At 71.8% G+C, this 45,391-nt stretch carries 34 protein-coding genes and 7 tRNA genes; 19 read left to right on the top strand and 22 right to left on the bottom strand.

Annotated elements, in window-relative coordinates; all coding sequences use genetic code 11:
• The first annotated feature begins 35 nt into the window (after positions 1-35).
• The 7 genes from pflA (at position 36) to CCE02nite_RS18730 (ending at position 5,421) form a co-directional block, all read left to right on the top strand.
• The gene (gene pflA, locus CCE02nite_RS18760) at positions 36-1,028 is read left to right on the top strand and encodes a pyruvate formate-lyase-activating protein (protein ID WP_141391116.1); all 993 of its coding nucleotides are present in this window, start codon (positions 36-38) and stop codon (positions 1,026-1,028) included.
• A 62-nt stretch (positions 1,029-1,090) separates the two neighbouring features.
• Positions 1,091-1,471: a GrpB family protein gene (locus CCE02nite_RS21120; RefSeq protein WP_141391115.1), complete on the top strand. Its 381-nt coding sequence runs from the start codon at positions 1,091-1,093 to the stop codon at positions 1,469-1,471.
• Entirely contained in the window at positions 1,468-1,707 is a 240-nt protein-coding gene (locus CCE02nite_RS20690; RefSeq protein ID WP_371861941.1) for a GrpB family protein, read from the top strand. Before CCE02nite_RS21120 ends, CCE02nite_RS20690 begins: the two co-directional genes overlap by 4 nt.
• Before the next feature lie 64 nt (positions 1,708-1,771).
• Complete coding sequence (locus CCE02nite_RS18745) at positions 1,772-1,975, top strand: ribbon-helix-helix protein, CopG family (RefSeq protein WP_141391113.1); 204 nt, start codon at positions 1,772-1,774, stop codon at positions 1,973-1,975.
• A 1-nt stretch (position 1,976) separates the two neighbouring features.
• On the top strand, positions 1,977-2,366 hold the full coding sequence (locus tag CCE02nite_RS18740; RefSeq protein WP_141391112.1) for a type II toxin-antitoxin system death-on-curing family toxin: 390 nt from the start codon (positions 1,977-1,979) through the stop codon (positions 2,364-2,366).
• Complete coding sequence (locus CCE02nite_RS18735; protein ID WP_141391111.1) at positions 2,363-4,606, top strand: DEAD/DEAH box helicase; 2,244 nt, start codon at positions 2,363-2,365, stop codon at positions 4,604-4,606. Before CCE02nite_RS18740 ends, CCE02nite_RS18735 begins: the two co-directional genes overlap by 4 nt.
• A 59-nt stretch (positions 4,607-4,665) precedes the next feature.
• On the top strand, positions 4,666-5,421 hold the full coding sequence (locus tag CCE02nite_RS18730) for a PIG-L deacetylase family protein (protein ID WP_141391110.1): 756 nt from the start codon (positions 4,666-4,668) through the stop codon (positions 5,419-5,421).
• A 301-nt stretch (positions 5,422-5,722) separates the two neighbouring features.
• Here CCE02nite_RS18730 and CCE02nite_RS18725 read toward each other — a convergent pair whose 3' ends face one another.
• The 5 genes from CCE02nite_RS18725 to CCE02nite_RS18705 form a co-directional block, all read right to left on the bottom strand.
• Complete coding sequence (locus CCE02nite_RS18725; protein WP_141391109.1) at positions 5,723-7,885, bottom strand: 3-hydroxyacyl-CoA dehydrogenase NAD-binding domain-containing protein; 2,163 nt, start codon at positions 7,883-7,885, stop codon at positions 5,723-5,725.
• Between the two features lie 2 nt (positions 7,886-7,887).
• On the bottom strand, positions 7,888-9,171 hold the full coding sequence (locus CCE02nite_RS18720) for a thiolase family protein (protein WP_141391108.1): 1,284 nt from the start codon (positions 9,169-9,171) through the stop codon (positions 7,888-7,890).
• A gap of 193 nt (positions 9,172-9,364) precedes the next feature.
• Entirely contained in the window at positions 9,365-10,408 is a 1,044-nt protein-coding gene (locus tag CCE02nite_RS18715) for a lipid II:glycine glycyltransferase FemX (RefSeq protein ID WP_255318975.1), read from the bottom strand.
• 21 nt (positions 10,409-10,429) lie between these two features.
• Positions 10,430-11,716 carry a ribonuclease D gene (locus tag CCE02nite_RS18710; RefSeq protein ID WP_141391107.1) on the bottom strand — a complete coding sequence of 429 codons (1,287 nt, stop codon included), beginning with the start codon at positions 11,714-11,716 and terminating at the stop codon, positions 10,430-10,432.
• A complete protein-coding gene (locus CCE02nite_RS18705; RefSeq protein WP_255318974.1) occupies positions 11,713-12,336 on the bottom strand; it encodes a DUF3000 domain-containing protein in 624 nt (207 codons plus the stop codon). The genes CCE02nite_RS18710 and CCE02nite_RS18705 overlap by 4 nt, the downstream gene beginning before the upstream one ends.
• A gap of 261 nt (positions 12,337-12,597) precedes the next feature.
• On the opposite strand from CCE02nite_RS18705, the gene gnd reads away from it, so the two are divergent.
• Together gnd and CCE02nite_RS18695 are read left to right on the top strand one after the other, a co-directional pair.
• Positions 12,598-14,034, top strand: coding sequence for an NADP-dependent phosphogluconate dehydrogenase (gene gnd, locus CCE02nite_RS18700; RefSeq protein ID WP_141391106.1), 1,437 nt, complete (start codon positions 12,598-12,600; stop codon positions 14,032-14,034).
• Between the two features lie 183 nt (positions 14,035-14,217).
• Positions 14,218-15,387, top strand: a complete 1,170-nt coding sequence (locus tag CCE02nite_RS18695) for a DegT/DnrJ/EryC1/StrS family aminotransferase (protein WP_141391105.1) — start codon at positions 14,218-14,220, stop codon at positions 15,385-15,387.
• A 25-nt stretch (positions 15,388-15,412) separates the two neighbouring features.
• Here the strand turns inward: CCE02nite_RS18695 and CCE02nite_RS18690 are convergent, their stop codons facing one another.
• Together CCE02nite_RS18690 and CCE02nite_RS18685 are read right to left on the bottom strand one after the other, a co-directional pair.
• Entirely contained in the window at positions 15,413-16,645 is a 1,233-nt protein-coding gene (locus CCE02nite_RS18690) for a carboxylate--amine ligase (protein WP_141391104.1), read from the bottom strand.
• A gap of 48 nt (positions 16,646-16,693) precedes the next feature.
• Complete coding sequence (locus CCE02nite_RS18685) at positions 16,694-17,374, bottom strand: HAD family hydrolase (protein ID WP_371861940.1); 681 nt, start codon at positions 17,372-17,374, stop codon at positions 16,694-16,696.
• Positions 17,375-17,458: 84 nt separating this feature from the next.
• Here CCE02nite_RS18685 and cuyB point away from each other — a divergent pair, with 84 nt between their 5' ends.
• Entirely contained in the window at positions 17,459-18,199 is a 741-nt protein-coding gene (gene cuyB / locus CCE02nite_RS20585; RefSeq protein ID WP_371861939.1) for a cysteate racemase, read from the top strand.
• A gap of 45 nt (positions 18,200-18,244) precedes the next feature.
• Here the strand turns inward: cuyB and CCE02nite_RS18680 are convergent, their stop codons facing one another.
• Both CCE02nite_RS18680 and CCE02nite_RS18675 read right to left on the bottom strand, forming a co-directional pair.
• On the bottom strand, positions 18,245-18,730 hold the full coding sequence (locus tag CCE02nite_RS18680; protein ID WP_141391102.1) for a putative universal stress family protein: 486 nt from the start codon (positions 18,728-18,730) through the stop codon (positions 18,245-18,247).
• Between the two features lie 5 nt (positions 18,731-18,735).
• Complete coding sequence (locus CCE02nite_RS18675; protein ID WP_141391101.1) at positions 18,736-19,626, bottom strand: dihydrofolate reductase family protein; 891 nt, start codon at positions 19,624-19,626, stop codon at positions 18,736-18,738.
• Positions 19,627-19,750: 124 nt separating this feature from the next.
• On the opposite strand from CCE02nite_RS18675, the gene zapE reads away from it, so the two are divergent.
• On the top strand, positions 19,751-20,791 hold the full coding sequence (gene zapE, locus CCE02nite_RS18670) for a cell division protein ZapE (RefSeq protein ID WP_218027160.1): 1,041 nt from the start codon (positions 19,751-19,753) through the stop codon (positions 20,789-20,791).
• A 31-nt stretch (positions 20,792-20,822) separates the two neighbouring features.
• Here the strand turns inward: zapE and CCE02nite_RS18665 are convergent, their stop codons facing one another.
• The 4 genes from CCE02nite_RS18665 to glgX all read right to left on the bottom strand — a co-directional run bounded on the left by CCE02nite_RS18665 (position 20,823) and on the right by glgX (position 28,526).
• Positions 20,823-21,761 carry a PPK2 family polyphosphate kinase gene (locus CCE02nite_RS18665; RefSeq protein ID WP_141391100.1) on the bottom strand — a complete coding sequence of 313 codons (939 nt, stop codon included), beginning with the start codon at positions 21,759-21,761 and terminating at the stop codon, positions 20,823-20,825.
• A gap of 14 nt (positions 21,762-21,775) precedes the next feature.
• Positions 21,776-23,614: a malto-oligosyltrehalose trehalohydrolase gene (gene treZ, locus CCE02nite_RS18660; RefSeq protein WP_255318972.1), complete on the bottom strand. Its 1,839-nt coding sequence runs from the start codon at positions 23,612-23,614 to the stop codon at positions 21,776-21,778.
• Between the two features lie 68 nt (positions 23,615-23,682).
• A complete protein-coding gene (gene treY, locus CCE02nite_RS18655) occupies positions 23,683-26,334 on the bottom strand; it encodes a malto-oligosyltrehalose synthase (protein WP_141391099.1) in 2,652 nt (883 codons plus the stop codon).
• Positions 26,331-28,526 carry a glycogen debranching protein GlgX gene (gene glgX / locus CCE02nite_RS18650; protein ID WP_141391098.1) on the bottom strand — a complete coding sequence of 732 codons (2,196 nt, stop codon included), beginning with the start codon at positions 28,524-28,526 and terminating at the stop codon, positions 26,331-26,333. Before glgX ends, treY begins: the two co-directional genes overlap by 4 nt.
• A gap of 206 nt (positions 28,527-28,732) precedes the next feature.
• Between glgX and CCE02nite_RS18645 the strand changes: the two genes are divergently transcribed.
• On the top strand, positions 28,733-28,948 hold the full coding sequence (locus CCE02nite_RS18645; RefSeq protein WP_047233847.1) for a hypothetical protein: 216 nt from the start codon (positions 28,733-28,735) through the stop codon (positions 28,946-28,948).
• A gap of 3 nt (positions 28,949-28,951) precedes the next feature.
• On the opposite strand, the gene CCE02nite_RS18640 is transcribed toward CCE02nite_RS18645, so the two are convergent.
• The 9 genes from CCE02nite_RS18640 to CCE02nite_RS18600 form a co-directional block, all read right to left on the bottom strand.
• On the bottom strand, positions 28,952-29,167 hold the full coding sequence (locus CCE02nite_RS18640; RefSeq protein ID WP_255318971.1) for a hypothetical protein: 216 nt from the start codon (positions 29,165-29,167) through the stop codon (positions 28,952-28,954).
• Positions 29,168-29,354: 187 nt separating this feature from the next.
• On the bottom strand, positions 29,355-29,678 hold the full coding sequence (locus tag CCE02nite_RS18635) for a DUF2277 domain-containing protein (protein ID WP_141391097.1): 324 nt from the start codon (positions 29,676-29,678) through the stop codon (positions 29,355-29,357).
• Positions 29,679-29,729: 51 nt separating this feature from the next.
• The gene (locus tag CCE02nite_RS18630; protein ID WP_141391096.1) at positions 29,730-30,608 is read right to left on the bottom strand and encodes a serine/threonine-protein kinase; all 879 of its coding nucleotides are present in this window, start codon (positions 30,606-30,608) and stop codon (positions 29,730-29,732) included.
• 58 nt (positions 30,609-30,666) lie between these two features.
• Positions 30,667-30,741, bottom strand: a tRNA-Val gene (locus CCE02nite_RS18625).
• Between the two features lie 22 nt (positions 30,742-30,763).
• Positions 30,764-30,834 (bottom strand) — tRNA-Cys (locus tag CCE02nite_RS18620).
• A 56-nt stretch (positions 30,835-30,890) separates the two neighbouring features.
• Positions 30,891-30,963: transfer RNA gene (locus tag CCE02nite_RS18615), tRNA-Gly, on the bottom strand.
• A 156-nt stretch (positions 30,964-31,119) separates the two neighbouring features.
• Positions 31,120-31,191, bottom strand: a tRNA-Val gene (locus CCE02nite_RS18610).
• A gap of 19 nt (positions 31,192-31,210) precedes the next feature.
• Positions 31,211-31,281: transfer RNA gene (locus tag CCE02nite_RS18605), tRNA-Cys, on the bottom strand.
• 48 nt (positions 31,282-31,329) lie between these two features.
• Positions 31,330-31,402: transfer RNA gene (locus CCE02nite_RS18600), tRNA-Gly, on the bottom strand.
• Between the two features lie 176 nt (positions 31,403-31,578).
• Here CCE02nite_RS18600 and CCE02nite_RS18595 point away from each other — a divergent pair.
• The 7 genes from CCE02nite_RS18595 (at position 31,579) to CCE02nite_RS18565 (ending at position 45,053) form a co-directional block, all read left to right on the top strand.
• Complete coding sequence (locus tag CCE02nite_RS18595; protein ID WP_141391095.1) at positions 31,579-32,682, top strand: chorismate-binding protein; 1,104 nt, start codon at positions 31,579-31,581, stop codon at positions 32,680-32,682.
• Positions 32,679-33,599: an aminotransferase class IV gene (locus tag CCE02nite_RS18590; RefSeq protein WP_141391094.1), complete on the top strand. Its 921-nt coding sequence runs from the start codon at positions 32,679-32,681 to the stop codon at positions 33,597-33,599. Before CCE02nite_RS18595 ends, CCE02nite_RS18590 begins: the two co-directional genes overlap by 4 nt.
• Before the next feature lie 54 nt (positions 33,600-33,653).
• Positions 33,654-33,725, top strand: a tRNA-Val gene (locus tag CCE02nite_RS18585).
• An 810-nt stretch (positions 33,726-34,535) separates the two neighbouring features.
• A complete protein-coding gene (locus tag CCE02nite_RS18580; RefSeq protein WP_141391093.1) occupies positions 34,536-38,009 on the top strand; it encodes a helicase-related protein in 3,474 nt (1,157 codons plus the stop codon).
• Positions 38,006-40,705, top strand: coding sequence for a DUF1156 domain-containing protein (locus CCE02nite_RS18575; RefSeq protein WP_170227377.1), 2,700 nt, complete (start codon positions 38,006-38,008; stop codon positions 40,703-40,705). The genes CCE02nite_RS18580 and CCE02nite_RS18575 overlap by 4 nt, the downstream gene beginning before the upstream one ends.
• Positions 40,705-44,094: a DUF499 family protein gene (locus CCE02nite_RS18570; protein ID WP_141391091.1), complete on the top strand. Its 3,390-nt coding sequence runs from the start codon at positions 40,705-40,707 to the stop codon at positions 44,092-44,094. The genes CCE02nite_RS18575 and CCE02nite_RS18570 overlap by 1 nt, the downstream gene beginning before the upstream one ends.
• A gap of 5 nt (positions 44,095-44,099) precedes the next feature.
• Entirely contained in the window at positions 44,100-45,053 is a 954-nt protein-coding gene (locus tag CCE02nite_RS18565; protein ID WP_141391090.1) for a hypothetical protein, read from the top strand.
• The last annotated feature ends 338 nt before the right edge of the window (positions 45,054-45,391 follow it).

Here is a 45,391-nt window from a genome sequence, read left to right as displayed (position 1 = left end):
CACGGCGCGCTCTGACGAGCGCTGAGGAGCCACCCATGACCGTCACCCTTCCCGGCCCCGCCGTCCGCCCGCAGCGCGGGTGCGGCGTCGCCGGGGGCACCCTGCCCGACGACGCCACGCGCCTCGACGTCCCGGGCGCCCCGACCGCCGGGTCCGAGCCCACGGCGTCGGGCACGCCCGTGGGCCACGCCCGCCGGGCGGGCGCGGGCCTGGACGGGCTGACGGTCGCGGACGTGGACCGGGCCGACAAGCTCGCGGCGATGCGCGCGGGCGAGCTCGGCTCGGTCCACTCCTGGGAGCTCGTCACCGCCGTGGACGGGCCGGGGACCCGGCTCACGGTGTTCCTCAACGGGTGCCCGCTGCGGTGCCTGTACTGCCACAACCCCGACACGTTCGCCATGAAGGACGGCCGGCCCGTCACGGCGGACGAGCTCCTGGGGCGGGTCAAGCGCTACCTGCCCGTGTTCCGGGCCACGCACGGGGGGCTCACGCTCTCCGGCGGCGAGGTGCTCATGCAGCCCGCGTTCGCCGCCCGCGTGCTGCGCGGCGCCAAGGCGATGGACGTGCACACCGCGCTCGACACGTCGGGCTTCCTCGGGGCGAACGCGACCGACGCGATGCTCGACGACACGGACCTCGTGCTGCTCGACGTGAAGTCCGGCGACCCGGAGACCTACAAGAGGGTCACGAGCCGCGACCTCGAGCCGACGCTGCGGTTCGGGCGCCGGATCGCCGAGCGCGGCCTCACCGGCCACGCGCCCGAGGTGTGGGTGCGCTTCGTCCTCGTCCCGGGCCTCACCGACGACGTGGACAACGTCGAGAAGGTCGCGGAGTACGCGGCCTCGCTCAACGCGATCCGCCCCGGCACGGTGACGCGCGTCGAGGTGCTGCCCTTCCACCAGATGGGCCGCGACAAGTGGGACGCGCTCGGGCGCACGTACGAGCTCGACGACACGCCCGCGCCGTCGGCCGAGCTCACCGAGCGCGTGCGCGACCAGTTCCGCGCCCACGGCCTGACGACGTACTGACCCGACCTCCCGTCTCGGCGGGCCTGCGGTCCCGAGGCGGGGCCGGGTCGTAGGGTGCGCGGGTGCCTGCAGCGACCGTCGACACCCACGACCCCCGTTGGACCGACACCGGGAGGCGGTGGACCGAGCGCGTCGCCGACGCGCTCGCCGACCTCGCGAGCCGTGACGGCACGGCCTCGGTCGTCGAGCACATCGGGTCGACGGCCGTGCCCGGGCTGGCCGCGAAGCCGATCGTCGACCTCCAGGTGCGCGTCGCGGCGCTGCCCTCCGAGGCGGTGCTGGAGGCGGTACTCGGGCCGCTCGGATTCTCGATCGAGCGCGGGGCGCGCCCCGACTCGCCCGGCGTGTACCGGGACGTCCCGCGCCCGGGCGCCGACCGGCGCCGGAGCTCTACGCCAAGCGCCTGCTCACCCGCCCCGGTGGCGAGGGCGAGCCGCCCGTGATCCTGCACGTCCGGCGCCTCGACCCGCCGTTCGCCGCGTACGTCGTCGCGTTCCGCGACTGGCTGCGCGCCGTCCCCGCCGAGGCCGCGGCGTACGAGGCGACGAAGCGCAGCCTCGCCGCGCGCCACGCGGACGCCGACGACTACGACGACTACACGCGCGACAAGACGGCGTTCCTGGACGCGGCACAGGCCCGGATGGAGCGCTGGACGGCGGAGGTCGGTACGTCGTCGTGAGGGTGCCGGAGCGTACCCGCGGCCGGGAGCGATACTGTGGTGATACCACGTCGGGAGGTGCGGGATGAGCGGCAGCCAGATGGTCGTGCGGTTCACCGAGGACGAGAAGCGGGTCCTCGAGGCGGCCGCAGAGCGCGAGGGGCGCTCGCAGAACGAGATCGTCCGTGAGGCCGTACGGCGGTACGGCGCGGAGCGCGACGCACTCCGTGATCGACTCATCGCCGACGCGATCCGCGAGTACGGTCCCGTGCTCGACAAGCTCGCCTGAGGTGGTCGCGTCGCGAGACGTCGAGTATCTCGAGGTCGGGGACCTGCTCGCAGCGGCGCGCGCGCTGCTCCGGGCGGAGCCGGTCGTCCGGGACTGGGGTGCGCTCGACTCGGCCGTGCATCGTCCTCGCGCCTCGATGTTCGGTGAGGAGGCATATCCGTCGCTCGACCTGAAGGCGGCCGCGCTGATGCTCTCCGTCGTCCAGAACCACGCGCTCGTCGACGGCAACAAGCGGCTCGGTCTCGTCGCCGTCGTCGTGTTCTACGGCATGAACGGTGTCGAGCTGCATGCTCCGCACGACGACGTGTACGAGCTGACGATGTCGATCGCCGACGGCTCGACGCACGACGTGACGTACGTCGCGGAGAGCCTCGCCCGCTGGCACCCGTGACCGCGCCGAGCACGGTGCCGCCCGACGCCGCCACCGCTCGGGCGGTCGTCGCGGACGCGGACGCCCTCGCCGCGCAGCTCGCGGCGCTCTCCGCCGCGCCGGCGACGGCCCGCGAGCAGGTGCGCGCCGCGTTCGGCGACAGCCGCGAGGAGAAGGTCCTGGCGCGACTCGACACCGTCGACGTCGCGTCGCTGCGCGACGTCACGCGCGAGCGGCTGCGGCTCGGGGCGCTCGCGGACGCGGACGTGCGGACGGTCGGCGAGGTCGCGCGGCTCGGGCGCGGGGGCCTGGAGAAGCTGCCCGAGATCGGCCCGCAGACGGCGACGCACCTGCTCGCTGCTGCCGAGCAGGTGGCGCGGGCCGTGCGCGAGAGCCTGCGCTTCCGGATCGACCTCACGCCGACGGACCCGGTCGCGACCGCGCTCGTCCAGGCGCTGCACACGCTCGACCAGGCCGACGCCGCCGTCGCGCGGTACGGCGACCAGGTGCGGGCCGCGCTCGCCGATCACGAGCGCGTGCGCGCCGACGCGCTGGTCGCCGGGAGCGGGCCGCGCCGCCTCCTCGCGTGGGGCGAGCGGCGGCGTCGGGCGTTCGCGGCGGTCGCGACGCTCGTGGGCCTCGCGGAGCGGGCCCGGGCGACGGGGCTCGTCGAGGAGGCGCGGCGCGTCGTCGGGCTGCTCACTGCGCCCGCGCGCCCGTACGACGTCTGGGAGGACTTCCGCCGCCGGTCCGCGGCCTACTACGCGCTGCTCGACGGCGTCGCCCCCACGGGCCGCGACGTCGCCGCCGCGGCCGGCCACCTGCCCGCCGAGCTGGTCGACCGCGTGCAGACGCAGGCGCTCGACGAGTCGCTGCTGACGGTCTCGTTGCGCGGGTACCAGGCGTTCGGAGCCCGCTTCGCGCTCGCCCAGCGGCGCGTCGTCCTGGGCGACGAGATGGGCCTGGGCAAGACGGTGCAGGCCGTCGCGGTCGTCGCGCACCTGGTCGCCCGCGGCGCGACCCACGCGCTCGTCGTGTGCCCGGCGAGCGTGCTGGAGAACTGGGTGCGCGAGCTGCGCGCGCACGCGGACCTCCCGGTGCACGCCGTCCACGGCGAGGACCGGGAAGAGGCGGCCGCGGCGTGGCGCGCGGCGGGCGGCGTCGCCGTCGTGACCTTCGCCGGCCTGCGGCGCGCGGGGACGGAGACGTTCACGGCCGCCCGGCCGGTGGCGCTCGTCGTGGACGAGGCGCACTACGTGAAGAACCCGCTCGCGAAGCGGTCGGTCGCCGTCGCGGCCCTCGCCCAGGCGACCGAGCACGTGCTGCTGCTCACCGGCACGCCCATGGAGAACCGGGTCGAGGAGTTCCGCACCCTGCTCGGCTACCTCCAGCCCGAGCTCGCGGCGCGCCTCGACGCCGCGCACGGCGCCGCCGGTCCCGACGCGTTCCGGCACGCCGTCGCGCCCGCCTACCTGCGGCGCAACGCCGAGGACGTGCTCGAGGAGCTGCCCGAGCTCGTGCAGGTCGACGAGTGGGAGCGGCTGGGTGCGGTGGACGGCGCCGCGTACCGCGAGGCGGTCGCGGCGGGGTCGTTCATGGCGATGCGGCGGGCGGCGTTCGCCGTCGAGCACCCCGAGGACTCGGCGAAGCTGCGCCGGCTCGGGGAGATCGCGCGCGAGGCGGCCGAGAACGGGCGCAAGGTCGTGGTGTTCTCGTACTTCCGGGACGTCGTGGACGTGGCCGTGCGCGCGCTCGGCGACCTCGCGCTCCCGCCACTCACCGGCTCCGTGCCCGCCCGCACGCGCCAGACGATCGTCGACGACTTCACCGCGGCCGCGTCACCCCGCGTGCTCGTGAGCCAGATCGACGTCGGGGGAGTGGGTCTCAACCTCCAGGCCGCCTCCGTGGTGATCCTGTGCGAACCCCAGACCAAGCCCACGACCGAGGCGCAGGCCGTCGCGCGCGCCCACCGCATGGGTCAGGTCGAGACCGTCCAGGTGCACCGCCTGCTCACCGTCGACAGCGTCGACGAGCACCTCGTACGCCTCCTCGGGACGAAGGCCCGGCTGTTCGACGCGTACGCACGCCGCAGCGCGCTCGCCGAGGAGGTCGCGGGCGCGGTCGACGTCTCCGAGGCGTCGCTCGCGCGCGCGGTGGTCGACGCCGAGCGCGCCCGGCTGTTCGTCGACCCCGCCGTGACGTCGGTCGAGGACGCGGACGTCGTCGGCGCCGTCGTGGAGGACGAGCCGGTCGAGCGCTGACGCGGTGCCGTGCACCCGGTCGGCGCGCCCGCCGGTGCGCCACGGCATAGCGTGGCGTCATGACCGCGACCGACGCCCTTCCTCCGCTCACCCCGCTGCCCGAGGACTGGTCCACGGCGCTCGCCGTCGTCGCCCATCCTGACGACATGGAGTTCGGCGCCGCCGCGGCGGTCGCGCGGTGGACGGGCCAGGGCAAGCGGGTCGTGTACTGCATGGTGACGAGCGGCGAGGCCGGTATCGACGGCATGGACCCGGACGAGGCGCGGCGCGTGCGCGAGGCGGAGCAGATCGAGTCCGGGCGGGTCGTCGGCGTCGAGGAGGTCGAGTTCCTCGGGCTGCCTGACGGCGTGCTCGAGTACGGACTGCCGCTGCGGCGCGCGATCGCGGGCGCGATCCGGCGCCACCGGCCCGACGTCGTGATCACCGGGAACTACCGCGAGACGTTCCCGGGCGGGATGCTCAACCAGGCGGACCACATCGCGACGGGACGAGCCGTCGTCGACGCCGTGCGCGACGCGGGGAACCGGTGGGTCTTCCGCGAGCAGGTCGAGACGGACGGTGTCGAGCCCTGGGGTGGCGTACGCCAGGTCTGGGTCGCGGGCTCGCCCGACGCCGCGCACGGCGTGGACGTGAGCGCGACCTTCGACGCGGGCGTGGCGTCCCTGCGCGCGCACGCCGCCTACCTCGACGGCCTCGGCTGGGCGGACTTCGACCCCGCCGCGTTCCTCGCGTCCATGAGCGCGCCCACGGGCGAGCGCATGGGTGTCACGCACGCGGTCGCGTTCGAGGTCCTGCGCATGGGCTGGGAGGACTGACTCCGGCGGGTCCGGCTGGTCCTCGATCTGGATGGCCCTGAGCTGGGGCGTGAACCCGAACAGCGCGCCGTCGCGCGAGCCGACCCCCCCCCGTCCCGCACATCGCGGTCGCGGACTGCTCCGTGCCCTCGGCCGTCATCGTGAGGATCCGCTCGTCATCCGTCGTGCGGACCACCTCACGCACGTCGGTCGCGGAGTCGGGAACCCCGTGGCGACGGATCGGGCCGCGAGCGGAACCTCCGCGCGGTCGTCGTACGACCACGGGAGGGCGCTCGCGGCCCGGTGTCCGTCCGCGGTGGGGTCAGGCGCGCGACGCCGCCGGGACGTTCGCGACGCCGTCGGGCAGGAACCGGCGGCCCAGGACCTTCTCGCTGTACCCCGTGCGGTCGAGGTACGGCGTGATGCCGCCGAGGTGGAAGCCCCACCCGGCGCCGAGGATCATGCACAGGTCGATCTGCGACGGGCTCGCGACCACGCCCTCGTCGAGCATGAGCCCGATCTCCTGCGTGAGCGCGGTGAGCACGGAGTCGAGGACGCCGGCCTCGTCGAGCGCTCCCGGGCCGCCCGCCTCACCCGAGCCGAACACGGCCTGGATCGCGGGGTCGACCGGCTTGGGCAGGCCCTTCGGCGCGTCGAGCACGACGGGGATCTGCTCGTCGACGATGCGCTGGAGCCCGGGGGACTCGGGGAACCGCTCGCCCAGGTCCTCGCGCAGCGACGTGAGGACGTGCAGGCCGACGGCGGGACCCACGAGGTCGAACAGCGCGAACGGCGGCATCGGCAGGCCGAGCGGTGCGACCGCGCGGTCCGCGACCTCGACCGACGTGCCGTTCTCGACCGCCTCGACGATCTTGCCCATGAGCAGGATGAGCAGGCGGTTGACGACGAACCCGGGGCGGTCGGCGACGAGCACGGCCGTCTTGCGGAGCTTCTTCGTCATGGCGAACGCCGTCGCGAGCGCGGCGTCGTCGGTCTTCGCCGCCTGGATGATCTCGACGAGCGGCATCTGGGCGACCGGGTTGAAGAAGTGCATCCCGACGACGCGCTCGGGGTGCTGCAGGTCGGCCGCCATCTCGGTGATCGAGAGCGCGGACGTGTTGGTCAGCAGCACGGCCTCGGGCGAGAGCACGCCCTCGAGCTCGGCGAAGACCTTCTTCTTGAGCCCGAGGATCTCCGTGACCGCCTCGATGACGACGTCGCAGCCCGCGAAGTCGCCGAGCTCGGTCGTGCCGTGGACCGAGCCGACGATGCGCGCACCCGTGTCGGCGGACATGCGGCCCGAGCCGACGAGCTTCTCGACCGTCGCGCGCACGTAGCCGAGGCCCTTGTCGACGCGCTCCTGGTCGAGGTCGCGCATGACGACCGGTACCTGGAGGCGCTGCGCGAACAGCAGCGCGATCTGCGCGGCCATGAGCCCGGCGCCGACGATCCCCACGCGGGTGACCGGGCGCGCGAGCTTCGCGTCGGGCGCGCCCTGGGGCCGCTTGCCCTTCGAGACGAGCTGGAACGCATAGACGCTCGCGCGCATCTCGTCGCTCATGATGAGGTCCGCGAGGGCTTCGTCCTCGGCCGCGAACGCCTCCTCGCGCGACGCGGTGCGCGCGGCCGCGACGAGGTCGAGCGCGCGGTACGGCGCGGGACGCGAGCTCGCCACCACGGCGTCGAGGCGCTGACGCGTCCCGGCGACGACGGCGTCCCACACGGGCTGCGGGTCGAGCTCGCGCCGCTCGACGACGATCTCGCCGCGCAGCACGGCCTCGGCCCAGCGCAGCGAGGACTCGAGGAAGTCGGGCGCCTCGAAGAGCGCGTCGACGAGCCCGATCTCGTACGCCTCCTTCGCCTTGAACGGCTTGTTCGCTGCCGGCCGGGCAAGGATGACGTCCATCGCCTTCTCGACGCCGAGCAGGCGCGGCACGAGGTAGGCGCCGCCCCAGCCGGGGACCAGGCCCAGGCCCACCTCGGGCAGCGCGAGCGCGCCGGCGTCGGACGCGACGGTGCGGTACGTGCAGTTCAGCGCGACCTCGAGGCCGCCGCCCAGCGCGACGCCGTTGACGAACGCGAACGTCGGCACGCCCATGTCCTGGAGCAGCGTGTACGCGGCGTGCCCGGCCCGCCCGAGGGCGAGCGCGTCGTCGCGCACCTGCACGGCCGCGGCCTGCGTGAGGTCCGCGCCCGCGGCGAGGAAGTACGGCTTGCCCGTGATCGCGACGGCGACGATCTCGCCGTCCGCCGCCCGGCGCCGCAGCGTCTCGAGGGTCGTGTGCAGCTCGGCGAGGCCCTCGGGGCCGAGCGTCGTCGGCTTGGTGTGGTCGAGCCCGTTGTCGAGCGTGACAAGGGCGAGCGTGCCCGTCCCGCCGGGGAGCGCGACGTCGCGCACGAGCGAGTGCGTGACGCGCTCACCGCGCGCGGCGTCCTTCGTCGCGTCCGGGGAGGTGGTGGGCGTGGTGTCGGTCGGTGCGCTCATCGTCAGTTCTCCGCGGTCTCGAAGATGTGGCCGGAGTAGTCGGCGTGGTGCGGGTTCTCCCAGATCACGGTGCCGCCCATGCCGAGGCCGACGCACATGGTCGTCAGGCCGTAGCGCACCTCGGGGTGCTGCTCGAACTGGCGCGCGAGCTGCGTCATGAGGCGCACGCCCGACGACGCGAGCGGGTGGCCCATGGCGATGGCGCCCCCGTACTGGTTGACGCGCTCGTCGTCGTCCGCGATGCCGAAGTGGTCGAGGAACGCGAGCACCTGGACCGCGAACGCCTCGTTGATCTCGAACAGGCCGATGTCGTCGATCGTCAGGCCCGCGGACGCGAGCGCGCGCTCGGTCGCGGGGACCGGTCCGATGCCCATGACCTCGGGGTCGACGCCCGCGTACGCGTACGCGACGAGGCGCATGCGCGCCGGGAGCCCGAGCTCGTCGGCGACGTCGCCCGCGGCGAGCAGGCACGCCGTCGCGCCGTCGGTCAGCGGCGAGGCGTTGCCCGCGGTGACCTTCCCGCCGGGGCGGAACGGGGTCTTGAGGTCGCGGATCGAGTCGACCGTGGTGCCGGGGCGCGGCAGCTCGTCGGCCGTGGCCAGGCCCCACCCGAGCTCGGTCGACCGGGTCGCGACCGGCACGAGGTCGGGGGAGATGTCGCCGTTCGCGAGGGCCTTGGCGTACTTGGCCTGGCTCGCGACGGCGTACGCGTCGGCGCGCTCCTTGGTGAGGTGCGGGTACCGGTCGTGCAGGTTCTCCGCCGTCGCGCCCATGACGAGCGCGGACGAGTCGACGAGGCGCTCGGCGACGAACCGCGGGTTCGGGTCCGACCCCTCGCCCATCGGGTGATGGCCCATGTGCTCGACGCCGCCCGCGACCACGACGTCCTGCGCGCCCACGGCGACGTTCGCCGCGGTCGTCGTGACCGCGGTCATCGCGCCCGCGCACATGCGGTCGATCGCGAAGCCGGGGACCGACTTGGGGAGCCCGGCGAGGACGGCCACGCTGCGGCCGAGGGTGAGGCCCTGGTCGCCGGTCTGCGTGGTCGCGGCGAGCGCGAGCTCGTCGATCCTCTCGGCGGGCAGCTCGGGGCGGCGGCGCAGCAGCTCGCGGACCGTCTTCACGGCGAGGTCGTCCGCGCGGGTCTCGGCGTAGATCCCGTCGGGGCGCGCCTTGCCGAACGGGCTGCGCACGCCCTCGACGAAGACGACGTCGCGCACGGGGCGACGGCGCGCGGCCTGGGTGGGTGCCGAGGTGGGAGAGGGGGCCTCGTTGGCCACGGTCATGGCATCTCCATCCGATGCAGATGGTCGGGACGGCGGTGTCCGGGAGCGGCACCGCTCGGGGGTCGTACGTGCGATACACGCTACCGCGAGTATCGGTAAAGCACGAGACCGATGCTACGACATGAAGAGACCCGGTATCGCATCGGGCGATACCGGGTCTCTCGGGAGTGGTGGTGGACGGCGGCGAGCCCGGTCAGCGGCTCCCGCGGAGCTTGCGCACGACCTTCTTCGCGGTGGGCAGGCCCTTGTTCCACGCGGAGTACCACATCGAGAACGGCACGTCGACGCTGTGCACCAGCTCGTCGTCGTGCTGGGCGAAGCTGCGCTTGAACTCGCTGATCCCGTCGTTGAGCAGCCCGTTCATGTCGTACCGGACCAGCCCGGCCTGCTGCGCGAGCGTGATCGCGTGCCACTTGACCGGCGCGTTGGCGCGCAGCTTGCGACCCGCGTCGTTGATCCCGCCGTACAGCTCGAACGACGTCGTCGCCGACGAGACGCACCACACGAACGACACCGGCGCACCCTCGGAGAACGCGGCGACGAGCACGGAGTGCTCACCGAGCTCGCGGTGGATCGCGAGGTAGTACTCGTCGTCGTGCAGCGCGAAGCCCGCGCGCTCGGCGGTCTCGTGGTAGACGGCGAGCACCTGACGCACCTCGGCCTCGTCCGTCACGCGGCGCACCTCGAGCCCGGTGCGCGCCGCCTTGCGGATGTCGTACCGCGTCGACTTGCCCATGGCCTTCGTCAGCTCGTCCTCGGACTTCGTCAGGTCGAGGATCAGCGTGACCGGGTAGAGGATCGGGTTCGCCGCGGGGCGGGCGTCGGGCAGCGCGAGGTGCGTCCCGACCGGCCAGTCGGGCTCGATCGTGACGCCCACGCCGCCGACCGTCGACTTGCACCACGCGACGACCGCCCGGGTCACGGCGTCGCGCGTCGCGTCGTCGCCCACGCCCGGCCCGGCGCCCCAGCCGTCTCCCGCCGGCGCGATCACGGGCCCGCGCGGCACGTGGCACAGCGCCTTGAACTGGGCCGGGAGCGACCGCACGAGCACCTGCGCCAGGCCGCGGACGCGGCCGTCGGCGTCCACCGCCTCCACGCGGTGCGGGGTCCAGGCGCCCGTGGCCTTCACCTCGCCCCAGCCCCAGAGCTGGAGGGGGTGGCCGCCGAGCTCGTTGACCCGGGCGTCCCAGGTAGCGCGGTCGGTGACTGTCCGGATCGTCAGGTTCGCGTCGTGCACGCGGACGACCCTACCCGCTCGTTACGCCCTGCCGATGCTCGCGAACGCCTCCGCGAGGGGCTCGGCGACGAGCGCCACCTGCCAGTCGCGCGCACCGCGCCCGTGCAGGAACGCGGCGATCGCCGCCGCATCGAGCGGGTCCGGCGGCGTCCAGCACAGGCGCCGCAGCGCGTCGGGCTGGAGCACGTTCTCCACGGGGAGCGCGAACCGCTCCGAGATCCCCTGCACGACGCCGCGCGCCGCCTCCAGGCGGGCGGCGGCACCGGGGTCGCGGTCGGCCCACGCGCGCGGCGGCGGAGGAGCGTCGGTGCGCGGCCCGCGCGTGGTCGGGAGGGCGCTCGAGGGGAGAGCGAGCGCGGCGTCGATCGCGCGCTGCCAGTATGCGGCCCGGCGGCGTGTGCCCTTGCCCGCGAACGGGGGGAGCTCGACGAGCTGGCCGGCCGTGCGTGGCAGGGCCTCCGCGGCGGCGACGATCGCGCGGTCGGGCAGCACCCGGCCCGGCGCGATGTCGCGCGCTCGGGCCGTCGCGTCCCGGGCCTCCCACAGGCTCCGCACGACCGCCAGGCGGCGCGGGTCGCGCAGCGTGTGCGTGCCGGACGTGCGCCGCCACGGCTCGGGGCGCGGTGCGGGCGGTCCGGCGGTCCGCACCGCCTCGAACTCCTCGGCCGCCCAGCCGGCCTTGCCCGCCTCCTCGAGCCGCTCGCCGAGTGCCCGGCGGAGCGGGACGAGGACCTCGACGTCGAGCGCGGCGTACCGCAGCCAGTCGTCCGGGAGCGGCCGGGTCGACCAGTCGACGGCCGAGTGCTCCTTCGCGAGACCCAGGCCGAGCACGTCCGCGACGACGGCCGCGAGGCCGACGCGCTCCATGCCGAGCAGGCGTGCCGCGAGCTCGGTGTCGAACACGCTCGTCGGGACGAGGCCGTGCTCGGCGAGGCCCGGCAGGTCCTGCGACGCGGCGTGCAGCACCCACTCGGCGTCGCCGACCGCCTCGCGCAACGGCGACAGGTCGGGCACCGCGACCGGGTCGACGAGCGCCGTCCCCGCGCCCTCGCGTCGGACCTGGACGAGGTAGGTGCGCTGACCGTAGCGGTAGCCCGACGCACGCTCGGCGTCGGCGGCGACCGGGCCGCTCGCGGCGGCGAACGCGTCGACGACGCGGGCGAAGGCCGCCGGGGTGTCGACGACGCGGCCGAGCCCGTCGGACGGCTCGGTGAGCGGCGTGACGACGGGCCCGGGCACGTCGTCGGGCACCCCGCTCGCGGGGGTCGGGTCGAGCGGCGGGGGTGCTGGTGCTGCGGTCGAGCTCATGGGCCCACGGTATTGCGTCGGGCGGGAGGTCGAGCACCGAGCGGCGTCACGCCGTCGGGCAGGGGAGGCAGCCCGGCGGCCGTGCACAACAGCTGCGCCCACGCGGCGAGATGGTCACCGAGGTCCGCCGCACCGGCACTCCCCGCGGGCACCGGGGTCCACGACGCGCGCATCTCCAGCTCCACGTCGTTGTGCTTCCCGGCGAGCGCGCCGAAGCTCTGCGACAGGACGCGCGTCACCGTGCCGCCCTCCGCGCGCACCGCGGCGCCCGTGTCGTGGAGCGCGTCCTCGAGCCACGTCCACGCGACCTCGGCGAGCATCTCCTCCGACGCCATCTCCGGCTCGAGCGTGGCACGCACCATCGTCACCACACGGAAGGTGCCCTGCCACGCCTCCTGGCCGTCGGGGTCGTGGAGCACGATGAACCGGCCCGACGCGAGGTCGGGGTCCTCGGAGCGCGCGGCCTCCACCTCGCCCGTGAGCGCGACCGACCACGGCGCGATCCGGCGGGGGGCGGGGACCTCGCGCAGCGTCACCTCGGGTCGCAGCCGCCGCGCGCCGAGGGCGTCGAGGACGGCACGGAACTCCGGGGGAGCGTCGGTCCCGTGAGCGGTGATCACCCTCGGCACACTACGAGCCGACGGGACGAACCGGACGCACGCCGCGCGGGTGTCATCGAATCGTGATCCCGACTTCGTCAAGAACGCTTCCGGTGACCGGATCGTGGCCGCTCGGGAGCGGTGCGGCGCACGAGGACTAGGCTGGCCGGGTATCCATCACCGGTGCACCCGGCCGCGCTCCCGCCCGGCCCGGTCCGGTTCCGCGCCCTCCCCGCGCGGCCGTCGTGCGCCGGGACCGACCCTCGAGGAGCAGGGAAGCAGATGTCAGCACGCGCACAGATCGGTGTGACCGGACTCGCCGTCATGGGTCGCAACCTGGCCCGGAACTTCGCCCGGCACGGCTACACGGTCGCGGTGCACAACCGCTCGTACGCCAAGACCGAGTCCCTGATCGCCGAAGCGGGCAGCGAGGGCGACTTCGTCCCGTCGGAGTCGATGGCCGACTTCGTCGCGTCGCTCGAGCGCCCGCGCAAGGTCGTCATCATGGTCAAGGCCGGCGCGGCGACCGACGCCGTCATCGACGAGCTCGTGCCGCTGCTGGAGGAGGGCGACATCGTCGTCGACGCCGGCAACGCGCACTTCCCCGACACGATCCGCCGGGAGAAGGCGCTCGCGGCCCAGGGCCTGCACTTCGTGGGCACCGGCGTCTCGGGCGGCGAGGAGGGCGCGCTCAACGGCCCGTCGATCATGCCCGGAGGCACGCGCGAGTCCTACCAGAGCCTCGGCCCGATCCTCGAGGACATCTCGGCCAAGGTCGACGGCGTGCCGTGCTGCACCTACGTCGGGCCCGACGGCGCCGGCCACTTCGTCAAGATGGTGCACAACGGCATCGAGTACGCCGACATGCAACTCATCGCCGAGGCGTACGACCTGCTCAAGCAGGGGCTCGGCGCGTCCGCCGCGGAGATCGGGAAGATCTTCGAGGAGTGGAACACGGGCGACCTCGAGTCGTTCCTCATCGAGATCACCGCGGACGTGCTCCAGCACGTGGACGCGGAGACCGGCAAGGCGTTCGTCGACGTCGTGCTCGACCAGGCCGAGCAGAAGGGCACCGGCCGCTGGACGGTGCAGAACGGCCTCGACCTGGGCGTCCCGATCACCGGCATCGCCGAGGCGACGTTCGCCCGCGCGCTGTCGGGCTCGGTCCCGCAGCGCGAGGCGGGCCGCACGGCGCTGCCCGCCGACGCCGCGGCGTGGGACGTGCAGGACCGGGACGCGTTCGTCGAGGACGTGCGCCTCGCGCTCTACGCGTCCAAGGTCGTCGCGTACTCGCAGGGCTTCGACCAGATCGCGGCGGCGTCCGCCGAGTTCGGCTGGGACATCGACCGCGGGGCCATGGCGCGCATCTGGCGCGGCGGCTGCATCATCCGCGCGCGCTTCCTCAACCGCATCACCGAGGCGTACGAGCGCGACGCGCAGCTCCCGCTGCTCCTCGCCGACGAGTACTTCACCGGCGCGGTCGGCAACGGCCTCGCCGCGTGGCGTCGCGTCGTCGCGCAGGCCGCCCTCAACGGGGTGCCGACGCCCGCGTTCTCGTCGTCGCTCGCCTACTACGACGGCGTCCGGGCCGAGCGCCTGCCGGCGGCCCTCATCCAGGCGCAGCGCGACTTCTTCGGCGCGCACACCTACCGCCGCGTCGACAAGGCGGGCACGTTCCACACCGAGTGGTCGGGCGACCGGACCGAGTCCGACGCCTGACGGCGCACCACCGTTCTCCCCGACGGCGGTCGTCGCGCTCCGGCGCGGCGGCCGCCGTCGCACGTCCCCCCCGGTCGGGTCCGACGCCGTGCGCGGCCCGGGCCTGCCGGGTGACGTGGCAGGCTTGGCCCGGCGGGCCGCTGCGTCGGCCCCACACCCTGACGCCGGACGACACGGAGAACGATGAGCCGCCACCCGCAGGACGCGACCGCGACGAGGATGCTCGCCGACCGGACGGGCACCGACCCGGCCGACTGGTTCCTCGTCTTCAAGGCCCGCTACGGGATGGAGGTCGTGTTCCGGGCGCTCGCCGCGGCGCGCGGCGCGGGCGACGTGGTCACCCAGGTGTTCACGTGCTCGACGGCCGTCGACCCCGTCCTCGTCGCCGGGCTGCGGCCCGTCTACGCCGAGGTGTCCCCGGCGACGGTCGCGATCGACCCCGACCGGCTCGCGGTCGGGCCGGCCACGCGCGCCGTCGTGCTCCAGAACACGTTCGGCATCGTCGACGACGCGACCGCGCTCCGGCTGCGCGCCTCCGCGCGCTCCGTCGGCGCGCTGCTCGTCGAGGACAGCGCGCACTGCGTGACGCGCCTCGCGCGCGACGCCGACGGGTCGCCCGTCGCGGACGTGTCGTTCCACTCGTTCGGCGTCGAGAAGATGCTCCCCACGCGGTTCGGGGGCGCCGTCTGGGTGAACCCGGCGCTCGAGCCGGCGCTGCGCGCCGCGATCGTCTCCGCGCTCGACGCGCTGCCGGTCGTCGGAGCCCGGCTCGACCTCGCCGCGCGCAGCTTCCGCACCCAGGTCCGCGTGCTCAACCGCCTCCCCGGTGGCGCGGCGGGGAAGGTGCGCGGCGCGCTCACCGCCGTCGGGGCGTACGAGCCGGCGATCGCCCCCGTCGAGAACCGGGGCGGCCTCGCGCACCCGCCGCAACGGCCGTCGTCCTGGGTCACCGGCCGGATGGTCGACGCGCTGCGGTCGAGCGGCGACGTCGAGGCGCGCCGCGCCGACACGGTCGCGGAGTACGTGCGCGGGCTGTCCGACGTCGTCGAGGTGCCGGCGGGCATCGGCGAGCGCGCGCCGCTGGTCCGGTTCCCCTTCTTCGCTCCCGACGCGCCGACCGCCGACCGGCTCGTGCGGGAGCTGACGGCCGCCGGGTTCTACGTCGGCAAGTGGTACCGGCCCGCGCTGTTCCCCGGCCCGGACGACCCGGCCGCATACGGGTACGCGCCGGGGGACCCGGCGCTCGCGACGACCGAGGACCTCGTGGCGCGCGTCGTCAACCTGCCGACCACGGTCGGGGTCGCGACGGCGCGCCGGATCGTCGAGGCCGTGCGGTCCGCGCTGGGCGCCTGACTGCTCGGCGGAAGGGTTCCCGGGTTCACGCCGAGGGGCGCGAGCGCGCGAACTTCACGTAGTCGAGCGTGTGGCGCAGGTCGACGCGCCACACGTCGACCCGGCGGCGCAGGCTCATGTCGGGCGCGTAGCGCAGCGTGTGCCAGACCCCGTGCTTGCGGGCCTTCTTCACGCGGTGGCGCAGCGACACCGGCACGAGCGCTCGGACGACCGGGTAGGGCACGTTGACCCACAGCCGGGCCTCGGACGTGACCTGCTCGGGCAGCTCGCGCCCGTGCACCAGGTCCTCGACGTAGCAGCGCGCGAGGTTGCCGCCCGCGGCCATCGTGTAGAAGCTCGCCGCGCCCTGGCGCAGGTTGACCTCGAGGATCTTGCTCGTGCCGGTGCGGCGGTCGTACATGACGTCGAGGTTCGCGGCGCCCACGTAGCCGAGGCTGTCGAGCAGGTGCCGGATCGACTCGGTGAGCTTGTCGTCCTTCATCGTCACGACGGCGTTGTAGTTGCCCACGAGCTTCGGGTCGTACTCACCGAGCACGATCTGCGCGGCGGAAAGGAACCGCAGCCGGCCGTGCCGGTCGGAGTACGTGTTGACCACGCGCATGACCGACTCGTCGCCCGCGAGGTACTCCTGCACGATGAGGTCGTCGGTGTAGCCCGCGGAGTAGATGCGTCGCGCGACGTCGCGCAGCTCGGCCGCGTCGTGGACGAGGTAGACCTTCTTCTTGCCCTCGAACCGCAGGCGCGGGTAGGTGTCCGTGTCCGACGGCTTGAGGATGAGCGGGTAGGGGAACGGCAGGTCCTCCCCGAAGCCCGGGGCGTCGACGTGCGCCGCCGTGGCGATCACCGTCTCCGGGTGCGGCACGCCCAGCTCCGCGCACGTGCGGTAGAAGTCGGTCTTGTTCATGAGTCGCGCCGCCAGCTCCTGGCCGACGAGCGGGATGAGGTACAGGTCCTCGAGCTCGGCGCGGTGCGCGATCACGACGTTCGTGTAGAACTCGATGTTCGCGATGAGCAGGCGCTTGCGGCCCGGGAACTCCTCGGCCAGCTCCCGCAGGACCGCGACGATGCGCTCGGGGTCGTCGAAGTCGCGGTAGGTGCGGACGTCGACGATGCGGGAGTCCGCCGTCTCCCGCAGGGGGAAGCGGCCCAGGGCCAGCGTGCGGACGCCGTACGCCTCGTGCAACGACCTCGCGATGTTGTAGGTGTTGAGGTTGGTCCCCAGGACGATGGGGAGGAACTCGGCGTTGCCGTACGTCATCGCGGAGGGTCGTCCGTTTCTCTGTGTGGTCGGCGGGCGTCCGCCATCCTACGGGCCGGGTACGGACGCGCCCGGGCCGGCGCCCTCGCCCGCGACGTCCTCACGCGCGCGGTCCTGACCGACGACGACGCCGTGCCCGACCAGCACGCGCACGAGCTCGTCGTGGCCGCGCGAGACGTCCCAGTGGACGCCGACCATGCCGGCGGCTCGCGCCCCCTCGACGTTGCGCGCGGTGTCGTCGACGAAGAGCACCTCGCCCGGGTCCGCGCCGATCCGTCGCGCGGCCTCGAGGAAGAACCGCGGGTCCGGCTTGGCGAGGCCGAGCTCGCACGAGTACCAGCTCGTGTCGAACTCGGCGTCGTAGCCGAGCGCGTGACGCATGAACGGCACGCGCCGGCTCTCCTGGTTGGTGCCGAGGTGCACGCCGTAACCGCTCGCGCGGAGCGCCCGCACGAGGTCGAACGACGCGTCCACGACCTCGAGCGCGTCGAACCAGATCGCGCGGTACACGTCCTCCGCCGGCTCCGCCACGCCGAACCGCTCCAGACCCGCGGCGAGCACGGGGAGGTAGTCGCCCTCGCCCACGAGCATGGGCAGGTCCTCGCTCCACGTCTCGCGGACGAACTCGTGCGCGCGGTCGCCCAGGTAGCGCGCGACGGCCGCGTACCAGCCGTCGGGGATGTGCTGGAGCACGCCGTCGGCGTCGAACAGGACGTGGCGCACGGTCATGGCCGTCACCCTAGCGGCGGGGGTCGTCGGGCCGGGACCTGTGGCCGTGGCGATGGGCGGGGCGGGCCGCCGTAGGATCCACGGGTGACGTCGCGACCGGACCAGGACCACGCCCAGCCCCTCGTCGGAGTGCTCGGAGGTGTCGGGCCGCTCGCCACGGCGTACTTCCTCCAGCTCCTCGTCGAGCTCACGGAGGCGGGGCGCGACCAGGACCACGTGGACGCCGTCGTGCTCAACCACGCGACGATCCCCGACCGCACCGCGTTCATCCTCGGACGCTCGGACGCCGACCCCGGTCCGGTGCTCGCACGCGACGCGCAGCGGCTCGAGCGCTTCGGGGCGGACTTCCTCGTCATGCCGTGCAACACCGCGCACTACTTCACGCAGCAGGTGCTCGACGCGATCAGCGTCCCGTTCGTCTCCATCATCGACACGACGGTCGACGCGGCCCGCTCGCGGGTCGGCGACCTGCGTGCGGTAGGGCTGCTCGCGACGGCGGGCACCGCGGCCTCGGGCGTCTACCAGGAGGCGTTCGCGCGCCACGGCGTCGACGCGCTCGTCCCGGACGACGCCGACCAGGCCCTCGTGTCGCAGATCATCTACGAGCAGGTCAAGGCCGGGCGGCCCGTCGACATCGAGACGTTCCGCGCCGTCGCGGGCCGGCTCGTCGAGCGGGGTGCCCAGGTGATCGTGCTGGGCTGCACGGAGCTGTCGGTCGTCGCCGTCGACCACGACCTGCTCGCCGACCCGCTCTACCTCGACTCGACCGACCAGCTCGCGCGCGCGACCATCCGCCGCGCGGGGCACCGCGTCCGCGGGGAGTGACCGCGTCCTGCTCGGAGGAACGGACCCCGGGGCCGCGGTGAGGCGTCAGCCGAGCTCGCTGGTGCCCGAGTACAGGTGCAGCACGGGGACGTGGAGCTCCTCGCGAGCGCGGGACGCCCAGTCGGTGTGGAACGTGTCCTCGACCGCGTGCGGGTACGTCACGACGACGATCTCGCGCGCACCCCCGGCCGCCACGGCCGTGCGCAGCGCCGGCAGCGGGTCGTCGTCGACGACGACCCCGTCCGCCTCACGGCCCGCCGCGCGCAGCTCGGCCACGCTGCGCTCGAGCTGCTCGCTCGCCTCCGCCTTGGCCGTGGCGGGCGAGGGCTCGCGGCCGAGGACCTCGTCCCACGCCTCCTTGAGCTCGCCGACGCTCAGGTGGTCGATGATCCCGGAGATCACGTTGCGCTCGGTGTCCGCGGGCACGAGGACCCGGTAGGCGAGCTGTTCGTCCTGGTGCAGCGACAGGATGTGCTGCACGTCGGCCGGGTTGAGCGTGTCTTCGGTCAGGACGAGGATCGTGTCGGTCACGCGCGTCAGCCTAGCGGGAGGAGCCAGCGCGCGGCGGTCGTACCGGCGGGGGAGCCCGGCCGGTCCTCGGGGCTGTGCAGCAGGTGGGCGAGGCGCGCGCCCCGGGGCGGGAGCGCCCTCGTGCCGGACGGCACCGCCCCGGCGACGATGCGGCCGGGACCGCGCCCGACGACGGTCGGGGTCGTGGTGACGCACAGCTCGTCGACGAGGTCCGCCGCGAGCAGGTCGCCCAGGAGGGTCGGCCCGCCCTCGGTGAGCACGCGGGACAGGCCGCGGTCGGCGAGCGCGGCGAGCCCCGCGGCGAGGTCGACGGCGGTGCCCGGTTCGCGCTCGTCCCGCGCGCCCGTGGCGTCGTGCCCGACGACGAGCACCCGATCAGCGGGCACGTCGCCCCTCGCCGTGGCGGCCCCGCCGGGCCCGGTGAGCACGTACGGCGGGCGGTCACCGCGCGCCAGCGCCTCGGGCACACGACCCGTCCGGGTCACGATCGCGAGCTCCAGGGGGGCGTCGTGCAGGTGCCGCAGGCCGCGCGGCCGGTCGAGCGCGGTGTAGCCCTCGGCGCGGGCGGTCCCCGCGCCGACGAGCACGACGTCGGCGAGCGCGCGCAGGACCCGGAAGACCCGCCAGTCCGCGTCGTCGTTGATGGACCCCGAGCGGTGGTCCGGGCCCCACGCCGCGCCGTCGACGCTCGCGACCATGTTGGCGCGCACCACGTGGGCGGCCCGCGACGGCGGCCCGTACGCGTAGAGGGCCGCGAGGCGCTCCTCGCGCGGGTCGGGGGGCAGGTGCTCCGCGGCGGGCAGGAGCACGTCGAGCGAGGGGAGGTTCGTGCGTCCTGCCGGTCGCTCGGCGGTCGCCGCGGCGGGTTCGTCGGAGGGTGCCGTGGTGGAGGTCACAGCGGCCAGGCTAGCCGCAGGCGTAGGCTGGATCCTCGTGACTGCGCCCGTCGCCGGAGGCGCCTCGGCCCCGGCAGCCCTCCCCGGCACCGCCCGCGCGTCGGCCTCCGACGCGACTCCCGCCGTGCCCGGACGTGCGCGCGCCCTCGCCGACGTCCGCCCGTCCGTCCCGCCCGCGCGACTCCTGGCCGACCTCCTGCCGCCGCGACACTTCGCCGACGCCCGCTTCTCGACCTACCGCGCGAACCCCGCGTACCCGAGCCAGGCGCGCACCGTCGCGCGGCTCGAGGAGGTCGCGGTCGCCGTCGCGAAGCCCGCCCGCAAGGGGTTGTTCGGCGGCCGGAAGAGGAGCGCGCCCGCGGTGTACATGGACGGCGGGTTCGGCGTCGGCAAGACCCACCTCCTCACGTCCCTCGCGCACGCCGTGGGCCTCGACGCGAGCGCCTACGGCACGTTCGTCGAGTACACGAACCTCGTGGGCGCGCTCGGCTTTCAGGCCACCGTGGAGGCGCTCGCCACGAAGCAGCTCGTGTGCATCGACGAGTTCGAGCTCGACGACCCGGGCGACACCGTGCTCATGTCGCGCCTCCTGCGCGAGCTCGCCGACCGCGGCGTCGCGCTCGCGGCGACGTCGAACACGCTTCCCGAGGCGCTCGGCGAGGGCCGCTTCGCCGCCGAGGACTTCCTGCGCGAGATCCAGGCGCTCGCGGCCCGGTTCGAGGTCCTGCGCGTCGACGGCGAGGACTACCGCCACCGCGCGGTCGTCACCGACTCCGCCCCGCTCCCCGAGGACGCCGTGCGGGACGCCGTCGCCGGCCGGCCCGGTGCCACGCTGGACGCGTTCGACGACCTGCTCGGGCACCTCTCCCAGGTGCACCCGAGCCGCTACCGCGCGCTGCTCGACGGCGTCGAGGTCGTCGCGCTCACCGGCGTGCACACCGTGACCGAGCAGTCCGCCGCGCTGCGCCTCGTCGTCCTCGTCGACCGTCTCTACGACCGCGACGTGCCGGTGCTGCTCGCCGGGTCGGGCGACTACGCGGGTGAGCGGAGCCTGTTCACGGAGGAGATGCTGCGCGGCGGGTACCGCAAGAAGTACTACCGCGCGCTCTCCCGCCTCGGCGCGCTCGCCGAGGACGGTCGCGCGGTCGCGCGCGCGTCGGCCTGACGCCGGGCACGAGCGAGCACGGTCCCGCTGCTCACGTCGCGGCGAGGCGCTTCTTCTCGACCTCGATGTCGACGTCGGCCGGGGGCCAGCCGAGGTCGAGGCGGCGCAGCGCGTCGAGCAGCAGCTCGCTCACCGCGAGGCGCGCGAACCATTTCCGGTCGGCCGGGACGACGTGCCAGGGCGCGGTCTCGGTGCTCGTCCGGTCGAGGACGGCCTGGTAGGCCTCCTGGTACGCAGGCCACTTCTGGCGCGAGTCGACGTCGTTCGGGTTGTACTTCCAGAACTTGTCCGGTCGCTCGAGGCGCTCCATGAGCCGCGCGCGCTGCTCCTCGTAGGACACGAGCAGCGCGACCTTGACGATCGTCGTCCCGGACGCGACGACCTTCTCCTCGAAGCGGTTGATCTCGTCGTACCGCTTCTCGAGCACCTCGGGAGGGGCGAGCGCGTCCACGCGCCCGACGAGCACGTCCTCGTAGTGCGAGCGGTCGAAGACGCCGATGTACCCGGGCTCCGGCAGGGCGCGGCGGATGCGCCACAGGTAGTGGTGCTTGCGCTCCTCGGGCGTCGGGACGCCGAACGAGCGGTGCGCGACGCCCTGCGGGTCGACGAGGCCGACGACGTGCCGCACGATGCCGCCCTTGCCCGCGGTGTCCATGCCCTGGAGCACGAGCAGCACCGAGCGCGAGCCGCCCGACCGGCCCTCGGCGAACAGGCGCTCCTGCAGCTCGGAGAGCTCGTCCGCGTGCCGCGCGACGAGCGCCTGGCCGGCCGCCTTGTCGCCCGCGAAGCCCGGGGTCGAGCCACGGTCGAACGCCGCGAGGTCGAACCCGGTGCGCACGCGCAGCGACTCGGTCGGGGCGACCTCCCAGTCGGCGTCGAGCGTCGCCGACGCGGAGCCGGAGCCGGAGCCGGAGCCGGACGCCGAGCCCTTGCCGTGCTTCTTCTTCGACCTCTTCTTCGTCGTCGACATGGGCGTGAGCGTAGTCACACCCAGGCCAGGACGGCGACCGAACGCGCGGGGAGGTCGACGCCGCGCCGGTGCACGCTCGTCGCCGGGTCCCACGTGGCGAGCACGCGCGGCGTCCCGCCGAGCGCGAGGCGGAGCCGCCGGGGCGCGTCACCGAGGTTCACCGCAACTGCGACCGTCCCGCGGTCCACGACGAACGCCGGCCCGCCGTGCGGCGCCGACGCCGTCGCCGGCTCCTCGCCCGAGGCGTCGTCCTCCACGCCCCCGGGTCCGTGGACGCGCACGCGCGACAGGTCGCCCGAGCGGACGTCGGGCCGCGACCGCAGCGCGACCAGCGTGCGGTACCAGGCGAGCAGCCGCGCGTGCTCGCCCCGGCCGCGCTCGTCCCAGTCGAGGACGCTCGCGTCGCGGGTCTCCGGGGCCTGCGGGTCGGGGACGGGCGCCCCGTCGGTCCACCCGTGGTCGGCGAACTCGGCGGCCCGGCCGCGCCGGACCGCCTCGGCGAGCTCCGGCTCGGCGTGGTCGGTGAAGAACTGCCACGGCGTGGACGCGCCCCACTCCTCGCCCATGAAGAGCAGCGGCGTGAACGGGGAGACCAGCACGAGCGCGGCGGCCGCGGCGAGCCCGCCGCCGTCGAGCGTGGCGGACGTCCGGTCCCCGAACGCGCGGTTGCCGACCTGGTCGTGGTTCTGCGCGCTCACGACGAACGCGTGCCCGTCGGTCCCCGCGGGCACCGGGTGGCCCCACGTGCGGCCGCGGAAGGTGGAGAACGTGCCGTCGTGCACGAACACGCCCGTGAGCGCCTTGCGGAGCACGGCGACCGAGCCGAAGTCGACGTAGTAGCCCTGCCGCTCGCCCGTGAGGAGCGCGTGCACGGCGTGGTGGACGTCGTCGGCCCACTGGGCGCGCATGCCGCGCCCGCCCTGCTCGACGCCCGTGACCGTGGCCGGGTCGTTCTCGTCCGACTCCGCCACGAGGGTGAGCGGCCGCCCGAGCTCCTGCTCGACCCGGTCCACCCGCCGTGCGAGCTCGGCCAGCAGGTGCGTGGGGGACTCGTCCACGAGCGCGTGCACGGCGTCGAGGCGCAGCGCGTCGACGTGGAACTCGACGAACCAGCGCTCGGCGTTGTCGATCACCCACTCGCGCACCTCCCGGCTGCCCGGGCGGTCGAGGTTCACCGCCGAGCCCCAGGGGGTCTCGTGCGCGTCGGTGAAGTACGGGCCGAACTCCGGCAGGTAGTTCCCCGACGGGCCGAGGTGGTTGTAGACGACGTCGAGCACGACCGCGAGCCCGCGCCCGTGCGCGGCGTCCACGAACCGCTGGAGCGCACGCGGGCCGCCGTAGGGCTCGTGCACCGCGTACAGGTGCACGCCGTCGTAGCCCCAGCCGCGCTCGCCGCCGAACGCCGCGACGGGGAGCAGCTCGACCGCGCCGACGCCCAGCTCGACGAGGTGGTCGAGCCGGTCGATCGCGGCGTCGAGCGTGCCCTGCGGCGTGAACGTGCCGACGTGGAGCTCGTAGAGGACCTCGCCCCGCACGTCCCGGCCCGCCCACGCGTCGTCGGTCCACGCGAACGCCGCGTCGAACGTGCGGCTCGGACCGTGCACGCCGTAGGGCTGCCACGGGCTGCGGGGATCGGGCCGGCCCGGTCCGCCGTCGACGGCGTACCCGTAGTCCGTGCCCCACGGCAGCTCGTGGTCGTAGCCCCACCAGCCGGGCACGTGCGCACCGACGAGGCGGAGCGGGCGCCGCTCGGCGCCGGCGAACGTCCCGGAGCCGGGCTCGGGGAGCAGCAGCTCCACGCTGCGCGCCGTCGGCGCCCAGACGACCGGACGCGGCCCGGGCACGGAGAGCACGGGTGTCGACCGCGGCGGGGGGACACGGGGCGAGGCGGCACCGGTCGCGGGGCTCGACGGCTCGGTCGTCACGGCACGCTCCCGGCGGGCTCGCCGCTCACGTCCGTGCTGCCGATGCCGGCGCTCGCCGCGCCGACCCGGTCGACGAGGAGCGCGACCGGGAGGTCGGCGAGCAGGTCGGCCACGCGCACCGTGCCGGACGGGTGCTCCCGCCCCGTGAGCACGTCGACCCAGGCCCCGGTGCCCTCGGGGAGCGCGACGACGTGGTCGCGCCACCCGCCGAGCCGGTCGACGGTGCCCGCGAGCCGCGTCGCGACGGTCACGACGCGCGCGACGGGCGCGGCGTCCACGTCGTCCGTGTGCTCGCCGCCCGGCGTCGTGCGCGCGAACGCGAGCGCGCACGGCGTCGACGACGCGACGGGGGCGTACCCCGCGCCGTCACCCACGAACGCGTCGGCGAGGGTGCGGCGCAGCCGCAGCGCGCGCGTCGTGACGAGCAGCTTCTCGTCCGCGAGCGTGCGCGCCGGCGCCCCGCCGTCGAGCCGCGCGAGCCGCTCGGTCAGCGCGTCGACGTCGACCGGTCGGCGGTTGTCGGGGTCCACGAGGGTGGGCGCGTAGGACTCGGCGCCCTGGTAGACGTCGGCGACCCCGGGTGCCGTGAGCCGCACGAGCGTGATCCCGAGGCTCGCGGCGCGCAGCTCCTCGCGGTGCTCGCGCGCCCACCGGGCGAACGCCCCGGTGACGACCGGGTCGGCGAGCGCGCGCCGCGCGAGCTCGGCGACGGCCTCCTCGTACGCCTCGTCGGGGCTCGTCCACGACGTCGCGACCTTCGCCTCGCGCAGCGCCTTGCGCAGGTAGTCGACGAGCCGGTCGGGCGCGATCGCGGCGTCCGACGTGCCTGCGGGCGCGTCGTCCGGCGCGACCACGTCGGGGAGCCAGGTCCCGGCGACGGTCTGCCACAGGAGGTTCTCGGCGAGACCGTCCACGAGCGCTCCGCGGTACGGGGCGGTCGCGGCGCGAACCTCTTCCACGAGGTGCGACCACCCGCCCGCGTCCTCGGACAGCACCCCGAGCGCCGCCCGCGTGTCCTCGCCGCGCTTCGTGTCGTGCGTCGACCCCGCCGTGAGGGCGTGCGGGGTGAGCGCGGCGAACCGCTGCGCGAACGCGTGCCAGTCGTGCACGCCGATGCTGAACCGGTCCGGCTCGCCCCCGACCTCGCACAGGCTCACGAGCTCGGTCCACCGGTAGAACGCGGTGTCCTCCACGCCCTTCGCCGTCACCGCGCCGCACACCTGCTGGAACCGCACGACGAGCTCGTCGCGGCGTGCCTCGCGGCGCCGGCCGGCGCTGCCGACCTCTCGGCCCAGCACGAGGTCGACCACGACGTCGAGCGTCTCCGCGCGCTGCGGGTCGAGCCGTGCCCGCGCACGCTCGGCCGCCTCCTCGACGGCCCGGACCGCCTCGTGCCGCGGCGGCGTGCCCGGGACGACGTAGGCCCGGTAGCGGTCGAACGCGACGAGCAGCTCGCGCAGGCACTGGTGCAGGCCGCGCCACGTGTGGTCGCGCAGGCGGGGGTCGTCGTGGCAGACGGCGGCCGCGAGGTCCGTGAGCCGGTGCACCTCCGCGTAGAGCGGCCCGGCGACGACCTCGCGCTTCGCCTCCTCGACGAGCGCGCCGAGACCTCCTGGTGCCGCGCCCGTGAGGCGCGTCATCACCGCGTCGAGGCCCGACCGGCCGCCCGGGTCGACGAAGAGCTGCTGGAGCCGCCACGCGACGTCGTAGCCGGTCGTCCCGACCGTCGCCCAGTCCGGGGGCACCTGCTCCTCGCCCGCGAGGATCTTCTCCACCACGACCCACGCGCCGTCCGTGCGGTCCGCGAGGCGCTGCAGGTACTGTGCCGGGTCCGCGAGGCCGTCCGGGTGGTCGATGCGCAGCCCGTCGACCGTGCCGTCCGTGACGAGGCCGAGCACGAGCGCGTGCGTCGCGTCGAACACCTCCTCGTCCTCGACCCGGACGGCGACGAGCGACCCGACGTCGAAGAAGCGCCGGTAGTTGAGCTCCTCGTCTCCCACGCGCCAGTACGCGAGACGGTAGTGCTGGCGCTCGACCAGCTCGGTGAGCGGCAGGTCCTCCGTGCCCGGCCGCACGGGAAAGACGTGGTCGTAGTACCGGAGCACGCGCCGGGGTTCGGGCGATCCGGGGATCTCGACCTCGTCGACCGTGATCTCGCCCGCCGCGAGCACGTCGCCCAGGCGCGCGCCGAGGACCGGCATGAGCACCGCGCCCTCGCCCCCGGACCAGTCGACGTCGAACCACCGGGCGTAGGGCGAGTCGGCACCGTCCTCCAGCACCGACCAGAGCGCGCGGTTGTGCCACGCGGGGGTCGGGACCGCCATGTGGTTCGGCACGACGTCGAGCACGATGCCCAGGCCCGCCGCACGGGCGCTCGCGGCCAGGCGGTCGAGCCCTTCGCGACCGCCGAGCTCGTCGCTGACGCGTGCGTGGTCGACGACGTCGTACCCGTGCGTCGAGCCGGGGGCGGCCTGGAGCACGGGGGAGAGGTAGAGGTGCGTGACGCCGAGCGACGCGACGTAGGGCACCTGGCGCGCGGCGTCGTCGAACGTCAGGTCGGGGCCGAGCTGGAGCCGGTACGTCGAGACCGGCACGCGGGGCGGCGCGCCGTGCCCGCCGCCCGCGCCGTCTTCGAGGGCCGCCGTCATCGCAGCGGCGGGCGGGTCAGGACGATGACGCTGCGGCCCGTCACGGAGACCGTGTCGCCCGGGTGCAGGGAGTCGCCGACGTCCACCGTGCCGTCGGTATCCAGGACGACGTCCCAGCCCTCCCCGTACGCCGCGGGCGGCACGGTGAACTCGAGCGGGTCGGAGTGCGCGTTGAGCAGCAGGAGGAACGAGTCGTCGACGATCGGCTCGCCGCGCCGGTCCTGCTCGGGGATCGCGTCGCCGTTGAGGAACACCATGACGGTGCGCGCGTACGCGTGGTCCCAGTCCTGCTGGTCCATGCGCGACCCGGTGATGTCGAGCCACTCGATGTCGGGCAGCTCGTCGTCGGCCGTCCCGGAGCCGCCGCGGCCCAGGAAGAAGCGGCGCCGGTGCAGCACCGGGTGGTCGCGGCGCAGCCACACCACGCGGCGGGCGAAGTCGAGGAGCGCGGCCCGCTCGTCGTCGAGGCCGTCCTCGCCGCCCCAGTCCATCCAGGTGATCTCGTTGTCCTGGCAGTAGCCGTTGTTGTTGCCGCCCTGCGTGCGCGCGATCTCGTCGCCGTGCGCGAGCATCGGCACGCCCTGGGAGAGCAGCAGCGTCGCGAGGAAGTTGCGGCGCTGGCGGGCGCGGAGCGCGCGCACCTCGGGGTCGTCCGTCGGTCCCTCGACCCCGCAGTTCCACGACCGGTTGTGGCTCTCGCCGTCGTTGTTGCCCTCGCCGTTGGCCTCGTTGTGCTTCTCGTCGTAGGAGACGAGGTCGTTCAGCGTGAAGCCGTCGTGCGCCGTGACGAAGTTGATCGACGCGATGGGCTTGCGACCGCCGTGCTCGTAGAGGTCGGACGAGCCCGTGAGCCGGCTCGCGAGCTCGGGCAGGGTCGAGGGCTCGCCGCGCCAGAAGTCGCGCACGGTGTCCCGGTACTGCCCGTTCCACTCGGTCCACAGCGGCGGGAAGCCGCCCACCTGGTAGCCGCCGTCGCCGAGGTCCCACGGCTCGGCGATGAGCTTGACCTGGGAGATCACCGGGTCCTGCTGGACGATGTCGAAGAACGCCGAGAGGCGGTCGACCTCGTGGAACTGCCGCGCCAGGGTCGCCGCGAGGTCGAAGCGGAACCCGTCGACGTGCATCTCGGTCACCCAGTAGCGCAGCGAGTCCATGATGAGCTGGAGCACGTGCGGCGAGCGCATGAGCAGCGAGTTGCCCGTGCCCGTCGTGTCGAAGTAGTGCGCCTCGTCGCCGTCGACCAGCCGGTAGTAGGCCTTGTTGTCGATGCCGCGGAAGCTCAGCGTCGGGCCGAGGTGGTTGCCCTCGGCCGTGTGGTTGTAGACGACGTCGAGGATGACCTCGATGCCGGCCTCGTGCAGCGCCTTGACCATGGTCTTGAACTCCATGACCTGCTGCCCGCGCGACCCGTACGCCGCGTAGCCGTTGTGGGGCGCGAAGAACCCGATGGTGTTGTAGCCCCAGTAGTTCGACAGCCCTTTCTCGACGAGCGTGGGGTCGTTGACGAACTGGTGCACCGGCATGAGCTCGACCGCGGTGACTCCCAGCGTCACGAGGTGCTCGATCACGGCGGGGTGGGCCATCCCGGCGTACGTGCCGCGCAGCTCGTCGGGCACGTCCGGGTGGAGCATCGTCATGCCCTTGACGTGCGCCTCGTAGATGACGCTGTCGTGGTAGTCCCGGTTCGGCGGGCGGTCGTGGCCCCAGTCGAAGAACGGGTTGATGACGACCGAGACCATCGTGTGCCCGGCGGAGTCGTCGTCGTTGAGCGGGGGAGCGGTCGCGGGCGCGTCCTCGGGGTCCTCGCCTTCCCCGGCCTCGTCCGCGGGCACCGCGTCGCCGCCGTCGGCGAAGCGGTAGGAGAACAGGGACTCGTCGCCGTCCACCCGGCCCTCGATCGCCTTCGCGTACGGGTCCAGGAGCAGCTTCGCCGGGTTGCACCGGTGACCGTTCGCCGGGTCGTAGGGCCCGTGCACGCGGTAGCCGTAGCGCGTCCCGGGGCCCTTCCCGGGGAGGTAGACGTGCCAGACGTGCGCGTCCACCTCCTCGAGGTCGACGCGCGTCTCGGTGCCGTCGTCGCCGAGGAGGCAGAGCTCGACGCGCTCCGCGACCTCGGAGAACAGGGCGAAGTTCGTCCCCGTCCCGTCGTAGGTGGCGCCCAACGGGTAGGGGTGGCCTGGCCAGGTCTGCATGCCCCTGAGGATTCCACGCACCCGGGTCGATGTCGTCGCAGGAGCCGTCCGACCCCGAGTGACGACGGACACGTCGCTGAAATAGTGTGCCAAGCGCGTGTGACATCCGGTGTGCGGCACGCACCTGTCTCACCGCCGCCGGCCCGGACCGCGCCGCGCCGCGGACGGTCGTGCATGGCGGCGACGGACCTGGTAGACCCGTGCCTATGAGCACCCACGCAGACCACCGCGACGACCTCAACGAGTCCGACGTCGCCTCCGCCCGACTGTCCCCGCGCCGCGAGGAGGAGGGGGAGCCCGTCGGTGACGTGCTGACCGGTGGGGACGCGACCAAGGCCCCGCAGTCGCTGTCGGAGAACGAGCGCCGGCCGATCGACGGCGCGTCGTCGGGCACGTCCTGGGACGACCCCGACGAGCTCTGAGGATCAGTCCACGCGCGGCAGCCGGTCGGCGTCGACCGGGATGAGGCGCGGCATCCCGGCGGGAGCGACGGCGCTCAGCGCCAGGTAGCGCGCCTCCGCGCGATGAAGGCGGATGTGCTCGTCGACGGTCCAGTCCGGGCCGTTCGTCAACGACATGCCGCACGAGCAGTCGATCGTCACCCGGCCCGTACGGTCCTCACGGACCTGCCCGATGGTCACGTGGGCTGAACGAGCGTCCGCCTTCGCGCGACGCATGCTGGCGCTGACGGGTTCGGGGCGCGTGGCCCCCGGCGGCGGGGTCGGGGCGGGTGCGGCACTCACAGAGCCCGAGCCTAGACGGCGTCGGGGCGGTGGCGTGCACGGAGTGCGCGTCCCGGCCGGCGGCACGGTGGACCCGCGGGCCGTCTCAGTGGGTGTGGGCGATCCCCAGGGCGTGCGCCCGCTCGTGCTCGCGCTCGGCGGCCTCGCGCGCGGCGATGCGGGCCCGGACCTCCTCGCGGCGGAGCGGGGGGACGGTCGTCGGCGGGTTGCGGCGCTCCGGCAGCTCGCCGAGGAGCCGCGCGACGATGGCCGTGACCTCGTCGACCGCCCGCTCGAACGGCCCCTGCGTCGCGGCACTCGTGCGCTGGATCCCGGTCACCTTCCGGACGAACTGACGGGCGGCCGCCTCGATCTCCTCGTCCGTGGCGGGAGGCTCGAGGCCGCGCAGGGTCGTGATGTTCCGGCACATGCCCTCGACGCTACGTGCGGGCGAGGAGCACCACAAGAGCGGCCTGCGTCGTCAGGCGAAGCGTGCCGAGACGGCGAGCGTCTCGCCGACGTCGACGCGGACGTCCGCGAGGCGGACGCCCGGGGGGAGGTCGGACACGAGGTCGACCTGGCGGCCCTCGACCTTGGCGAGCTCGCCGCGCGCCGCGACGAGCAGCGCCGCGACGACGGGGTTGCGGCTCGACAGCTCGAGGTCCCGCACGGCGAGCACCATCTGCGCGTCGACCTCGGCGGTCGCCGTCGCGCGGACGCTGGCGGAGAGGATGCCCTTGCGGACCCGGGCGAACGCGCGGAGCGTGACGCTGCGAGGTCCGGCCGACTCGAGCTCGACGTCGAGCGACGCGAGCGTGAGGCCGAGGTTCTGGAGCTCCGTGGCCACGAGCCGTCGGGCGGTCGCGACGATCGCGTCGCGCGGCGCCGCGACCCGGGCGTGGCCGGTGAGGGGCGCGGCGTCGTCGGGCTCGACGCCCTCGACCCCGAGGCCGCCGGCGCTGTCCTCGACCCAGCGGAACCGCAGGCCTTCGGCCTCGGCGACGACGTCCACCGGGACGTCCTCCACCACGAGCGGGTGCGCGTCCACGCGCAGCCGACGCAGGGCCGCGTCCTCGCGCGCGCGCACGTCCTCGACGTCGGAGGTCGCCGGGCCGGACGCGGTCGCGTCGGAGGGTGCGCCGCCGACCCGCACGTGCACCCCGGTCAGGTCGACGTCGAGCCGGGCGACGTCGGCGCCGTCGAGGTCGGCGTCGAGCCGGGCCCGCTCGGCGCTCTGGACGGTCGGTCCGAGCGCGTCGAGCAGGACGGGGCGCAGGCGGGCGAGGAGCTCGGTGGCGGTCGTGGGACGCGGGGCGGTGCCGAGCGGCAGCACGTCGTGGGCGGGGCGCAGGTCGGGCATGGGCCGAGGGTAGTGGACGACGAAGGCCGCCCCGGGGAACTCGGGGCGGCCTTCGTGGTGGTGGGCGATACTGGGATCGAACCAGTGACCTCTTCCGTGTCAGGGAAGCGCGCTACCGCTGCGCCAATCGCCCGGGTGATGCTGCACTGCATGCGAGGTGGAGATGGGATTCGAACCCACGTATACGGCTTTGCAGGCCGCTGCCTCGCCTCTCGGCCACTCCACCTTGAGACGCGTCCTCTCTCACGCTCCCGCAGGAGCAGGCCAGAGAGTGGGCCTCCGAGCGGATGACGGGACTCGAACCCGCGACCCTCACCTTGGCAAGGTGATGCTCTACCAACTGAGCCACATCCGCGCGGCCGGTCCGTCGGGCTCCTGAGAGCCTTCGTGATCCGGCGCGAAGCACATACTAGCCGACTTCCCGCCCGGACCGTGCATCCGGTCCGGGTGATGGTCGGCGCGCGAGAGGCCGCTCCGGACGGTGCCGGGGCGGCCTCTCGCGTCGTGCTCGTGGGCGATACTGGGATCGAACCAGTGACCTCTTCCGTGTCAGGGAAGCGCGCTACCGCTGCGCCAATCGCCCCAAGGGTGGTGCTGCTGCGAGGTGGAGATGGGATTCGAACCCACGTATACGGCTTTGCAGGCCGCTGCCTCGCCTCTCGGCCACTCCACCACGACCTGCCCTCCGTCGCCGCGAGGGCGGACGGAAAGTGGGCCTCCGAGCGGATGACGGGACTCGAACCCGCGACCCTCACCTTGGCAAGGTGATGCTCTACCAACTGAGCCACATCCGCGCGGCCGGACGGGTGAGCGCTTCGAGGAATCGCTTCCTGTCAGCCCCCGGCGTTCCGGCGCGTCCCAGACATTAGTCCACGTTCGCGCCCGGAGTCCAACCGGCGTCGTCCCGTGCGCGTCGGGTGCACGCCCGGGCTCGTCCGGGTGGCGTGCCCGTGCTCGGTAGCGTGGTCCCGTGCCAGGACCTGGGAGAACGTCGTCGAGGCCGGGGCTCGCGTGCTTCGCCGGCCGCGCCGCCACCGGTGTGGTGGAGGCCGTCGACCTGTGGCGCGAGCCGGAGCGGCTCGCCGGCGAGGGCCCGTGGTTCGTCGTGGCGGACTTCGACACCCCCGCCCGCGGTGGCCGGGCGCGCGCCTGGCGGTTCGCGGAGCGCGTCGACCCGGCGGAGCTCGCGCGGGAGGAGGGCGGGAGCGACGCCTGGCGCGGGCCCGCGTCGTCCGACTGGGCGAGCTCGATGGACCGTGCGGCCTACGAGGCCGCGGTCGCGCGCGTGCGGGACGAGGTCCACGAGGGCGAGGTCTACCAGGCGAACGTCTGCCGCGTGCTCTCCGCACCGCTCGACGCCCCGGACGGCGGAGAGCCGGACGCCGCGGCCCTCGGGCGCCGTCTGGCACGGGGGAACCCGGCGCCCTACGCGGGCGTCCTGCACGTCCCGGCGAGCTCCGGCGTCGACCCGGTCTGGGTCGTGACCGCGTCCCCCGAGCTCTACCTCCGCGTCGCGGGCGGGGCGGTGACGTCCGGACCGATCAAGGGCACCGCGCCGACCCAGGACGGGCTCACCGCCAAGGACCGCGCCGAGAACGTCATGATCACCGACCTCGTGCGCAACGACCTCCAGCGCGTGTGCGACCCGGGGACGGTCGAGGTCACGGACCTGCTCGCGGTCGAGCTCCACCCCGGCCTCGTCCACCTCGTGAGCACCGTCGCGGGGCGGCTCCGCCCGAGCCTGAGCGACCCGGCAGCGCTCTGGCCCGCGCTGCTCGGCGCGACGTTCCCGCCCGCGTCCGTGTCGGGCGCCCCGAAGTCGTCCGCGCTGCGCATCATCGAGGAGCTCGAGCCGGTGCCGCGTGGCCCGTACTGCGGGGCGATCGGGTGGGTCGACGGGGACGAGGCGGTGCTCGCCGTCGGGATCCGGACGTTCTGGTGGGACGACGGCGTGCTGCGGTTCGGCACCGGGGCCGGGATCACGTGGGGGAGCGACCCCGCGCGCGAGTGGGAGGAGACCGAGCTCAAGGCGCGGCGGCTCGTCGGCCTCGCCTCCGGCACACTGGAACCATGAGCCCTGCCGCCGCCACGACGCCGACGTCCGACCGACCGTCCGAGAACCTCGTGATCTGGGCTGACGGGCGTCTCGTGCGTCCGGGCGAGCAGGCGCTGAGCGCCGTGGACCACGGCCTCACGGTCGGGGACGGCGTGTTCGAGACGTGCGCCGTGTTCGACGGGCAGGCGTTCGCGCTCACCCGGCACCTGCGCCGGCTCGCGCGGTCCGCCGCGGGCCTCGGACTCGACACGCCGGACGAGCAGCGCGTGCTCGACGGTGTCACGGCCGTGCTCTCGGAGGCCGACGCCCGGGCACGGGCCGGGGCGGACAGCGTCGGGCGCCTGCGCATCACCGTGACCGCCGGCGTCGGCCCGCTCGGGTCCGGCCGCACGCCCGGCGCGCAGACCGTCGTCGTCGCCGCAGGACCTGCGACCATCAGCCCCGCCGGCCGAGCCGTGCGCTCGCCCTGGACGCGCAACGAGCGGTCGGCCGTGGCCGGGCTCAAGACGACGTCGTACGCCGAGAACGTCGTCGCGCTCGCCGACGCCGTCGCGAAGGGTGGCGACGAGGCGCTCCTGGCGAACACGGCGGGCGACCTGTGCGAGGGGACAGGAGCGAACGTCTTCGTCGAGCGCGGGGGCGAGCTCGTCACCCCGCTCCTGGCGTCGGGCTGCCTCGCCGGCATCACACGCGAGCTGCTGCTCGAGTGGGCCGCGGAGGACGGGCTGCCGGTGCGCGAGGCCCGCCCCGGAGAGCTGCCGTTCGCGGTGCTCGACGAGGTGACCGCGGGAGAGGCCGCACTGCTCCTCACCGGCTCGGTCCGCAACGTCCAGCCCGTGACCTGGCTCGACGGCGTCGACATCGCGGCCGGGGAGCTGTCGCTCGTCACGCGCGAGCTCTTCGAGCGGCGCCGTCGCGAGCGCCTGGACCCCTGATCGGGGCCGGTTTTTCGATCCGGTCCGTTTCAGGCTAGTATCGACCTCGCACTCGGGCGATTGGCGCAGTGGTAGCGCGCTTCGTTCACACCGAAGAGGTCACTGGTTCGAACCCAGTATCGCCCACCCGAGCAAAGGCCCTCTGACCAGCGGAAACGCTGAGCTCGGAGGGCCTCTTGCTTTGCCTAGCAGGGGCCCGGAATGGCCCTGGGGGCGCAACTGGGGGCTTACCGCTACGGCCATCGGCGGCCTCTGACGCATGGGGGCGGACTCTCGGGCGCTGTGCCGGTGGGGGTGGGATCGGGCACAGCGTGCTCCTGGGGTGGGGCGACGCATTGGTGGCGGTCGTGGCCGATCGCCAGGTGCGTCGCCGGGCCGGGAGGTCCACCGCTCTGCGCCGGAACTCCGGCGGCTTGGCTGCAGGCATCACGGACTCCTCTCTCGAGGCGATCATCGCCTCAGGTCAGGTGTCCGGGAAACCGGGTCAGGCTCCGATCGGTTGCCGGCGCGGAGCGCGTGGTGTACTTGAACGCCGTCGGCTGAGCACTGCGAGTGCCCCACCGATCAAGGCGGTCGCCAGCGCCCTCGCGGATGCCCTGGCGTCGCCGGTGGGTGAAACTGACGCCACAAGGGTCTGACCAGAGACGATGGCCGTTATCGTCGGGTCACGGTCGGTTTGCGAAGGGCGAGTATCGGTGAGCGAAGACGCACGGGTGGATCTGAGCAACCCGATCCTGGGCGGCCCGTACGACCCGTCGGCCCGCCACTTCGAGTTGTCCCCTGACGGAACGTGCGCCCAGGTCCTCGAAGCCCGACGCCGTCGTGAGGCTATCGAGACGCCAAGATGGGACGCAGGTGGCTCGGCGTCGTCGGCGCGCTCAGGAGTCTCGCTTGCCTTGCAGGGGGCTCTCGTTGACTGACGTGCACACAGCGTCGATGTTCGACCTGGTGAGGGTTGGAGCGACCGTGACCGGCCTCGCTGGCCCAGATCCCGTGAAGATCGTCGCCGTCGAGCGGCTAACTGACGACTCCGCAAACGTCGCATACCGCACGGACTCAGGCATCGGCGAGAAAATCGTCTTCGCGAACGCTATCTCGCACGTGCGTGAGGTGGTCGCGGGTCAGGTGTTCAGTTTCGACGCTGACCCGAAATCGTTCCTGCTCGCGGCTGAAGCGCGCCGGATGGAGTTGGCGTACCTGTTTGACCCGCAGGCCGCGCTCGGTACCAGCGACGTGCAGCCGCTGCCTCACCAGCTCCGCGCGGTCTACGAGATCATGCTCCACAAGCAGCCCCTGCGGTACGTCCTCGCCGATGACCCCGGCGCGGGCAAGACGGTCATGGCGGGCTTGCTCATCAAGGAACTCCTGCTTCGCGGTGACGCCGCGAACGTCATGGTCGTGTCACCTGGCGTGCTCGTCGACCAGTGGGACGAGGAGATGCGGGAGAAGTTCGACCTGGAGTTCGAGATTCTCACACGCGACAAGATCCTCCACGAGGGCAACCCCTTCGCCCGCGGAGGACTCTGGCTGGCGCGGCTCGACGTCCTTGCCCGCAACAGCGAGGGCATCCTCGACAAGGCCGGCGAGGTCGACTGGGACCTGATCATCTTCGACGAGGCGCACAAGATGTCCGCCACGGTCTGGGGAAACGAGGTCAAGAAGACCAAGCGCTACCAGATGGCCGAGGAACTCGGAAAGCACGCGCGCAACCTGCTGATGATGACCGCCACGCCCCACTCGGGCAAGGAAGAGCAGTTCCAGCTCTTCATGGCCTTGCTTGACTCCGACCGCTTCGAAGGGGTTGCGCGCGAGGGCAGTCGCAAGGTCGATGTCTCCGACCTCATTCGCCGCCTCGTGAAGGAAGAACTGCGCACCTTCGAGGGCACGCGGCTGTTCCCGGAGCGGTTCGCCTTCACGGTCAAGTACGAATTGTCCCAGGCAGAAAAGGACCTTTACGTCGCCGTCACCGACTACGTCCGCGAGGAGATGAACCGGGCAGACGCGATCGAGGGCGACAACCGCCGCCGCACCGCGGTCGGGTTCGCCCTCACAACGCTCCAGCGCCGACTTGCATCATCGCCCGCGGCGATCCACCGGTCGCTCGAACGGCGCAAGGCGCGCCTGGAGTCCGAACTGCGTGAAGCGCGGATGTACGCCTCTGTCCGGTCGGACGCCCCAGATGTTCCGGATGACTGGGACGACCTCGAAGACCTTACCGACGAGGAACGTGAGGCGCTCGAAGACCAGGCCATCGCTGGGGCGACGAACGCGCGCACGCCGCAGGAGCTGGAGACCGAGATCCGAGTCGTAGACCGGCTGCTTGTGAAGTCGGCCGCAGTGAAGGTTTCGCCGACGTACGCCAAGTGGGATGCCCTGCGCGACACGTTGGACGACTCCGACGAGATGCGCGACGCTAGCGGCGCGCGCCGTAAGGTGATCATCTTCACCGAGCACAAGGACACCCTCGATGATCTGGTGATGCGCCTAACGCAGCATCTCGGGCGAGACGATGCGGTGATCACGATCCACGGCGGTACGAAGCGTGAGGATCGAAAGAAGGCCAAGGAGACCTTCGAGCAGAACGAACGCTGCATCTTCCTCATCGCCACTGACGCCGCCGGCGAAGGTGTGAACCTCCACAAGAATGCTCACCTGCTGATCAACTACGACCTGCCGTGGAACCCAAACCGCATCGAGCAACGTTTCGGCCGGGTCCACCGCATCGGGCAGCCCAACACCTGCTTCATGTGGTCCCTCGTCGCCGATGACACCCGGGAGGGCGACGTCTACACGCGGCTGCTGGAGAAGCTCGAGGAGCAGCGCGCCACGCTGGGTGGGCGCGTCTACGACGTTCTCGGCCAGCTCTTCCAGGGCAACGCGCTGCGCGACCTGATGATCGCGGCGATCAGGGAGGCCAACAAGCCCGAGCGTCAGCGCTACCTGACCGAGGTGGTCGACCCGAGGATCGCCGACGGCATCCCTGAACTGCTCGACGCGAACCAACTTGTGCCCTCGGCGATGAGCGACACCGAGATCGAGGACATGCGACGCGAGATGGAGCGAGCCGAGGCGGCGCGGCTCCAGCCTCACCATGTCGAGGCGTTCTTCCATCGCGCCTTCGCCGATGTCGGCGGCCAGTTGCGGATGCGGGAGCACCACCGCTTCGAGATCCGACGCGTCCCAGGCGAGATCAAGGAACGCGACCGCATTACCGGGTACGGCCAGCCCGTCGTCAACGAGTACTTCCGCGTCACCTTCGACCCCAAGTACGTCCGAGTCGACGGCAACAACCACCTCGCAACCCTTCTGCACCCGGGCCACCCGCTCATGTCCGCCACGATGAGCGTGGTCTCCGATCGCTACCACGACGCGCTGCGCAGTGGCGCAATCCTCGTCGACCGATCCGACCTAACCACCGAGCCGTACGTCGTTAGCCTGCTTGAGCACGATGTCACGGACGGGAGGCTCGCTCCCGATGGACAGCCCCGGGTCGTCTCCCGGCGCGCTCAGTACGTCCGAATTGACGAGGATGGTTCGATCACCCCGCTCACCGGCTCGCCGATCCCGAACTTCGAAGCTCCAACCAGTGACGAGCTGGCAGCGAGTCGACCGCTGCTGTCCGAGCCTTGGGCGCAAGCATCCGACCTTGACCGCCGTGTGATCCGTGAAGCGTCGGTCACGATCGCGCGTCAGCACGCCGAGGAGGTCAGCCGCCGTACCTTCGAGCGAGTCGACAAGACCGAGCGTCTGGTTCGCGAACGATTGACGCGCGAGATCAACTACTGGGATCGCCGCGCCTTCGAACTGAGCGAGCAGGAACGCGCTGGCAAGAAGACTCGCCTCCCGGTATCCCAGATGCAGGAACGCGCGGATGCCCTTGCCCGGCGGCTCGATCGGCGCCTCAAGGAACTGGAGCGGGAGCGCGACATCTCGGTCCGTCCACCACGAGTCACGGGCGCCTGCCTGGTTGTCACGCAGGGATGGCTCGATGCTCAGACCGACCCCGAGGGCGCAGCCGATCGCGCGCGGGAGACGACTAGGGTCGAGAGGCTCGCGGTCGATGCCGTCCTCCGAGTAGAGCATGCGCTGGGCCACAGGCCGACCGAGATGCACCACAACAACCCGGGCTACGACATCGAGTCCGACGCCGGCAACAGCTTGGACTTCATCGAGGTGAAGGGGCGCGTTGTCGGTGGCAGGACTTTCGTTCTCACCAGGCAGGAGGCGGTGACGGCGCTGAACAAGGCCGATCATTCCGTGCTTGCCCTGGTTCTGGTCGCGGACGACGACACAACGATGGTGCGCTATCTGCGACACCCTGTAACCCAACCCATCGACCCCCGCGCAGCGCGCGTGGAGTACGACTGGGAACCCTTCTGGAACGACGCAACAGAGATGAGCCAACAGTGACCGAGGCAGCCCGGAAGAAGAAGCTGATCGAGGTCGCACTGCCGCTCGACGAAATCAACGCTGCGTGCAAGGCCGACAAAGACCGCAAAATCGGGACCATCCGCAACCTCCACAAGTGGTTCGCGCCGATGCCGCTGCCGGCCTGGCGCGCGCTGCTGTTCTCCGCCCTGCTGGATGACCCGGAAGACGACAACTCACGGGCAAACCTGCTCGATGTGGTCAAGCGGCTCGTGAAAAACGGTGCCGACTTGCCGGAAGAGGTTGACCTGGCTGAGGCTCGGTCGCTCCTGGAAGCACAGTTTCCAGAAGGCGCACCTCCTGTGCTCGATCCGTTCTGCGGTGGCGGCTCCACGCTCATCGAAGCGCAGCGTCTCGGGCTCCAAACCGTCGGGTCCGACCTGAACCCTGTGCCGGCTCTGATAAGCAGGACCCTCACCGAACTGTTGCCGCCGCTGTGGGCCTCACATGCCTCGCACCCCACGGAAGAGGTCGCGAGCCCTGCGCTTTTCAGCGAGGCCGATGGGACGGCTGCGGCTGGCTACGGCGGAGTCATCGAAGACGTTCTGTACTACGCAAGGATCGTGCGCGAAGCAGTCTGGGATCGTGTTTCGCGATTCTTCCCGGACACGCCAGGGGAAACGCCCATTGCGTGGATGTGGGCGCGGACAGCTCCCTGCCCTAACCCAGCCTGCGGAGTGACAACTGTTCTCTCCACGTCCTGGTGGCTTTCAAAGCAGGCCGGTGCCATGGCTTGGGTGGAGCCCTCTCGCGGTCCGCACGGGGACATCAGCCTGCGGGTAGTCAGCGGCGCTCGCGAAGGAGCAGCCCCGTCGGCGCCAAAGCAGGGGCGGGGGGCATCATTTGCCTGCATCGCATGCCAGCAGTTGATCTCCGAGGACGAGATCAAGAAGTTCGGAGACGCCGGAGCCTTGGGTCTCCGACTCGTTGCCGTAGCCGTTGACACAACCGAGGGCCGCAAGTACCGCGCTCCGACCTCCCTAGAAGTAGAAGCCGCGATGTCGGTTGAGCCACCCGAGGACCTTCCGGCGATTTCTCTCGGAGAGCCGAATCAGTACGTTGCGCCCCCCCGTTACGGTCTGAGGACATTCCTAGATCTGTACACACCCCGACAACTTGCAGTGATGGCCGCCTTTGCAGATGAGGTTGCTGGTGTGGAGGGTCGTCTCCTCGCCGATGGCGCAGACCGCGAACGTGCGATTGCGATCGCCTCGATCCTCGGGCTCGCGCTGGGAAAGGCGGCTCAGTACGGTTCGAGCCAGGCGATGATCACCCCCTTCCCGACATCGACGACTCGCTTCAACAGCGGGTTTGGTCGTAACGACCTACCGATGACTTGGGACTTCTTCGAGCAGAATTTCTTCGGCAGGGTCGGCGGAACCTGGGACCAGATCGTGAAGACTGCGGTTGCTGCATTGCCGTACGCCGCAGCTGGTTCGGGCAGGGTCATTCGGTCCGATGCAAGACGGGCGAGCGCTGGGCGTCCCGCGCTCGTTGCCACCGATCCTCCCTACTTCGACGCAATCGGCTACGCGGACCTGTCGGACTACTTTTACTTGTGGCACCGGCGCGCACTTAGGGGCGTGCACCACGACTTGTACGCTACGGTCGCGAGTCCGAAAGACGGAGAACTGACGGCATTCCCTTGGCATCACGGCGGAACTAGAGACGCAGCGCGTGCCTACTTCATTGAAGGGTTCACCGAGACCTTTCGGAACCTTCAGGAGCAGCTTCGTGGCGATCTGCCGATGCTCGTTGTCTACGCGTCCAAGGAGCAGAAGGGCGGCACAGAAGAGGAAACACGCTGGTCGTCGATCCTGACGGCGATGATCAACGCTGAGCTGGAGATCACAGGCACGTGGCCGATCCATGGCACTGGAAGCACGCGAATGCGCGGAATCGGCGCAAACGCGGTCGCCACGTACATCGTCATGGTTTGTCGACCGCGATCTCAGAGTGCCGACACGATCTCGCTCGGCGACTTCAATCGAGCACTCCGGCGTGAGCTTGGTCCGACGGTTCGTGACCTCCAGGCTGCCTCTATCCTTCCCGTAGACCTCGCGCAGGCAGCAATGGGTCCTGGAATGGCAATTTACTCGCGCTACCGGGCGGTGCTTGACCAGAGCGGCGAGCGGGTGCCCGTTGAGCAGGCGCTGCGCTTGATCAACTCCGCCCTTAGCGAAGTCCTGGACGAGCAGGAAGGAGAACTCGACCCGGCCTCACGCTTTGCTACGCGATGGTGGGAGACATACGGGTGGAGTGCCGCCGAGTTCGGAGAGGCGGACAAGGCGGTTCGCCCCCTTGGCATCAGCGTCGATGACGTAAAGCGCGCCCAGGTCGCCGAGGGCGTTGGCAACAAGGTTCAACTCCTCGGCAAGAGTGATCTCGATCGAACCTGGACCCCCGCAGGTGATCGAGCACCGACTGCCTGGGAAGCGGTCCACCATCTCTTGGATCGACTCATCGATGGCGGTGGGGAACTCGCGGCTGCCGAACTGATGGCCACGTTGGGGACGCTCAAAGATCCTGCCATGGAGCTCGTGTATCGGCTTCACGACATCGCCGCGAAGAAGGGGCGTTCGGCGGACCAGGAGCGGTACAACGCTCTGATCAGTTCGTGGGCTGAGTTGATCAGGCTAAGCGGCGATGGAACTTCAACGACGGAGAGGCTGTTCTGATGGCGGCGCTCACGAACAAGGAACGGGTAGGTCGCGTTCTCGACCTCGTAGCCGATGGCCTCGGACCGTGGATGGTCGCCCAGCTCCAGGCAAAGTACGGAGCCGGATGGGCTAAAGAGGTTGGCAAGACCGCGGGCCTGACGGGACGCGATTCATCGCCCAATGCGAGTGACCCTGCCTACCTCTTCTGGGTGTTCGACAGGCAGTGGCACCAGGTGTTCAAGGACCGGCTCACGTTCGAGGACAAGCGTGTTGTGTCGGCGTTGTGGGACGCGCGCAAGGAGTGGGCACACGGTGAACGCATTTCTTCCGAGCGTACCGAGCGCGTTCTCATGGACGGGGAGCACATCCTCCGGTCGATCGGTTCGGTGGAGCACGCTGACAAGGCCGACGAGATGCGGCGTGAGTTCCGGCGCTTGATGTTCGAGGATGACCAGAAGCGGCTTCAGCGCGCCCAAGAGAAGGCCCTGTCGGTGCAGGTTGACTCGACGGGCCTCCCGGCGTGGCGGGACGTGGTTGAGCCTCACGACGATGTCGCTCGCGGCACCTTTGAGCTGGCCCAGTTCGCGGCCGATCTGCGCCAGGTGCACCAGGGTGTCGCTGGCCCCGAGTACGGCGACCCCGTCGAGTTCTTCGGGCGCACCTACCTCACACGCGGTCTGCGCTACCTCCTGGAGCAGGCGATCAAGCGCCTCAGCGGTGGCGGCGGCGAGCCCGTCATCGACCTCATGACCTCCTTCGGTGGCGGCAAGACCCACTCGCTCCTCGCCGTCTACCACGCTGCGGCCGGGCTACCCGCCGAGCGCCTTCCAGGTATGCGTGAACTCGTCGATGGCATCGGATTGCCGGAACTGCCCGCCGACGTGAAGCGCGCCGTCCTTGTCGGTAACGACCTCTCGATCCTTGGCATGCCGAAGCCCGAAGGCATCACAGTCAACACGTTGTGGGGCGAGATGGCGTACCAGCTCGGCGGCGTTGAGGGTTACGCCCTACTCAAGCGGTACGACGAGCAGTCCGTCCCACCGACGACTACGGCCCTCGCCGACCTGTTTGCGACGTACGGGCCGTGCATCATCTTGATCGACGAGTGGGTCGCGTACCTGCGTCAACTCTGGTCGCGCGAGAAGGCCGCGCCCGCTGGGTCGTTCGACGGCCACATGACCTTCGTCCAGTCGCTCACCGAGGCGGTGAAGGCCGTTCCGACGGCCCTGCTCGTCGTCTCCCTGCCCGCTTCCGATGTCGTCCGCGACATGCCCAGCGCCGACGGGGCGATTGAGAACGAGCACGAGGTTGGCGGAACCGCTGGCCTGGAAGCGTTGCGGCACCTCCGATCCGTCATCCACCGCCTGGAGTCCGCGTGGCAGCCGGCCACAATCGAGGAGTCGTTCGAGATCGTCCGGCGGCGCGTGTTCAAGCCGTTCGGCCGGGAACAGGACGCCGCCCGCGACCTCGTGGTGCAGAAATTCATGGATCACTACATGCGCTACGGCTCTGACGTGCCGAGCGAGGTCATGCAGCCCGGCTACCGCGCTTCGATGCGCACCGCCTACCCAATCCACCCGGAGCTGTTCGACCGGCTCTACAAGGACTGGTCGACGCTCGAACGCTTCCAGCGCACCCGTGGCGTGCTGCGCCTCATGGCGACGGTCGTTTATGCACTGTGGACGAGCGGCGACCGCTCACCGATGATCCTCCCTGCCTCGATCCCGCTCGACAACGCCAAGGTCTTTGACGAGCTGGCCAACCACCTCGATGACTCGTGGAAGCCGATCGTCGACGCCGACGTCGCGGGAGAGACCTCAACGGCGAACGTGGTCGACAGCGACATCAAGATCCTCGGCCGGTCGATGGCCACGAAGCGCGCGGCGCGGTGCGTTTTCCTCGGAACCGCTCCCATGGCGAACCTCCGCAACCGCGACGGCAGCGCGGCAACCATCCGCGGCATCGAGCAGAAGCGTGTAGTGCTCGGCTCGACGTATCCCGGGGACAACCCTGCGCACGTCGCCGATGGCCTGCGACGGCTCGGTGACCTCGGGAAGTACATGAACCGCGACCAGGACCGGTACTGGTTGTCGTTGCAGCAGACTGTTGCCCAGATCGTGCAGGAACGCGCCGACTCGTACCACGAGGGACAGGTCTTCGACGAGCTGGCGCAAGTCGTACGTGAAGAGACCGACAAGGGCCTCTTCGAGCGGGTCCACCGCTTCCCACCCGGAAGCATCGACGTCGAAGACGACCCGGGCATCGGACTCGTGATCTTCGGTCCCGACCGCCCATTCTCGAAGCGGGGACGGTCCGTCGCCGAGGACGCGGCGATCGAGTTCCTGTCGAAGCGCGGCACGAACGCCCGCATCCACAAGAACAGCCTCGTCTTCCTGGCCCCCGAGGTCGACCGCGTCGACATCCTGCTCAACGCCGTGCGGCAGCGTATGGCGTGGGAGTACATCCTGGAGAACCGGGACTCACTCAACCTTGATCAGCACAACATCAAGGTCGCCGAGTCTCGCGTGGCCCAGCAGAAGCAGACCGTCAAGGACTCCATCCGCGAGGCATACCGCTGGATTCTGGTTCCCACTCAGGAGCCCGGTTCCGCCGAGATCGAGCTGGAGTCGATCCTCGTTAACGGCGAGGGCACCCTCGCCGAGCGCGTGACGAAGAAGGCTGACGCGAGCGAGTTCGTAGTCCGCACGTTCTCGCCATCGCTTCTGCGCATGCAGATCAACCGCCTGAACCTTTGGCGGGAGAAGCCGTACGTGCCGCTGGACGTGCTGGCCGGGTACTTCAGCCAGTACGTCTACATGCCGAAGGTCGTCCAGCCGAGGGTCGTCATCGACGCCGTATGGCACCTCGACGACGCCCTTGTCATCGAATTCGATGGGTTCGCCTATGCCGACTCGTACGAGGATGGCCGGTTTGTCGGGCTGACAATAAAGGCGCCCACCGCCGTGCGGCAAGGTGGCCTCGTGGTCGACCCCGTGGCTGCAGCGCACCAGATTGAGGCCGACACCAAGGTCGCAGAGGGAGAGACCGTCAAGGTCGACGCGGACGACGAGGGCCGCGCGGGTGCGTCGGGCACGGGAGTGACGTCTGGAGGTGCGACGGCCGGGGTGCCGAGCTCAACGGGCTCGATCGCAGGTGGGCGTCCCCCAGGGGCTGTGCCTACGCGGTTCCACGCGACGAAGGACCTCACGGTGAACCGAGTCGTGCGTGACGCAGGGCAGATCTACGAGGAGATCGTGTCGCACTTCGTAGCGGCGGACATCCCGGTCCGCGTCACGATCGACATCGAGTCCGACCATCTGGCCAGGCTCAGCGACAATCAGCGCACGGCTATCCGGGAGAACCTCAGAACCCTCGGCTTTGGCGACGACGACTGGTCGATGGACTGACCCCGATGACCGACAAACTGCCCGAGCCGGCTGACGACGCCGCCTGGGTGAGCGTCCCCGATGGTGTTGATGGCGACCTGGATCGGCTGGCGGATCACTGCCGCGCGCTCGTCACAGCGTGGTTCGAGATGGCCCGCGGCAACGCGGTGCCGCCGGGCGCTGACTCTCCGGCTGCGATCGACGCCGGTCAGTTCAGGCAGGAAAGGCCGAGTGCTCCCGCGAATGTGGAGCACGGACCCGGTCAACAGGCCGGGCTCTACGTCGACGCGATCGGTCAGCACCTGCTCGCGATCGAGGCGCTCCTGCGTGCCCGACGAGTCGCAGTCGCGGTGTGGCCGCTTGTGCGGGCAGAGTTGGAGTTGGCCGGCCGAGTCGCGTGGCTGCTTGAGCCCCGTATCGAGCAGCCCGCCGGGGCAGTGCGCGTTGCCCGCCTTTACCTTGAGATGATCTCATCGCTACAGCGCGATCGGTACACCGCTGGGAAGTTCAGCAAGGCCGCGGAAAAGCGTTCCAAGTCAATTCGCGATCAGAAGACCGCAGAGGCGCGAGACCTATTTGACCGTGTCGAGGTGGACTTGTCCTCTCCGGGCAGGCTCGACTCTTGGAGCATCGGCGGCGAGTCTCTCCCCGGCCTCGGCGACGCTGTTGGTCTTTTCATCGAACTCAATTTCGCGGGCGGGGCGAAGGCTGTCTACGACATCTTGTCCGACTACTCGCACCCATCGCTGTCGGCAATCGCTCGCCAGACCACGCCGGTAGAAGTCGATGGCGTCGCGATGCGGCCTTGGAGGGTTGACGTCAAGACGGTCGAGCGCCAGGTTCACTACGCCTGCGCGATCCTCTACAAGGCTGCTCACTTCGTGGCCGGGTACTACGAGCTCGACGCGTCGCCCCTCGAGCGATGGGTCGAGAGCACACCAGGCGAGTGGTTCGGCCCGGACGCAGAGGACAACAGGTAGCGGGCCTGCGGTTCCTCGCCAGGATAGGCTTGGCCCCTGGGGGTTTAACTGGGGGTTGATCCCCCTGATCTTGGGCGGACGCCCGCGTACGCCAATGGCCGGCAATCCGCCAATCAGGAGGTTTCTCTGCACCTCAGAGTTCATTCACACCGAAGAGGTCACTGGTTCGAACCCAGTATCGCCCACCCGAGATCGAGGCCCGGAACCGCATGGTTCCGGGCCTTTGTCGTGTCGAGGACGTGCGTCAGGGCGGCTGGTGGACAGGTTGAACCGTCACGGGTTTCGTGCCGTCTTCATGCTGGCTGCGGCTCCGGGTGGAGGGCAGTGGTTGCAGCGTA

Source organism: Cellulosimicrobium cellulans, from assembly GCF_006539945.1.
Classification (GTDB): domain Bacteria; phylum Actinomycetota; class Actinomycetes; order Actinomycetales; family Cellulomonadaceae; genus Cellulosimicrobium; species Cellulosimicrobium cellulans.
Note: the sequence above shows the minus strand (reverse complement) of the source record. Positions and strands in the feature narration are given on the sequence as shown.

Excerpts from the sequence above, each read along its gene's own strand:
- pflA (WP_141391116.1), top strand. The coding sequence starts at position 36 with ATGACCGTCACCCTTCCCGGCCCCGCCGTCCGCCCGCAGCGCGGGTGC.
- CCE02nite_RS18745 (WP_141391113.1), top strand. The coding sequence starts at position 1,772 with ATGAGCGGCAGCCAGATGGTCGTGCGGTTCACCGAGGACGAGAAGCGG.
- CCE02nite_RS18730 (WP_141391110.1), top strand. The coding sequence starts at position 4,666 with ATGACCGCGACCGACGCCCTTCCTCCGCTCACCCCGCTGCCCGAGGAC.
- CCE02nite_RS18725 (WP_141391109.1), bottom strand. The coding sequence starts at position 7,885 with ATGAGCGCACCGACCGACACCACGCCCACCACCTCCCCGGACGCGACG.
- CCE02nite_RS18720 (WP_141391108.1), bottom strand. The coding sequence starts at position 9,171 with ATGACCGTGGCCAACGAGGCCCCCTCTCCCACCTCGGCACCCACCCAG.
- CCE02nite_RS18710 (WP_141391107.1), bottom strand. The coding sequence starts at position 11,716 with ATGAGCTCGACCGCAGCACCAGCACCCCCGCCGCTCGACCCGACCCCC.
- gnd (WP_141391106.1), top strand. The coding sequence starts at position 12,598 with ATGTCAGCACGCGCACAGATCGGTGTGACCGGACTCGCCGTCATGGGT.
- CCE02nite_RS18695 (WP_141391105.1), top strand. The coding sequence starts at position 14,218 with ATGAGCCGCCACCCGCAGGACGCGACCGCGACGAGGATGCTCGCCGAC.
- CCE02nite_RS18690 (WP_141391104.1), bottom strand. The coding sequence starts at position 16,645 with ATGACGTACGGCAACGCCGAGTTCCTCCCCATCGTCCTGGGGACCAAC.
- CCE02nite_RS18685 (WP_371861940.1), bottom strand. The coding sequence starts at position 17,374 with ATGACCGTGCGCCACGTCCTGTTCGACGCCGACGGCGTGCTCCAGCAC.
- CCE02nite_RS18665 (WP_141391100.1), bottom strand. The coding sequence starts at position 21,761 with ATGTCGACGACGAAGAAGAGGTCGAAGAAGAAGCACGGCAAGGGCTCG.
- treY (WP_141391099.1), bottom strand. The coding sequence starts at position 26,334 with ATGACGGCGGCCCTCGAAGACGGCGCGGGCGGCGGGCACGGCGCGCCG.
- glgX (WP_141391098.1), bottom strand. The coding sequence starts at position 28,526 with ATGCAGACCTGGCCAGGCCACCCCTACCCGTTGGGCGCCACCTACGAC.
- CCE02nite_RS18645 (WP_047233847.1), top strand. The coding sequence starts at position 28,733 with ATGAGCACCCACGCAGACCACCGCGACGACCTCAACGAGTCCGACGTC.
- CCE02nite_RS18635 (WP_141391097.1), bottom strand. The coding sequence starts at position 29,678 with ATGTGCCGGAACATCACGACCCTGCGCGGCCTCGAGCCTCCCGCCACG.
- CCE02nite_RS18630 (WP_141391096.1), bottom strand. The coding sequence starts at position 30,608 with ATGCCCGACCTGCGCCCCGCCCACGACGTGCTGCCGCTCGGCACCGCC.
- CCE02nite_RS18590 (WP_141391094.1), top strand. The coding sequence starts at position 32,679 with ATGAGCCCTGCCGCCGCCACGACGCCGACGTCCGACCGACCGTCCGAG.
- CCE02nite_RS18580 (WP_141391093.1), top strand. The coding sequence starts at position 34,536 with ATGTTCGACCTGGTGAGGGTTGGAGCGACCGTGACCGGCCTCGCTGGC.
- CCE02nite_RS18570 (WP_141391091.1), top strand. The coding sequence starts at position 40,705 with ATGGCGGCGCTCACGAACAAGGAACGGGTAGGTCGCGTTCTCGACCTC.
- CCE02nite_RS18565 (WP_141391090.1), top strand. The coding sequence starts at position 44,100 with ATGACCGACAAACTGCCCGAGCCGGCTGACGACGCCGCCTGGGTGAGC.